We start from the raw sequence: 56,834 nt of genomic DNA, 5'->3' as shown, positions 1-56,834 counted from the left end.
CTGGGAGTTCCCCACGGTCTCCATGGGCCTGGGCGGGCTGAACGCGATCTACCAGGCGCGGTTCAACCGCTACCTGCACCACCGGGGCATCAAGGACACCTCGGACCAGCACGTCTGGGCGTACCTGGGCGACGGCGAGATGGACGAGCCGGAGACGCTCGGCGCGATCGGCGTGGCCGCCCGCGAGGAGCTGGACAACCTCACCTTCGTGATCAACTGCAACCTCCAGCGGCTCGACGGGCCGGTGCGGGGCAACGGCAAGGTCATGCAGGAGCTGGAGGCGTTCTTCCGGGGCGCCGGCTGGAACGTCATCAAGGTGGTCTGGGGCCGGGAGTGGGACCCGCTGCTCGCCGCGGACACCGACGGCGCGCTGGTCAACCTGATGAACACCACGCCCGACGGTGACTACCAGACCTACAAGGCGGAGTCCGGGGCGTACGTCCGGGAGCACTTCTTCGGCCGCGACCAGCGGACCCGCAAGATGGTCGAGGACTTCAGCGACGACGAGATCTGGAACCTCAAGCGGGGCGGACACGACTACCGCAAGCTCTACGCGGCCTACAAGGCGGCGATGGAGCACACCGGCCAGCCGACCGTGATCCTGGCCAAGACGATCAAGGGCTGGACGCTGGGCTCGCACTTCGAGGGCCGCAACGCCACGCACCAGATGAAGAAGCTGACGCTGGAGGACCTGAAGACCTTCCGCGACCGGCTCTACCTGGACATCCCGGACAAGGCGCTGGAGGACAACCCCTACCTGCCGCCGTACTACCACCCCGGCGAGAAGTCCGACGAGATCGCCTACCTCAAGGAGCGGCGCCAGCAGCTCGGCGGCTACCTGCCGTCGCGGCGGCAGGGGGAGAAGCGGCTGGCCATCCCCGGCCCGGAGCGCTTCGCCGACGTCAAGCGCGGCTCGGGCAAGCAGAAGGTGGCCACCACGATGGCCTTCGTACGTCTGCTCAAGGACGTGATGAAGGACAAGGAGTTCGGCAAGCGCTGGGTGCCGATCATCCCGGACGAGGCCCGCACCTTCGGCATGGACTCGCTCTTCCCGACGCAGAAGATCTACTCGCCGCACGGCCAGCGCTACACCTCGGTCGACCGGGAGCTGTTCCTGTCGTACAAGGAGTCCACCGGCGGGCAGATCCTGCACGAGGGGATCAACGAGGCCGGCTCGGTCGCCTCGTTCACCGCCGCCGGCTCGGCGTACGCCACGCACGACGAGCCGATGATCCCGATGTACATCTTCTACTCGATGTTCGGGTTCCAGCGCACCGCCGACGGGCTGTGGGCCGCCGCCGACCAGATGGCCCGGGGCTTCCTGCTCGGCGCCACCGCCGGCCGGACCACGCTCAACGGCGAGGGGCTCCAGCACGAGGACGGCCACTCGCTGCTGATCGCCGCCACCAACCCGGCGGTGGTCGCGTACGACCCGGCGTTCGGTTTCGAGATCGCGCACATCGTCGAAAACGGCCTGCACCGGATGTACGGCGAGGCGCAGGAGAACGTCTTCTACTACCTGACGATCTACAACGAGCCGATCCTCCAGCCGGCGGAGCCCTCGGACGTGGACGTCGAGGGGCTGCTCAAGGGCATCTACCGCTACTCCCCCGCCCCGCAGGTGGACGGCCCGAAGGCGAACGTCCTGGCCTCCGGCACCGGCATGCAGTGGGCGCTCAAGGCCCAGCAGTTGCTGGCCCAGGACTGGGGCGTGGCCGCCGACGTCTGGTCGGTGACCTCCTGGACGGAACTGCGCCGCGACGCGGTGGAGTGCGAGGAGCACAACCTGCTCAACCCGGGCGCGGAGCAGCGGGTGCCGTACATCCAGCAGAAGCTGGCCGACGCCGACGGGCCGAAGGTCGCGGTCAGCGACTGGATGCGCGCGGTGCCGGACCTGGTCGCCCGCTGGGTGCCCGGGGACTACACCTCCCTCGGCACGGACGGGTTCGGCATGTCCGACACCCGGCACGCCCTGCGCCGGCACTTCCACGTCGACGCCGAGTCGGTGGTGGTCGCGACGCTGCGGCAGCTCGCCCTGCGCGGCACGGTGCCGGCGAGCGTGCCGGCCGAGGCGGCCAAGAAGTACGCCATCGAGGACGTGAACGCGGCCCCGGTCGGTGAGACCGGCGGCGACAGCTAGGCACGTACGCGACGAAGGGCCCGGCGCACCTCGCGCCGGGCCCTTCGTCGTTTCCCTCGACGGACGAACCGGCGGTGGTCCGGAGTCCCTGGCGGGGAAACCGGGCCACCGCCGTCGCGGGCGACGCCAGGACGTGCCCGGCTCAGCCGACGGCGGCCAGGTCGGTCAGCCGGGCGAGCGACTCCTCCAGGTCGGCGCCGACCCTGCGCAGGCCGAGGCGGAGCAGGGCGGCCTTGACCGGGCCGGCCGGCCAGCGCACGACGATGAGCCGCACGATCGTCCCGCTCTCCTCCTCGTCCACGGTGAGCTGGACGTAGATCTCGGTGCGCGCCTCCGCCCGGGCACCGGCGCCCCTGGCGCGTTCGCGCCAGCCGATCAGGGTCGGCTCCTGATAGGCGATCACCTCGGCCTCATGCGCCGCGCCACGCCCGGCCTGGACGAGTTGTCGACGCCCGAAGCCCTCTCCCGAGAGCACCTCGGCCGCACGGACCCCCGCCAGCCAGGCCGGCAACTGCTCGGCCCGCTGCACGACGTCCCAGACCGCTTCCACCGGCGCCATCACGTGCGCACTGCGTTCCACGAGGATCATTTCCGTCTTTCCTCCAGTGAGGACATCCCACGATATCGGCACTCTATGCGCAAATTCGGACGTACCTGGACGGGTTCGGAAAAGACACGCCGAAATGCATTGCGCTACGGCGACGTACGGCCTATGGCGCATCGACGGGTCTCGCCCTAGAGTCGCGAACACGATTCACGTACGACGGGAGAGCACATGTCGACCGCAGCGATGCCCGAGTTCCCCGCCGGATTCCGCTGGGGAGTGTCCACCTCCGCCTACCAGATCGAGGGTGGCGCCGACTCCGACGGGCGCGGAGCCTCCATCTGGGACACCTTCGCCCACACCCCCGGCCGGATCCTCGACGGCAGCACCGGCGACGTGGCCTGCGACCACTACCACCGGCACGCCGAGGACGTCGCACTGCTCGCCGGGCTGGGCGTCTCGGCATACCGCTTCTCGATCGCCTGGCCCCGGGTGCGGCCCACCGGCGACGGCCCACTCGACCCGCGCGGGCTCGACTTCTACGACCGCCTCGTCGACGACCTGCTCGCCCACGACATCGACCCCGTCGCCACCCTCTACCACTGGGACCTGCCCCAGCCCCTCGAGGACGCCGGCGGCTGGCTCGCCCGCGACACCGCACACCGCTTCGCCGAGTACGCCGACGCCACCGCCGCCCGGCTCGGCGACCGGGTGAAGCTCTGGATCACCCTCAACGAGCCGTTCATCCACATGAGCCTCGGGCACGCCACAGGCGAGCACGCCCCCGGCCGGACGCTGCTCTTCGACGCCTTCCCGGTCGCCCACCACCAGCTCCTCGGCCACGGTCTCGCCGTCGCCGCACTGCGGGCACGCACCAGCAGCCCGATCGCCATCGCGAACAACTACTCGCCCGTCCGGCCGGCCGGGGACAGCGACGCCGACCGCGCAGCCGTCGCGGCGTACGAGGCCCTGCACAACCGGCTCTTCACCGACCCGCTGTTCGGCCGGGGCTACCCCGACGAGCTGGGCTTCGACACGAGCGCGGTGCGCGCCGGCGACCTCGACGTGATCGCCGCGCCGATCGACGTGCTTGGGGTCAACTACTACAACCCCACCGGCGTACGCGCCCCGCAGGAGGGCTCGCCGCTGCCGTTCGAGATGGTGCCGCTGGAGGGCTACCCGCGCACCGCCTTCGACTGGCCGGTCGCCCCCGACGGGCTGCACGAACTGCTCGGCTGGCTGCACCGCACGTACGCCGACGACCTGCCACCGATCCAGATCACCGAGAGCGGCTGCGCGTACGACGACGTGCCCGACGCCGACGGTCGCGTACCCGACCCGGAGCGGATCGCCTACCTCGACGGGCACCTGCGCGCCGTACGCGCCGCGATGGCCGAGGGCGTCGACGTGACCGGCTACTTCGTCTGGTCGCTGCTGGACAACTGGGAGTGGGCGGACGGCTTCACCAAACGCTTCGGCCTGGTGCACGTCGACTTCGACACCCAGCTCCGTACGCCCAAGTCCTCGTACGCCTGGCTCCGTGACCTGATCGCCCGGCCGTGACCACCGTCGATCCGACGCCCGCCTCGCTGCCGGCGGCGCTCGCCGAGCCGACCGTGCCGGTACGGCGGGGCTGGATCGCGCTGGCCTTCGCCGCGAACCTCGGGGTCTGGATGGCGTTCTTCACGCCGATCCAGGTGCTGCTGCCGCAGCAGTTGGAGCGGATCGCGCCGGCCGACAAGGAGGCCGCGCTCGCCGTGGTGACCGGCATCGGCGCGCTCGCGGCGGTGCTCGCCAACCCCCTCGCCGGGGCGCTGTCGGACCGCACCTGCCTGCGGCTGGCCGGGCGCGAGTTCGGCCGCCGGCACGTCTGGACCGCCGGCGGCGCGCTGCTCGGCGCCGCCGCCCTGGTGCTGCTGGCGCAGCAGCGCACCGTCGCCGGGGTCGCGCTCGGCTGGGTCGCCGCGCAGGTCTGCTTCAACGCGATGCTGGCCAGCCTGACCGCCGCCGTGCCGGACCGGGTGCCGGTCACCCAGCGGGGCGGCGTCTCCGGCTGGGTCGGCATCCCCCAGGCGCTCGGGCTGGTGCTGGGGGTGGTGCTGGTCACCGCCGTGGTCAGCGGCACCGGCGCCGGCTACCTGGCGGTGGCGGCGGCGATGCTGCTGCTGGCCCTGCCGTTCGCGCTGCTCACCACCGACGACCCGCTGCCCCGCGCGCACCGCCCGGCGCTGCGGTGGCGCGCCCTGTTCGCGTCGATGTGGGTCTCGCCGCGCCGGCACCCCGACTTCGGCTGGGCCTGGATCACGCGGTTCCTGGTGCAGCTCGGCAACGCGCTCGGCACGCTCTACCTGCTCTACTTCCTCACCGACGAGGTGCGCCACCCCGACCCCGAGGGCGGCCTGCTGGTGCTGATCCTGCTCTACACGGCCGGCCTGGCGGCCACCGCCGTGGTGGCCGGGCGGCTGTCGGACCGGTCCGGCCGGCGCAAGGTCTTCGTCATCACCGCCGGCGGGATCATGGCGGTCGCCGCGCTGCTGCTGGCCGTCGCGCCGGTCTGGCCGGTGGCCGTGGCCGCCGCGCTGCTGCTCGGCGCCGGCTACGGCGTCTACCTGTCGGTGGACGCCGCGCTGATCACCCAGGTGCTGCCGGCCGCCGCCGACCGGGCCAAGGACCTGGGCGTGATCAACATCGCCAACTCCGCCCCGCAGGTGCTCGGGCCGGCGATCTCCGCCCCGCTCGTGGTGCACCTCGGCGGCTATCCGTCGCTCTACGCGGTCACCGCGGCGGTCACCGTGCTCGGCAGCGTGCTGGTGCTGAAGATCCGCTCGGTGCCCTGAGGTGTACCCCTGGCCGAATCCGGTCGCGCACCGCCGTAGGCTGGGGGACGTGACGGTACGTGTGCGCTTCGCCCCCTCCCCGACCGGTATGTTCCACGTCGGCGGCGCCCGCTCGGCGCTGCAGAACTGGATCTACGCCAAGCAGCAGGGCGGGGTGTTCGTGCTCCGCATCGAGGACACCGACGCGGCCCGCAACAAGCCGGAGTGGACCGAGGGCATCCTCTCCGCGCTGGACTGGATCGGCATCGCGCGCGACAGCTACGAGGGCCCGCACTTCCAGTCCCAGTACGCCGGCGAGCACCGCGCCGCCGCCGCACGGCTGCACGAGTCCGGCCGCGCGTACTACTGCGGCTGCACCCGCGACGCCGTGCAGGCCCGCACCGGCTCGCAGTACCAGGGCTACGACGGGTTCTGCCGGGACCGGGGCCTGCCGGCCGGCGAGGGGCGCGCCCTGCGCTTCCGTACGCCGGACGAGGGCGCGACCGTGGTGGTCGACCTGATCCGCGGCGAGCCCACCTTCGAGAACAAGCTGATCGAGGATTTCGTCATCGCCCGGGGCGACGGCTCGCCGGTCTTCCTGCTGGCCAACGTGGTCGACGACATGGCCATGGGGATCACCCACGTGATCCGGGCCGAGGAGCACCTGCCCAACACCCCGAAGCAGCAGCTGCTCTGGGAGGCCCTCGGGGTCAAGCCCCCGATCTGGGCACACGTGCCGGTGGTCGTCAACGAGAAGCGGCAGAAGCTCTCCAAGCGCCGGGACAAGGTGGCCCTGGAGGCGTACCGGGACGAGGGCTACCTCGCCGCGGCGATGCGCAACTACCTTGTGCTGCTCGGCTGGGCGCCGTCGGGCGACCGGGAGATCGTCCCGTGGTCGGTGATCGAGGAGGAGTTCCGGCTGGAGGAGGTCAACCCCTCGTCGGCGTTCTTCGACGAGAAGAAGCTCCGCGCGTTCAACGGCGAGTACATCCGGGCGCTCCCGGTCGAGGAGTTCGTCGACGCCTGCCAGCCGTGGCTGACCGGCACCGGCACCATCGCCCCGCCGCCGTGGCTGCCGGAGGAGTTCGACGCGGACGCCTTCGCGGCCGTGGCCCCGCTCGCGCAGACCCGGATCGCCGTGCTCAGCGAGATCGTGCCGAACGTCGACTTCCTCTTCCTCGCCTCCCCGCTGATCGACGAGGCCGCCTGGGCCAAGGCGATGAAGGAGGGCTCGGCGGAGCTGCTGGACGCCGCCACGACGGCGTTCGAGGCCCTGGAGTCGTGGGACGCGGAGACCCTGAAGTCGACACTGGAGGCCGTCGGCGCCGAGCGCGGGCTCAAGCTCGGCAAGGCCCAGGCCCCGGTGCGCGTCGCGGTCACCGGCCGCACCGTCGGGCTGCCGCTGTTCGAGTCGCTGGAGGTGCTGGGCCGCGAGCGCACCCTGAGCCGGCTGCGCGCCGCCCGGGTCCGCCTGTTCTGACCGTAGGCGTAGGGGCCAGCGCCCGGACCGGTCGGTCCGGGCGCTGGCCCGTCGGTTGCCCGGGTGCCGCTCAGCGGCGGGCGGTGCGGCGGCGGAGCAGCAGGCCCGCGGCGAGAGCGGCGACGAGAAGCACGCCGCCGAGCGCCCACAGCCAGCCGCGCCCGGCCGACCCGTCGCTCTCCTTCGCCGCCGGCACCGCGGCTCCGGGCGTGCCGGTGCCCGCCGACCCGGGCGCGGCCGAGGTCGGCCCGGTGCCGGTCGACGACGGTACGGCCGACGCCGGGGCGCTCGGCCCGGCGGTGCCCGCGCCGGTCGGCGGCTCGGCGGTGGTGCCGGTGGTCAGGGTGAACCGCACCTCGCCGGAGACGGGGTGCCCGTCGTTGGACGCCAGCTGGTAGCCGACGACGTAGAGCCCCGCCCGGCCCGGCTTGAACGGGACGCTCACCCGGGAGCCGGAGAAGGTCGGCGCGCCGCCGAGCGCGGCCACGTCGTCCGGTCCGGTGACTGTGATCTTCGTCGTATTCGGGTCTGCTCTGGCGAGGAACCGCAGCTCGATCTGGGCCGGCGCCTCGGCAACCCGGGCGCCGTTGCGTGGATCGCTGCCGGTCAACGAGTTGTGGGCCGCCGCCGGTGCGGCCGGCAACAACAACGACACACCGAGCGCCACGCCGAGCACCACTGGCCAGGTGCGTGCAACACGTGGGAACCTGCCCCCCATGAACCCCTCCGTAAAGGTACGATCCGCCCGCTGATCAACGGCCACCGTTCATTGGTCGGGCCGGGATCACAGATAGTTCCAATTACTGTTCCACGAGCTGCAACCGATCGACGTTCTGCGGAGTCTTGAGGGTGGCACCCTGTGCGGGTTCGGTCACCTCGTCGGCCAATCAACGTGTGACCTGCAGCAGGCCATCCATCGAACGGGGCGAGGAGGCGGCGATGGTCCGAACGATGCGGCGACTGGTCGCGGTGTTGACGGGCGGGCTCGCGACGGCGGTCCTGTCGCTCGGTCTGGCCGGCACGGCGAAGGCGGCACCGAAGCCCGCACCCGCCGGCGTGGAGATCACCGGGGAGGGGCTGGCGGATCCGCTGCGGCTGCACGCCGAGGCCCACCCGGCACACGTCGTGGCGGTCATCGACCAGGTCAACTTCCTGGGGCGCACGGGCCAGGCCAAGGGCCCGAAGGAGGCCGACCTCGGTCCGAAGTACACGGTCGTGGTGTTCGCCGGTGACGTCGCGAAGCAGACGTACGACCTCTACCCGAAGGCGCTCGGCGGGCCGCGTGTCTACCGCCCGGCCAAGCAGCCGGACTCCCGCAAGATCGCCGCGGGCTGGTTCCTCGGCCGGCTCAACATGTCGGAGACCCTCCGCACGGCCGGGGTGCCGCTGGAGCGGCAGTTCGACACCGTCAGTGGCGGCGTCGGCGGCGGCGAACGGGTCATCCCCGAGGACGCCCTCAACCCGGCGAAGGACCTCGACGAGGCGTTCGGCGAGTTGCAGCGGCTGATGCTGCTCAACGTCGCGGTGGTGCTGGTCATCACGTCGGGCCTCGCCGGGATCGCGCTGCTGGTGCGCCGCCGCACCCGCTGACCCCCGCCACCCGTCCATCCTCCGGGAACTCCGTTCCGATCTTCGGGATGGCCGGAGATCTTGGTGGGAGATGGCCCCTCTAGGGGCCATCTCCCACCAAGATCTCCTGTGTGGTCAGTCGGTCCGGCCCACGCTGCTCTCACCGGCCAAGAGCGCGTCACCACCAACCAGCCCAAGCCGGAGACCCCCACGACCTTGCCGGGACCCTGCCACCACGGGGGTCACGTGGTCAGCACCAGCGGCGTGGCGGCCGTTCACGGCGGGTGGCGCGCTGCCGGGGCCGGACCGGGCCGTGCTGGTGCGCGCCGGCCCACCCGGGCAGGTCGCTGCGACAGCCCTGCGCCGAGACCGGCTCGGCCTCGCCGGCCGGAAGGGGCTCGGCAAGGCGCTGCCGGGGCACCGTGACGTCGTCGTCGGGGCGCTCGGGCGCGCGGGCCGGGTGCTCCGGCGAGTGGGCCGGGAACCCGCCGGGCAGCCGGCGGTGCTTGGCTGCCGCCTGCGGCTCCTGGTGGCCCGGCCGGCAGGGCTCGCCCTGGGCGCAGCCGTGCTCGGCCTCCCCGTGCGCCATCCCGGTCTCCTCACGCTCGCCCCGCCCGCCGGGGTCGCTCCGACGGGCCCTGTCACCGTACTGGCCGGGACCGACGGCCCGTGCAGCCGGACCCGGTCGGCGCTGCACCCCGCGCGACCGGCAGTCGGGTGTAGGTCTTTCGGGGGATGCGGAGGCGGGTCGGGTCGTCCAGCGGTCTGAGTCCGGCCTGCTGTGAATGTGGTGGGATCGGGCCATGCGACCGCCGACCTGGCTCGGGGCCGGTACGGCCGGCCGGGACCTCACGCTCGCCGGCGCGGCCCTGGCCGGCGGCCTGATCATGTACGGCCTGAACACCCAACCGCAGTTCTCCTGGCAGCCGGGCCTGCCGGAGCCGCTGTTCCTGCTGCCGCTGGCGGTGGTCTGCGCGGCGGTGGGCCTACGCCGGGTCGCCTCCCGGAGCAGCCTGGCGCTCGGCACGGCGGCGGTGCTGGTCGACGTGGCGATGGGCGGCTCGCTGGCCACCGTCCTCGTCTACACCCAGGTGCTCTACGACGCGTGCGTGTTCGGCTCGGCCCGGACCTGGCGGCGGCTGCTCCGGGTCACGGTCGGGTTGAGCGTGCTCAGCACGGCGGCGGGGATGCTGCTGACGGGCGACTGGCGGGGCGTCGGCTTCGGGATGCCGGCGGTGCTGGCCGGGGTGCTGCCGGTGCTCACCGGGATCAGCGTGCGGCAGTACCGGGACCAGGCCGCCGCCGAGCGGGCCCGGGCCGAGCAGACGGCCCGGCTGGTGGAGTTGGACCGCCGGCAGGCGGTCAGCGCGGAACGGGCCCGGATGGCCCGGGAACTGCACGACGTGATCGCCAACCACCTGAGCGCGGTGGCCATCCACGCCACAGCCGCGCTCTCCGTGCCCGGGCTCGACCGGTCGCAGGTCGAGTCGGCGCTGCGGGTGATCCGGGAGAGCAGCGTGCAGGGGCTGGGCGAGATGCGGCAGATGATCGGCCTGCTGCGGGAACCGGCGGAGGGCGGATCGGCCGTCGACGCGACGGAGGAGACGACCCGGGCGCGGCTCAGCGAGGTGGACACGCTGGTCGACCGGGTCCGTGCCGCCGGGCTGGCCGTCCGGATGACCCGGCGCGGCGAGTCCCGCGCGCTGCCGGTCGGGGTGGACCTGGCCGCGTACCGGATCGTGCAGGAGTCGTTGACCAACGCGCTCAAGCACGGCGCCGGCGAGGCCGACCTGCTGGTCGCGTACGAGCCGGTGGGGGTGGTGGTGGGCGTGGACAACCCGGTCGGCGCCGGCCGTGGCACGCTGACCGGCGCGGGCGCCGGCCTGATCGGGATGCGGGAGCGGGCGGCGCTGCTGAACGGCCGGTTCTCCGCCGGCCCGGCGGGGGGCCGATGGCGGGTACGGGTGGAGTTGCCGACGGAGGCAGCGCCGTGAGGGGACGGGACGGGACATGGCCGAGGTGATCCGGGTGCTGCTCGCCGACGACCAGCCGGCGGTGCGGGCCGGGCTGGCGCTGATCCTGGCCGGTGCGGCCGGCGTCGACGTCGTGGCCGAGGCCGAGGACGGTGCCGAGGCGGTCCGGCTGTGCCGGGAGCTGCGCCCGGACGTCGCGGTGCTGGACGTGCGGATGCCCCGGCTGGACGGCATCTCGGCCACCCGGGAGATCGTCGCCGACCGGCTCGCCGACGTGCTCGTGCTCACCACATTCGACCTCGACGAGTACGTCTTCGGGGCGCTGCGGGCCGGCGCGGCGGGCTTCGTCCTCAAGGACACCGACGCCGACGGGCTGGTGGCGGCGGTGCGGACGGTCGCCCGGGGCGAGGGGTTCATCGCCTCGGCGGTAACCCGCCGCCTGATCACCGCATTCGCGGCGACCGCGTCGACCACTCCCGCCGCGACCCGGGGCGCGGTCGACGCGCTGACGCCCCGGGAGCGCGACGTGCTGGCCTGCCTCGGGCTGGGGCTGTCCAACCAGCAGATCGCCGACCGGTTGGCGATGGCCGAGAGCACCACGAAGACCCACGTCAGCCGGATCCTCGCCAAGCTGGACCTGCGCAGCCGGGTGCAGGCCGCCATCCTGGCCCAGGAGCTGGGGCTGCCCGCCCCGCCACCGGCCTGACCCACCATCCACCGCCCGGCCCGTCACCGGCCTGACCCACCGTCCACCGCCCGGCCCGCCGTCGGCCCGAGCCCGGCCGGCGGCGGACAGGTTGCCCGGCGTGGAGGCGCAGGTCGGGGCGTGTCAGGCTGGGGCGGTGAGCGAGCCGGGCGGGACGGAACTGTCGGCCACGCTGCGCCGGATCGAGCGGGCGGCGGGGGCACTGGCCAGCGCCAGCGTGGCCCGGATGGACGAGTCGCTGCCCTGGTTCCGCGACCTGCCGCCCGACCACCGTTCCTGGGTGATGCTGGTGGCCCAGGCCGGCGCCCGCTCGCTGGTGCAGTGGCTGCGCGACGGCGGCGGCACGGCGGACAGCACCCAGGAGGTCTCGGACGAGGTCTTCGCCACGGCGCCGCAGGCGCTCGCCCGCTCGATCAGCCTCCAGCAGACCGTCGCGCTGGTGAAGGTGATGATCGACGTGGTCGAGGAGCAGGTCTCGCACCTGGCGGCGGAGGGCGAGGAGCAGCAGTTGCGCGAGGCCGTGCTGCGGTTCTCCCGGGAGATCGCCTTCGCCGCAGCCCGCGTGTACGCCCGGGCCGCCGAGTCGCGCGGCTCGTGGGACGCCCGGTTGCAGGCGCTGCTGGTGGACGCGTTGCTGCGCGGTGACACGCCGGACGTGCTGGCGAGCCGGGCGGCGGCGCTCGGCTGGGCGGACGCCCCGCCGGTGGCGGTGGCGGTCGGCCGCTCCCCCGGCGGGGAGGTGTCCGCCGTGCTGCACACCGTCCACCGGCAGGCCCGGCGCATCGGCACGGAGGTGCTCGGCGGGGTGCACGGCGACCGCCTGGTCATCGTGCTCGGCGGCGCCCCCGACCCCGTGGCGGCCACCGGCAAGCTGCTGGGTGCGTTCGGGGACGGACCGGTGGTGGTCGGTCCGGCCGTGCCGAGCCTGGACGAGGCGACCGAGTCGGCGCGCGCCGCGCTGGCCGGGTTCCGGGCCGCCCCGGCGTGGCCGACCGCGCCCCGGCCGGTGCCGGCGGACGACCTGCTGCCGGAGCGGGCGCTGGCCGGGGACGCGGAGGCACGTCGCCGGCTGCGGCACGACGTCTACGCCGCCCTGGTGCGCGCCGGCGGGGAACTGTTGCAGACCCTCGACGCCTTCTTCACGGCGGGCGGCACGCTGGAGAGCGCCGCGCGGGCTCTCTTCGTGCATCCGAACACGGTGCGCTACCGGCTACGGCGGATCTCCGACGTCACCGGCTTCTCGCCGCTCGCGGCGCGGGACGCGTTCGCGCTCCAGGTGGCCCTCACCGTCGGGCGGCTCGACCCGGTGGTCCCGGTGGCACCAACCCCGACAATCACCCCCAGGATCGGGTAGAACACCACACACAGGTGATGATCGTCGCCGATTTTTGTAGGATTCCTCCAAAGGTTCTAGTGTGGTTTGGTCGTAGGCCGCACAGCACTACCCGCGCGTATCCGGGAGAGTCATAGACGTGCTCGCCGTACTCTCGCCCGGCCAGGGTTCCCAGAAACCCGGCTTCCTGACTCCCTGGCTCGACCTCACCGGGGCCGAGTCACGTCTGCGTTGGTGGTCGGCGCTGGCCGGAGTCGACCTGGTGCACCTCGGCACCGCGGCCGACGCGGACGAGATCAGGGACACCGCCCGGACCCAGCCGCTGCTGGTCGCCGCCGCCCTGCTCGCCGCCGAGCACCTGCCGATGCACGACGTCGCGCTCACCGTCGGCCACAGCGTGGGCGAGCTGGGTGCGGCGGCGCTGGCCGGGGTGCTCCCGGCGGAGGCGGCGATCACCCTGGCGGGCGTACGCGGCCGGGAGATGGCCGCGGCCTGCGCGCTGGAGCCGACCGGGATGGCCGCCGTGCTGGGCGGGGACCCGGACGAGGTGCTCGCCTCGATCGCCGCGCACGGGCTGCACCCGGCCAACCGCAACGGCGCCGGCCAGTTCGTCGCCGCCGGCTCGGTCGAGGGGCTGGAGAAGCTCGCCGCCGAGCCGCCGACGAAGGCCCGGGTGATCCGCCTGAAGGTGGCCGGCGCCTTCCACACGCCGTACATGGCCCCCGCCGAGGCCGCGCTGGCCGCCGTGGCCGCCGGGATCACCCCGAGCGACCCGACCCGCATCCTGCTCTCCAACCTCGACGGCGCCGCGGTCAACCACGGGCGCGACATGGTGCAGCGCCTGGTCCGCCAGGTCACCGCGCCGGTGCGCTGGGACCTCTGCATGCGTACCCTGGCCGACCTCGGGGTGACCGGCGTGATCGAGCTGCCCCCGGCCGGCACCCTCGCGGGCCTGGTGAAGCGGGAGCTCAAGGGGGCCGGAGCCCCCGAGGTCGTCACCCTCAACACCCCGGACGACCTGCCCGCCGCCAGGGATCTGATCGCCCGGCACGGGATGGCGCCGAGTCACGAGCCGACCATGCACTTCCGCGTGGTGGTGGCCCCGTCGGCCGGCACCTTCGCCCCGGCGGAGGGCCTCGCCGAGGGCGACACGCTCCGCGCCGGCCAGGTCGTCGGCCACGTCGCCACCCGGCAGGGCCCGGTCGAGGTGACCGCGCACGGCAGCGGCGTACTCACCGAGTGGCTCGCCCACCACGACGACCCGGTCGCGCCGGGCCAACCGCTCGCCCGCATCGGAGGACACGCATGAGCGGCAGTCGGATCGTCGCGCTGGGGCACTACCAGCCGTCGCGGGTGGTCACCAACGACGACATCGCCCAGTTGGTCGAGACCAACGACGAGTGGATCCGGGACCGGGTCGGCATCGTCACCCGGCGGATCGCCGACGGAGAGACGGTCGCCGACATGGCCGCCGCCGCCGCCGGCAAGGCGCTGGCCAACTCGGGGCTCACCGCCGCCGACATCGACCTGGTCGTGGTGGCGACGTGCAGCTCCGCCGACCGCAGCCCGAACGTGGCCTGCCGGGTCGCCGCCAAGCTCGGCATCACCGCGCCCGGGGCGTTCGACCTGAACACGGCGTGCTCCGGCTTCGCGTACGCGCTGGGCACCGTGGACCACGCCATCCGGGCCGGCGCCTCGCGCAACGCCCTGGTCATCGGCGCGGAGAAGCTCTCCGACATCGTCGACTGGACGGACCGTTCCACCTGCATCATCTTCGCCGACGGCGCCGGCGCCGCCGTGGTGTCGGCCGTCGCCGAGGGTGAGCCCGCCGGCGTCGGCCCGGTGGTCTGGGGCTCGGTGCCGGAGCGGGGCGACGCGGTACGCATCGAGGGCTGGCGCCCGTACATCCAGCAGGAGGGCCAGTCGGTCTTCCGCTGGGCCACCACGGAGCTGGCGCCGCTGGCCCGGCAGGCGTGCGAGCGCGCCGGTGTGGACCCGTCGGAGCTGGCCGCCTTCGTGCCGCACCAGGCCAACGCCCGGATCATCGACGGCATCGCCAAGCGGCTCGGCATCCCGAACGCGATCATCGCCAAGGACATCGTCGAGTCCGGCAACACCTCGGCGGCGAGCGTGCCGCTGGCCCTGTCCAAGCTGGTCGAGCGGCGGGAGGTGCCGTCCGGCGCCCCGGTGCTGCTCTTCGGCTTCGGCGGCGGCCTGACCTACGCCGGTCAGGTCGTCCGCTGCCCCTGAAAGCCCCTCCGGCCGCCGCGCCGGGGAGTGACGGCCGGCGTCGTCGGCCGTCGAATGATCCACCGATGAAAGGAACCAACCGCAATGACCCGTGACGAGATCACCACCGGCCTCGCCGAGATCCTCGAAGAGGTTGCCGGGGTGAGCCCGGACGACGTGGCCGAGGGGAAGTCCTTCACCGACGACCTGGACGTCGACTCGCTCTCCATGGTGGAGGTCGTGGTGGCGGCTGAGGAGAAGTTCGGCGTCAAGATCCCGGACAACGAGGTGCAGAACCTGAAGACCGTCGGGGACGCCGTCAGCTACATCGAGGCGCAGTCCTGATCATGGCTCACACCGACGTCGTCGTCACCGGGCTCGGCGCGACCACCCCGCTGGGCGGGGACGTCGCGTCGACCTGGGACGCCATGCTCGCCGGCCGCTCGGGGGTGAGTGCGCTCACCCCCGAGTGGGCCGAGCAACTGCCGGTCCGGATCGCCGCCAAGCTCGCGGTCGAGCCGACCGGCCTGATCGACCGGGTCAAGCTGCGCCGGCTGGACCGTTCCGAGGCGATCGCGATCATCGCGGCGCAGCAGGCCTGGGCCGATGCCGGCCTGGCCGACTCCGGGCTGGACCCGGAGCGGCTGGGCGTCAGCGTCGGCTCCGGCATCGGCGGCGCGCTGACCCTGCTCGCCCAGGACGACATCCTGGAGGCGTCCGGCCCGCGGCGGGTCTCCCCGCACACCATCCCGATGCTGATGCCCAACGGCCCCGCCGCCTGGGTGGGGCTGGAGTTGGGCGCGAAGGCGGGGGTGCACTCGGTGGCCAGCGCGTGCGCGACCGGCGCGGAGGCCATCGCGCTCGGCATGGACATGATCCGCGCCGGCCGGGCCGACGTGGTGGTGGCCGGCGGCACCGAGGCGGTCATCCACCAGCTCCCGATCGCCGGGTTCAGCTCGATGCGGGCGATGTCGACCCGCAACGACGAGCCGGAGCGGGCCTCCCGCCCGTGGGACAAGGGCCGCGACGGCTTCGTGCTCGGCGAGGGCGCGGGCATCGTGGTGCTGGAACGGGCGGAGCACGCCGCCGCCCGGGGTGCCCGGGTCTACGCCCGGCTGGCCGGCGCCGGCCTCACCTCCGACGGCTACGACATCGTCCAGCCGCACCCGGAGGGCGAGGGCGCGATCCGGGCGATCGCGAAGGCGATCGCGGACGCGGGCGTGGCCAAGCAGGACATCGTGCACGTCAACGCGCACGCCACCTCGACCCCCGTCGGCGACATCGCGGAGATCACCGCGCTGCGGGCGGCGCTGGGCGACCACCCGGTGCTGACCTCGACCAAGTCGATGTCCGGTCACCTGCTGGGCGCGGCGGGCGCGCTGGAGTCCATCCTCACGATCCTGGCGATCCGCGACGGCGTCGTGCCTCCGACGATCAACCTGGACGACCCGGACGACGGGCTCACCCTGGACGTGGCCGCCAACGAGGCACGCCACATGGACATTCCCGCCGCGCTGAACAACTCGTTCGGCTTCGGCGGGCACAACGTGGCTCTCGTCTTCACGCGGGCCTGAGACCACAGCCTTGGAGGCTCACGTGACCACCACCGTTGGCGTGGACGCATCTTCCGCCGTGGACCATCGGGATCCGGAGGTGCGCCTGCGGGCGTTGTTCGACGCGGGTTCGTTGCGGCTGTCGGTGCCGCGGGACACCTCGGGCGTGTTGTGGGCACGGGGCGAGATCGAGGGCTCGCCGGTGATCGCGTACGCCACGGACGCGACGCGGATGGGCGGGGCGATGGGCACCGAGGGGTGCCGGCACGTCGTGGACGCGATCGACACCGCCGTACGGGAGCGGGTGCCGGTGGTGGGGTTGTGGCACTCGGGCGGGGCCCGGCTGGCCGAGGGTGTCGTCGCCCTGGACGCGGTGGGCCAGGTGTTCGCGGCGATGGTGCGCGCGTCGGGGCGGGTGCCGCAGATCTCCACGGTGCTGGGTCCCGCGGCCGGTGGCGCGGCGTACGGGCCGGCGTTGACCGACATCGTGGTGATGAGTGGCGCGGGCCGGATCTTCGTCACCGGTCCGGAGGTGGTGCGTAGCGTCACCGGCGAGCAGGTCGACATGGCGCGCCTGGGCGGGCCGGAGCCGCACGGCCGCCGCTCCGGCGTGGTCCACGTGACCTGTCCCGACGACGGGACGGCGCTGGTCGAGACGCGCAAACTCGCCGCGCTGCTGGGTCGGCAGGGGCGCCTGTCGCCCGACGACGTGTCCGTCCAGGACGAGGGTGGGCACGACCTGACGGCGAAGATGCCGGCCGAGCCGAACCGGGCCTACGACGTCAAGCCGGTGGTCAAGGCGCTGCTGGACGCCCCCGGGGTGGAGTTGCACGCCAAGTGGGCGCCGAACGTCGTGACCACCCTGGGCCGTTTCGCCGGGCGCACCGTCGGTGTCGTCGCGAACAACCCGCTGCGTCTGGGTGGCTGCCTGGACGCCTCCAGCGCCGAGAAGGCCGCCCGGTTCGTGCGCATGTGCGACTCCCTCGGCGTGCCGTTGATCGTCCTGGTCGACGTGCCCGGCTACCTGCCCGGCCTCGGCCAGGAATGGGACGGCGTCGTACGCCGCGGCGCGAAACTCCTGCACGCCTTCGCCGAGGCTGTCGTGCCCCGCGTCACCCTCGTCACCCGCAAGGCCTACGGCGGGGCGTACATCGCGATGAACTCCCGTTCGCTGGGCGCCACCGCCGTGTTCGCCTGGCCCGACGCCGAGGTCGCCGTGATGGGCGCCGGCGCCGCGGTCAACATCCTGCACCGCAAGAAACTCGCCGCCGTACCCGCCGAAGAGCGTGAGGCCCTGCGCGCACAGCTCATCGAGGAACAGACCCGCATCGCCGGGGGCGTCAACCGCGCCCTCGAGATCGGCGTCGTCGACGACGTCATCACCCCCACCGAGACCCGCCGCCGCATCGCCGAGGCCCTCGCCGCCGCCCCCGCCGCCCGGGGCGCCCACGGCAACATCCCCCTCTAGGACAACCGCCGGAAGGGCCCGCGCCCACGCCGGGCGCGGGCCCTTCCGCGCCGCTCAGCCCCGGTTGCGGGGGTGCTGGCGGGCGGTCCGCTCGTTGCCCCGGCGGTAGTTGCCGGTCCACCGGGCCATCACGAGCTGCGGGTCGTCGTCGACCTCGGCGAGGAACTCCGCCGCCCGACCACCTCGCAGGGTGCCCGCCGCCCGGCCGTGGTGGGTGATCACCACCGTGCCGTCCGACCGCTCGACGTACGCGAAACCCTCTGCCGTCCCCATGTGCGCCGAGGGTGCCAGGCGGGGCGGCGGAACGCGACCCGGTTTTCCCGCCTGACGACGTGGCCCGCCTTCCCGCGCGGGGCGGCGACCCGCCCCGCGTGCGACCGGTGGCTCAACCGGGTTGACGGTGCCCGCCCGTGTCGCTTAGATGAGCCGGCTCGCATCGTCAACGGGGAATGGACACCATGCATCGTCGTACCCGCGCCGCCGTGCTCGCGGCGCTGACCATCGCACTGACCGGCGGCTGCGCCGACGGGAAGGAGTCGCCGTCGGCCGGCGGCTCCCCGTCCGCCTCGCCGAGCGCCACCGCCTCGCCGGTGACCCCCGGCCCGCCCTGGCACGACGAGGTGGTGGCCGCGTCGGCGGGCACCACCGTGGGCGGGAAGGGTACGCCGTGCGAGTTGCCGGTCACCTTCTCGGTGCCGGCGCAGTGGAAGGTGAAGGCGGTCAAGGGCTCGGCGAAGTTCGGCGAGCCCCGCCTCGGCGACGCCCTCATGCTGTGCGAGATCGACGCCCGGCCGACCGGCGCTGTCGGGTTCCTCCGGGTGTGGCGGGTCGACGGGGTCGCCGGCGGCGCCGAGGCGCACCTGAAGAACTTCATCGGTGCCTACTCACCCAAGGGGGCGGACGCGGAGTACCGGCGCGTGAAGGCCGGCACCCTGGACGCCGTCGAGGTGAGCTACCTGAAGCAGAGCGGCGGTGCGGTCCGCGACCGGGCCATCGCGCTCTCCTCCCTCTACGGGCCGATCCTGCTGAGCCTGGACACCCCGGACACCGTCGAGCTGCTGCCGGCGTACCAGTTGGTGAAGCAGTCGGCCCGGATCAACCGCGACTGACGGGGCTCAGTCGCCGCAGGTCGTGGCGGGCAGGCCGGTCACCGGCACCGGGGACCGGCCGCCCGGGCGTGCCTTGCCGGCCAGCACCCCGGCGAGGGCGGTCATCGACGCCCGGCTGGAGGAGTAGGTCGCCAGCAGGGTGGGCGACTTGGCCTTCGCCAGCACGTACGGGGTGTCCATGGCGACCGTGACGGCGGCGTCGGCACGCAGGTCGCCGTCACCGTCGCCGTATCCGACGAGGTGCACCACCGTGCCGCCGTCGGCGACCACCTTCACCCCGGCCGCCTTGAGCGCCTCGGTCAGCGCGGCCCGGGTGTGGTCCCGCCCACCGGAGGAGGTCACCGTCACGGGGCCCCGCACGCCGCCGCCGCAGGCGCCACGCAGCGCCGTCACCGCCGCCGCGGCCAGGTCCTCCGCCGCCTTGCGGTGAGCCGGGCCGCCCAGCGTGGACAGCTCGGGCGTGGGCCGGTCGGCGAGCTTGAACTTCAGCGTCAGCACCCGGGTCGCGGCGTCGACGAGGCGGGCCCGGGGCAGCGAGCCGTCGCGCAGCGCGGCGAGCAAACCGTCGTACGCCTGGCCGACGTTCGGCGGCATCAGGATCAGGTCGTTGCCCGCCTTCAGCGCGCGTACCGCGGCCTCGCCCGGCGACCAGCGCTTCGCCGGCGGCATGTTCATCCCGTCGGTGATCACCACGCCCTGGAACCCGAGTTGGCCCCGGAGCACGTCGGTGAGCAGCTTGTGCGAGAAGGTCGCCGCGGTGCCCGGGTCCACCGACCGCGCGTCGAGGTGGGCGGACATGACGGCCATCGCGCCCGCGTCGATGCCGGCGGAGAAGGGCGGCCACGCGCCCGTCTCCAGCGTCCGGCGGGTCTGGTCGAGCACCGGCAGGCCCTCGTGGGAGTCGGCGGCGCTGTGCCCGTGCCCCGGGAAGTGCTTGACGGTGGCCGCGACGCCCGCCGCCTGCAACCCGCGGACCGCGCCCGCGACCTGCCCCGCCGTCGCCTTCGGGTCCGCCCCGTAGGACCGGGAGCCGATCACGGTGCTGCGGGTGGCGAGCACGTCGGCGACGGGGGCGAAGTCGAGGTTGATGCCCATCGCGGCGAGTTCCGTGCCGGCCGCCCGCCAGGCGGCCTCGGTCAGTTCGGGTTTTCCGGCGGCACCGGCGGCGAGGGCGCTGGGCAGCAGGGTCACCCCGTCGGTGATCCGGGTGACCACGCCGTACTCCTGGTCGGTGCCGATCAGGAAGGGCGCCGACCCGGCGGACAGCCGGCCGGCGGCCTCGCGCAGGCCGTCGGTCAGCGCGCGGACCTGCCTGGGGTTGTCGACGTTGGTCGTCTCCTGGTTGCCCTTGGTGGGGTCGTCGGCGCTGAAGCCGACCAGGATCAGCCCGCCGAGCCGGTACTTCTCGACCATCTGGGCGGGCGTGTCCACCCCGCCCAGCGCCTGGTTGCCGGCCGCCGAGCCGGGCGAGACCCTGGTGGCGGCGTCGCCGTAGGCGTAGGGCATCAGCACCTGGCCGACGAGGTCCTCGTCGCCGAGCGAGCCGACGAGGGCGGCGGCGCGGGCGGCCGGGTCGGCGCCGGGGACACTCGCGGCGGGTGTCGGGGTCGCCGTCGGGGCGGCGCCTGTCGGGGCCGGGTCGGGGCGGCGGTCCGCCGGCCCGGAGCACCCGGAGACGAGCAGCGCGGTCAGGGCGGCGAGCGCGACGCCGGCACGTCGCGGGGTAGTCGACACGCGGCCCATCCCACCAGTTCGCTTCTTATCGGGGCAACTTGACCTTCACCCCGCAGGAAGAGTCGGTCCCGGTCCGGGCCTGGCGTCAGCCGACGCGGGTGAGCAGGGTCACCGGAGCGCCGTCGCCCGCGTACCGGTAGGGCTCCAGCTCGGCGTCCCACGCGGTGCCGAGCGCCTTGTCGAGGGCGTGCGCGAGGGCCTCCGGCGCCCGCGCGCCCGCCATGATGCTGCGCAGCCGGTCCTCGCCGAGTTGGATGTCGCCGGCGGCCCCGACGGTCGCCCGGAACAGGCCCCGCCCGGGCACGTACATGAAACGCTCGCCGTCGGCGCCGGGGCTCGGCTCCTCGGTGACCTCGAAACGGATCATGGGCCACTGCCGTAGGGCAGCAGCCAGCTCGGCGCCCGTCCCCGGACGACCGGTCCACCCGCACTCGGCCCGGCGGACGCCGGGATCGACGGGCTGAGCCGTCCACTGCAGGTTGACCGGCGCGGCAAGGACGCGCGCGATCGCCCACTCGACGTGTGAGCACACGGCGAGCGGGGTCGAATGGACGTATACGACGCCACGCGTTGGCACGGTGACCTCCCGGAGAGCGAGGTGCGTCTTCCCCTACGACCTCGACCACCCGAGTGGTTGCTGGAACACATGATGACCCGTGTGACGGATGGTTCGCCAGGGAATCGGAAAAATCGCGGGTCGGAATAGCCGGAAGGGTGACCCGGGTTGTGCCCTGACGACGCGATGACCAGCCAGGGACCGTGCTCGTGTACAGTTCCATCGGCGGCCTGTGCCGCGCACAACTTCCGCGGGCCCACCCACCTGGGTGTCGCCCGCACAGCCCCCGGACTTTCCGTCCTCCCGTACGTCTTGCAAGGAGTACCTCCGTGGCGAGCAACACCTCTAAGACCGCGCGCGCGTCAGTCCGGGCCGGCCAGGCTGGCCAGGGTGGCGCCCTCAGCGTGCTGGGCGAGTTCAAGTACGTCATCCCGCTCAACAGCGGCAAGCACGCCTACGTGCGTAACCTGACCAACGGCAAGACCGTGCACCTGCGTACCGACTCCGAGGCCTTCGTCGAGGAGATCCGCGTGCTGGCCGCCGCCGGTCACGCCGCGAAGATCCGGGTCGAGCTCGGCAACCTCAACGCCGCCCACCCGGGTGACGGCTGGGACGCCACCGAGAAGCGCCTCGTCGAGGCTGGCGTCTTCGAGGGCTGAGCCCTCCCCGCGCGACACCGGAACCGCCCGTCGGGGGATACCTCCCGGCGGGCGGTTCCGCGTCTGGGCCCTTCCTTACATCTACAGCAGGGCGACCTCGCCGGTTGCCAGGTCGTAGAGTGCGCCGACCACGGCCAGCCGGCCGGCGTCGACCGGGCCGGCGAGCAGGGCGTCGGTACGCAGGGCGGCCACCGTACGGAACACGTGCCGCCGGATCGCCATCGGCTGCACGCGGGGGTCGTCGACGCCCACCTCGGTCACCGCCGGGGCGATCTGCTCGACCAGATGGCCCAGCGGACCATCCGTCGACCGCGCACCGCGCAGCGCGTCCACCGCGGAGGCGACCGCGCCACACCGCTCGTGCCCGAGCACCATCACCAGCGGCACGCCCAGTTCACCGACCACGTACTCGATGGAGCCGAGCACCGCCCGGTCGAGCACGTGCCCGCCGGTGCGGATCACACAGATCGAGCCGAACGTCTGGTCGAAGATCGCCTCGAGCGGCACCCGCGAGTCGATGCAGCCGAGGAGCACCGCGTACGGCTGCTGGTCGCCGGAGGCCGCCGCGGCGGCGGTGACGTCGTGGCCGTGGATCGGCTGGCCGCTGACGAAACGCCGGTTTCCGGCGAGCAGTTCCGCCAGGGCGGCCCGGGGCGTGCCGCCGGCCGCCCGCCCGGTCGGTACGGGCCCGGGTGGTGTTGCCTTCGGCGACCCCATGCCTTCCAGCTTGGCGGGCCTCCGGGCGCCTGTCGGCGGGTTACGAATCTTCTCACCGACACGGTTGCCGTGGTCTCATGACGGGTAGCCGGTGTTACCGCCGGGTGTCCCCGGTGTTGCGGTTCTGGGCGGCCTGGGGAGGTGGCGATGCCGGAGCACGTCGAGGTTCGTCTTCCTGACGACGTACGCCTGCACGTCGAGGCGACCGGCCCCGCCGACGCCGAGGTCACGGTGGTGCTGCTGCACGGCTGGACGCTGGACGGGCGGGCCTGGCACCGACAGCTCGCCGACCTGCGGGAACGGTTCGGCGACGCGGTGCGGGTGGTGACCTACGACGCCCGGGGGCACGGCCGGTCGAGCTGCATGGCGCTGCCCACCGCCACCGTGGCCCAACTCGGCGACGACCTCGCCGCGGTGCTGGACGAGGTGGTCCCGACCGGCCGGGTGGTGCTGGTCGGCCACTCGATGGGCGGAATGACGATCATGGAGTACGCGCACCGGCATCCCGGGCAGTTCGCCGCCCGGACGGCCGGCCTGGTCTTCGTCTCCACGACGGCCGAGGGCCACACGCACACCGTCTACGGCCTCTCGCCCCGTATCGCCCGGTTGATCCGGCTCGCCGAGACCACCGGGGCCGGCGTGCTGGCCCGGTGTGGGTCCTGGCGTCCGCCCCGGGCGCTGCTGCGCGCGCTGCGTCCCAGCATCCGCTGGATGCTCTTCGGTGACCGTTGCGACCCGCACGACATCCGGCTGGTCACCTCGGCGGTGGCCCGCGCCTCCCTCCGCTCGATCGGCGGGTTCCGCGCCTCCATCGGGGCGCAGCACCGGCTGGACACCCTCGCCGAGCTCGCCCACCTGCCGGCGGCAGCCCTGGTCGGCGACCGGGACCGGCTCACCCCGCCGCCCTGCGCCGAGTCGATCGCCGCCGCGCTGCCGGCGACCGAGCTGACCGTCTGTCCCGGTGGCGGGCACATGTTGATGATGGAACGCCCCGACGAGGTCAACGCGGCGCTGGGCGGTGTGCTGCGTCGGGTGCTCGCCGCTCCCACGGCCGACGCCACCGCCGCTGGAGCGGACAATTCGGACGCCGCCACCGTCCGGGCCGACTGATCCGCACCCGCGGGAGCGTGGCGCAGCGCCGTGCGGGGGTGACGCGGGTTCCTTTCCCGCACCGGTTACGCCGCTGGTTGCGCGCGGGTCGTACCCTCTTGCGGTTGGCCTGGCGCGGTTGGCGCGGTCCGCGCCGCCCGCCGCCGACGTCAGGAGGAGCGAGCGGTGACCGACCAGACCACCCTGGAACAGGAGATCGCCGTCGAGCAGCGGCATCTCGACCGGGTGTACGCCCGACTGGCCGAGCTGCGCCGGTCGGCGGTCAGCGCCGAGAAGGAGGGCTACCGGCTCGCCCGGGTGGGCAACTTCGGGGCGCTGGTCGAACGGGACGCGATGGTGTTCCACGCCGCGCGGCGGCGGCACATGCTGGACGCCGAGCACGAGGGGCTGGTCTTCGGCCGGCTGGACCTGCTCGACCGGCAGGTGCTGCACGTCGGGCGGCTCGGCATCCGGGACGACGACGCGTCCACCCTGGTGGTCGACTGGCGGGCCCCGGCCGCCGCCGCCTTCTACCAGGCCACCCCGGCGCAGCCGCTGGGCGTGGTGCGGCGACGCACGATCCAGTCCTCCGCCGAACGGGTCACCCGGATCGAGGACGACCTGCTCGACCCGGTCGCCGCCCCCGCCGAGATGGCGGTGGTGGGTGACGGCGCGCTGCTGGCCACCCTGTCGAAGGCCACCGGCCGGGGCATGCGGGACATCGTCGCCACCATCCAGCGGGAGCAGGACGAGGCGATCCGCTCCCCCGGCTCGGGCGTGACGATCGTGTCCGGCGGTCCGGGCACCGGCAAGACGGCCGTCGCCCTGCACCGGGCCGCGTACCTGCTCTATTCCGACCGCAGCCGGTTCGCCGGCGGCGGCATCCTGGTGGTCGGCCCGTCATCGGTCTTCGTCGAGTACATCGCCTCGGTGCTGCCCTCGCTCGGCGAGGACACCGCCACCCTGCACTCGCTGGGCACGCTCTTCCCGGGCATGGCCGCCACCCGCACCGATCCGCCGGCCGTGGCGGCGGTCAAGGGCTCGCTGCGGATGCGGCGGGTGCTGGAGCGGGCGGCCCGGGACGCGGTGCCGGGTGGCCCGACCGAGTTGCGCCTGCTCTACCGGGGCGAGCTGCTCCGGCTGGAGCGCCGGGAGCTGGACGGCATCCGGGAGCGGGCGACGTCCCGGGGCGCCCGGCGCAACGAGGTGCGCCGGGCCGGTTTCGACGGAATCTTCGGGGCGCTCTGGGCGCAGGCCCGCCGGCTGGGTGTCGGCCGGCTGCCGGAGCAGCGCGCGTTCGAGGACGAGATCGCCGAGCGGCCGGAGTTCCGGGAGTTCCTCAAGGCGTGGTGGCCCCGGCTGCACCCCCGGCACGTGCTGGGCTGGCTGGCCCGCCCGGACCGGCTGCACCGGTACGCCGGCGGGATCCTCTCCCGCGCCGAGATCCGGCTGCTGGCCGACGCGTACCGGAGCCTGGACGGTGCCGGGCTGACGATCGCCGACATCGCGCTGCTGGACGAGTTGGACGCGCTGCTCGGCAAGCCGATGAAGCCGGCCCGGGCGAAGCGGGACCCGTTCCAGCTGGCCGGCGGGGTACGCGAGCTGAGCACCTTCGCCGACCGGCAGCGCGCCGCCCGCGAGGCGGCCCGGGAGCGCCCGGACGACTACCGGGAGTACGCGCACGTGGTGGTCGACGAGTCGCAGGACGTGTCGCCGATGCAGTGGCGCATGATCGGCCGGCGCGGGCGGCTGGCCTCGTGGACGGTGGTGGGTGATCCGGCCCAGACCGCGTGGACGGGGGACCCGGAGGAGTTGGCCCGGGCCCGGGACCAGGCGTTGGGCCGGCGCAAGCGGCACCACTTCACCCTCACCACGAACTACCGCAACTCGGCGGAGATCTTCGCGGTGGCGGCGGCCGAGATCCGCCGGCTGCACCCGGATCTCCCGTTGCCCAGGGCGGTGCGTTCCACCGGCGTCGACCCGATCGAGCTGGCGGTGTCGCCGGCGGAGCTGGAGACCGCCGTCGTGGCGGCGGCCACCACGCTGCTCGCCGAGGTCGAGGGCACGGTCGGCGTGATCACGCCGGTGCCCCGCCGCACCGAGACGGCCGGCTGGCTGGCGGGGCTGGGCGCGCCGCGCCTGCAGGTGGTGACGAGCCTGGAGGCCAAGGGCATGGAGTACGACGGGGTGGTCCTCGTCGCCCCGAGCGAGATCCGGGCCGATCCGGGGTCCGGGGTGCGGACGCTCTACGTCGCGCTGTCCCGGGCCACCCAGCGGCTGACCACGGTCGACCCGACCGGCTGAGACCCGCAGTCACTTGCACACATTGCGATGTGAACATATATTGGTCGCGAATCTGGACGCCTGACGGAGGGTGGGCGCGTGGGCGCAGGTCATGACCACAGTCACGGGTCGGTGGCGAATGCCGCACACCGCCACCGGGGTCGGCTCTGGGCGGCGTTCGGGCTGCTCGCCGGCCTGATGGTGGTGGAGGCGGTGGCCGCCTTCCGCACGGGCTCACTGGCCCTGCTCAGCGACGCCGGGCACATGTTCACCGACGTGCTCGGCATCGGCATGGCGCTCGCGGCGATCGCCGCCACCCGGCGGGCGGATGCCGACCCGCAGCGCACCTTCGGCCTCTACCGGCTGGAGGTGCTGGCCGCGCTGGCCAACGCCGTGCTGCTCTCCGGCGTCGCGATCTACGTCATGATCGAGGCGGTGCGCCGCTTCGGCGACCCGCCGGAGGTGCTGGCCGGCCCGATGCTGGTGGTCGCCGTGCTCGGCCTGCTCGCCAACATCGGCGCCTTCGCGCTGCTGCGCTCCGGGGCGAAGGAGAGCATCAACGTCCACGGCGCGTACCTGGAGGTGCTCGGCGACCTGCTGGGGTCACTCGGCGTGATCGGGGCGGCCCTGCTGATCATCACCACCGGCTGGTGGTGGGCGGACCCGCTGGTGGCGGTAGCGGTCGGGCTGTTCATCCTGCCGCGCACCTGGCGGCTCGGGCGGGCCGCGCTGCGCATCCTGGTGCAGGCCGCGCCGGAGCACCTCCAGGTCACCGCGGTGCGCGACCGGCTGGCCGCCGTGCCCGGCGTCGCCGAGGTCCACGACCTGCACGTCTGGACGCTGACCTCCGGGATGGAGGTGGCCTCGGCACACCTGACCATGGCGCCCGGCGCGGAGGTCGGCGCGGTGCTGGTCGCCGCCCGGACCGCGCTGCACGACGACTTCCACATCGAGCACGCCACGTTGCAGATCGAGCCCGGAGCGTCGCCCGGTGCCTGTGGGGCGGTGGAGTGGTAATGAGGACAACCTTAAATCTGGGAGAGTATTGTGGCCTTATGCCGGATTTGACTGTTAGTGGACACACACCCTCCGTCACCTGCGCTGCACCAGTCACACCGGCACCGGTAGGCTCGGCTTCGGCCTCCGCCAGGCGGCACCCACCGGTGCCGGCGGTGGCCGCCGCCTAATCGCCCGGCAGGGCGAACCGGGGAACCATGTTCGTGGGGTGCATCCGCGTCAGCGGTAGGGATCTTCCGTCCCGAACCCGTCAGCTAACCCGGTCGGCGGCTGACGGAAGGACGCGTGTATGCCAGTGATGGCACCTGTACGACGACGTGCCGCCCGAACGGCGGCCCTGATCGCCACGATGCTCGCCCTCGGCGCCGCGGTGACCCCGGTCACCGCCGCCCCGGCGGCGGCAACCGCCCGCGCCGGCCTGCTCGCCGCGGCTCCCGGCCAGGACGAGGAGGGCGGCACCCCCGCACTGCGGGCCCAGTTGGAGGCCGCCAGCAAGGGCTACATCGACGCCAAGCGCGCCCTGGACACGTCGGCCAAGCGGCAACAGCAGCTCGCCGCGCAGCTCAAGACCACCGAGGTCGAGCTGACCGCCCGCACCGCCACGGTCGGGGAGATCGCCGGGGCCGCCTACCGCACGGGCCGGCTCAGCGTCGCGTCCGCCCTGCTCGCCAGCACTTCGCCGGACGGCTTCATGGACCGCGCCGCCGCCCTCGACGCGGTGGCCGCCAAGGAGGACCGGGCCCTGCGCGAGCTCCAGCAGACCCGCGACGAGGCCACCCGCACCAAGCTCGCCCTGGACGGCGAGATGCGCGAGCAGCGCAAGCAGGTCACGGTGATGGCCAACCGCAAGGAACAGGCCGAACGGGCGCTGACGGTCGCCAACCGGAAGCAGTCCGCCGGCGGGGGCACCTCGCCCGGCGGCACCTCCAACAAGACGGCGAAGGCCGCGCCGCGCAACTCCGACGGCTCCTGGCCGTCCGAGTCGTGCAGCGTCAACGACCCGACCCCCGCCAACGGCTGCATCACGCCGCGCACGCTGCACGCGCTCAACCAGGCCAAGGCGGCGGGCTTCACCCGCTACGTCTCCTGCTACCGCTCCGGCGGCTCGGGCGAGCACCCGAAGGGCCGGGCCTGCGACTTCGCGGCCCAGAAGAGCGGCTTCGGCGGCGACGCCACCGGCGGCGACCGGACGTACGGCAACGACCTGGCGGCGTTCTACGTGCGCAACGCCGACCGGCTCGCCGTGCTCTACGTGATCTGGTACAGGCAGATCTGGCTGCCGAGCAGCGGGTGGAAGTCGTACAGCGGAGCCAACGGCGACCCGTCCAGCGACCACACCAACCACGTACACCTGTCGGTCTACTGACGCCCGTGCCCCCGGTGCCCCGCCCGGCGCGGGTCACCGGGGCGGGCGCCCGGCCGCCCGCCCGGCGGACGCCGCGCCGATCGCACCCGCGCCCGAACACCACCCCGGCTACGGTCGGCAGGTGAGCGGTCACGCCGGGTGGCCGACGGTCGAGGGTGGGGCGCATGAACGGGTACGACGGATGAGCGGGCACGTGATGGTCTTCGCACCCACGCCCCGGCTGACGGTGACCGTCGACCAGCCCAGCGAGGCGCCGGAGCTGCACCTGCACCCCGGCGGGCAGGGCGTCTGGCAGGCCCGGATGGTCATGTCGCTCGGGGTCGACGTGGTGCTCTGCACCGCCCTCGGCGGCGAGATCGGCCAGGTGCTGGAGCCGCTGCTGGTCAGCGAGGGAGTCGACCTGAAGGTGGTGGTCCGCGAGTCCGGCAGCGGCGGGTACGTGCACGACCGCCGCGAGGGCTCCCGGCGGGAGATCGTGGACGTGGCCGGCCAGCCGCTCAGCCGGCACGAGCTGGACGAGCTCTACAACCTGGCGCTCGGCGAGGGGTTGCGCGCCACGGTCAGCGTGCTGAGCGGGCCGAACGAACCGTCGCTGGTGCCGGCCGACCTCTACCGGCGGTTCGCCGCCGACCTCGGGGCCAACGGCAGCCGGGTGGTGGTCGACCTCTCCGGCGAGCACCTCGACGCCGTACTGGCCAGCGGCGTCTTCTTCCTCAAGGTGAGCCACGAGGAGCTGATCGCCGACGGCCGCGCCGACGGCGAGGACGAGGAGCGGCTCACCCGGGCCCTGTACGACCTGCACGCCGGCGGCGCCGAGAACGTGGTGGTGAGCCGCGCCGACAAGCCGGCCCTCGCCCTGGTCGACGGCGAGGTCTTCGAGGTGGAGATGCCCCGCCTGGAGGCCGCCGACCCGCGCGGGGCTGGCGATTCGATGACCGCAGGGGTGGCGGCCGTGGTGGCGCGCGGCGGTGACGTGCGCACCGCGATCCGTACGGGCGCGGCGGCCGGAGCGCTTAACGTGACCCGGCACGGCCTGGGCACCGGCCGGCTCGACTCGATCACCGGCCTGGTCGACCGGGTGCGACTCGTACCGGCCGGCAGCCGGCCGCAGGAGCGGACCACCCCCGACGAACTGGCCGACCGGGCGGCCGAGCGATGACGCTGCGGGTACTGATCACCAACGACGACGGGATCGCCGCCCCGGGCATCCTGGCGCTGGCGCGGGCGGCGGCGGAGCGGGGCCTGGACGTGGTCGTCGCAGCCCCGCTGGAGGAGGCGAGCGGCACCAGCGCCGCGATGACCGCCGTGGAACGCGACGGACACGTGGTGGTCCACGAGCACCCGCTGCCGGAACTGCCGGAGGTACCGGCTTTCGGGGTCGGCGGCTCCCCCGGCTTCATCACGCTGATCGCGCTGCACGGCGCGTTCGGGCCCCCGCCGGCGGTGGTGCTGTCCGGCATCAACCGGGGCGCGAACGCCGGGCGCGCGGTGCTGCACTCGGGCACGGTGGGTGCCGCCTTCACCGCCGCCGCGAACGGTTGCCGGGCGATGGCCGTCTCGCTCGACGTGCTCTCGGCCGGGGAGGCCACGGCCGCCAGCGGGGGCGCCGCGGTGGCCGCCGCCGCCCGGGTACGCGACGCCGAGCGGCACTGGCCGACGGCCGCCCGGGTCGCCCTGGACCTGCTGCCCAGGCTCACCGCCGGTCCGGTGGAGAGCGTGCTCAACGTGAACGCGCCGGACCTGGCGCCCGGCCAACTGCGCGGGGTGCGCCGGGGCACGCTGGCCAGCTTCGGCCAGGTGCAGATGACGGTGGCGGAGGCCGGGCACGGCTTCGTCCGCACGTCGCTGGAGGAGCCGGGGCAGGCCGTGCAGCCCGGCACCGACCTGGCGCTGCTGGCCGAGGGGTACGCCTCGGTGACGGCGATCCGCGCGGTCACCGAGGTGACGGACGTCGACCTGTCGGGCCTCGGCGACGCCTGAGAGAACCGGTCGGGCCTCGGCGACGCCTCAGCGACCCGCCGAAGGGTCAGGCGCCGGGAAGGACCTCCGGGGTGGGGGCGCCGGCGTAGTAGGGCTCCGGTGCGCCGAAGAGACCGAGCAGGCCGGTCACCCAGAGCTGCCGGTGCACGAACCGGCTCGGCTCGGTGACGACGAGCTTGACGCCGCTCACCTCGGCGGTCTGGAAGCCGGCGACCATCGCGCTGATGCCGACCGAGTCGATGAAGGTGACGAGCCTCATGTTCAGCTCGATCCGGCCGGGACGCCCCTTGGTCAGGACCTCGGCGATCGCCTCGCGTACCTCGTACGCGGTGTCGACGTCGATCTCACCCCGCGGGGCGATCTCGATGACACCACCGGGCAGGACCGACTTCACGATCGACAGGCTCACGCGAGCACCTCCACTCGCCCGTCCGACGGGCGCCTCATCAGTACGCGGGCCGCGACCGAGAGTATTCCTCCGATGGCCTCGGTCGCCACCCCTCGGGATGAGCAATTCGCGGATGAGGGCACAGCAAGTCGCCCTTATCCGGACTATTAACGTTTTGTCCACCCGACGTTCAGCTGTCGCTGACGCGTCGCGCCCCAGGGTAGCCGGCCAACTCCGGCGCCGCCCAGCAGCCGACCCCCGGGCGTGGCCTCTTCCGCTTCGGCCCCAGGGCTTGCCCGTTCTGCCTAGCATCTCCCTCGGAGACACGACTGCGACCGGGAGGACGATCGATGCTCAGGAGACTTGCCGCGCTGGCCGGTGTCGGTGCGCTGTTGGCCCTCGTGCTGGCCTGCGGGTTCGGCGGCGGCGGGGGCGATGACGACGACGATGACGACGACTTCGCCCGGGGCGTGACCACGTCGGTCGCCATCCGCTGACCCCGGGTCCCACGTACCCGCCACCGGTGCCACCCGGTTTCGCGGCACCCCGCCCACTGCCACCGGGTTTGCGGAGCCGCCCCGCGGGGCACAGGCGGTAACGAGCGAACCGTCACACGCTGGTGCGACGCCGAAGTCCGAAGTGGCCGCCGGCTTCGGCCCCCGAGGAGGTAACCACCATGTTCGGAAGCAACCTGCTGGACCGCCGCAGCAAGCCCGAGCGGATCACGGACCAGGCGTGGCAGCACCTGGTCTCGGCGGTCAGCTCCGCCGGCGACAGCGTCCGCGACACCGCCCGGTCGGCCCGCCGAGGTGGTTCCGGCCTCGCCGACGAGGCCGGCGACCTGGTGGGCTCCGCGGCGGACGAGGCCCGCCGCCGGGCCACCCTGGCCTTCGACTCGCTGGCCGGCCGCCGGCCCGCGCTGCCCTGGACGCTGCTGATCAGCGCCGCCCTGGTCGGTGCGGCGATCGGCTGGGCCGCCGGCACCGCCGCGCGGGCCGCGGGCAGCCGGGGCGACCGGGCGATGGACGACATCGAGTTCGTCGACGTCGACCGCCCCAACTCCCCCGCCGGCCTCGACGGCTGACCGGCCCGGCACACGCTCGCGACGTGGCCCCGGCCGACCCTCGTTTGGTCGGCCGGGGCCACGTCGTTCGTTTCGAGAGGAGCGGATGCCGCCGCCACGCCGACGGACGGTGGCCGGCCGCGCGGCGAAACTGGTCTCAGAGGGCGGCCACGCTCGCGGGCGCCCGCTCGGCCCGGCTCAGCGCGCGCAGCACCGCCGGCTGCCCGTGCCGGCGTACGGCGAGCCGGGCCAGCAGCGTCAGCACCGGATCGACCGCCTCGGGCGGCAGCTCCGGGGTGGGTACGCCGACGCTGACCGCGAGATCGTCGGCGTGCACGACGAGTTCCATCAGTCGGGTGGTCAGGTAGTCGTCCAGGGTGAGCGACCACGGGCCCCGGTTCAGGAAGACCACCCGTTCGGGCGGCTCCGCCGCCAGCGCCCCGGTCAGCTCGCGCAGTGTGGCGACGCACCGCTCGACCAGGGCGGCCGGACCCTCAGCAGCGAGGCCGTCACCGGCGCGGCGGATGGCGACGTTCACCGTGGCGCCGACCGGCGCGCCGAGCCAGGTGCCCTGCGCGTAGTGGTCGAGCAGGTCGACGGGATCGTTGGCGGGCAGGGGTGCGGCCAGCACGGCGGGGGCGCCGAGGACCTGGCTGGCGAGGTGACCGGCCAGGCCCGCGACGCCGAACGCGGGCAGTGCGCTCGGTTCGTCCCAGCGGGCCGCGACGGCGGGGTCGGCGAGCAGGTCCACGGCGGAGCGGGCGGCGGTGAGGTAGGCCGTCCTGATCGGACTCACGGGAGGGTCCCTCCTTCGAGACGGGCGTTCCCCCGAGGGTAGGGCCCGATCCACCGGGGCGCCGGACCCCTCAGGCGGCCCCGGCGGACCGGAGTGCGATGCCGACCAGCGATCCCACAAGGACCGCGCACGTCACGCCCCCGGGTATTAGGAAGGGCACCTTCCTATCGCAGAAGCGATAGGAAGGTGCCCTTCCTTAGATCAGTCAGCGGGTGGTGCAGGTGACGGTGGTCGGCGGGGTGTTCGCCCCCGTCGTGTTCGCCAGGAAGCCGGCGGTGGCGGTGGCGCCCGCGCCGAGGGCCCCGTTCCAGCCGGCGTCGCGGACGGAGACGGTCGCCCCGGTCTGGGTGTGGGTGCCACCCCAGAACTGGGTGATCCTCTGACCGTCGGGGAAGGTCCACGCCACCGTCCAGCCGGCGATGGCCGAGCTGCCGGCGTTGCGGACCACCAGTTCGCCCTGGAAGCCGCCCTGCCAGGAGCCGGTCACCCGGTAGTTCGCGGTGCAACCGCCGGTGGGTGGCGGAGTGGTCGGCGGCGGGCTCGTCGGCGGCGGGGTGGTGGGGGGCGGAGTGGTCGGCGGCGGGCTCGTCGGCGCTGGGGTGGAGCCGGTCGGTGTCGGGTCGGGCGTACCACCGACCCGGTCCGCCACCAGGATGCCCCGGCCGTTGGTGCCGAGGTAGACCCGGCCGTAGACCCGGGGGTCCCCGGTCAGTGCCTCCCCCGCGTTGCCGTACTGGTGCCGGTCGTCGTTGATCCGCACCCAGGTCGCGCCGGTGTCGTCCGAGCGGTGCACGCCGGGCTGGCCGTCGACGGTGCCGAACAGGTACAGCGCCGGGTACGTGCGGCCGGGCGCAGCCTTGCCGAAGCCGACGTTGCCGGCGGTGCTCACCCTGCCCAGCCTGGTGAACGTGGCCCCCGAGTCGGTGGAGCGCCACAGCCCGCCCTCGCCGGCCAGCCACAGCTCGCCCTCCCGGCCGGGCACCGCCTTGAACCTGACGTTGCCGGTGGTGGGCAGGCCGGCGGCGGCCGAGGCGGTGAAGCTCGCCCCGCCGTTGGTGCTGACGTAGAGCTTGCCGCCGCCGAAGCCGTAGAACTTGTTCGGGTCGACCCGGTCGGACTCGATCGTCGCGTTGGCCGGGATCCCCGTCGACGCGGTCCACGAGTTGCCGAACCCGACCGAGTGCACCACCTGCTGGCCGGCGTCGCCCGGCGCCCAGACGAACCGGCTGCCGTCGGCCGCCGCGGCGACCGTGCCGCCGCTGTTGATGCCGGACGGCTCGGTGCCCTGGAACCAGTTGGCTCCGCCGTCGGTGGAGAACGCGACGTGGCTGTCGTTCGGCCGGTCCGCGTCGGCGAAGTTTCCGGCCCGCACCATCACGGCCGGCTTCGTCTCGGCGTAGTCCAGGCTGGTGGTGCTGGTGAAGGTGGGCTGGGTGAACAGCATCGGGGGCACGGCGTCCAGGTCGGTGTGCCGGAAGCCGCCGATGTCGCCGAGCGCGCTGACGAGCGGCGCTCCGGACGGCGGGCTGACCAGGTCGAGCACGGCGGTCTCCTCCAGGCCCTTCACCATCGGCTTGATGGTGAACTGGCCGCCGGTGTCCCACCTGGTGAGGTCGGTGCTGCCGTAGATGGTCGCGCCGGTGCCATACATGAAGCGGTCGCTGTCGTGCGGGTCGATCTCGACCGACTCGTTCATCCAGCCGAGCTTCGGGGTCTCCTCCGGCGGGGCGGGGTTGCTGCCGAAGGTCAGCCACGGCACCGAACTGACGTCCATCGTGTAGCGCTTGGTCCTGTTCGGGTAGCTGTCGAACTCCCAGATCCGGGTCCAGGTGGCGCCCCCGTCGGTGCTACGCCAGAAGATCGCGTCCGGCCACCAGGAGATCTGCGTGGCGACCATGAGGGTGTTCGGCCGCTGCCGGTCGATGGTGAGGCCGCTGTAGCCGAAGTAGGCGTCGGCGCTGGTGGACGGAATCGGGCTGATCCGCGTCCACGCGCCGGTGGCCCGGTCGAACTTCCAGACGTCGCCCTTGCCGCCGTCGTACGGGCCGCCGGTGTCGCTGGTGGCGATGTAGAGGAAGCCGCCGACGGGGTCGACGACGCCCTTGTGCGCGAGGTAGCCGGTCGGCTGCCCGGCGATCCGCTCCCAGGTGGCGCCGCCGTTCGTGCTGCGGTAGACCGGGTTCTCCTTGTCGGCCACACCGACGTAGACGGTCTGCGTGGCGGTGCCGGCCGTACCCGTGCTCTTGTCGAAGCTGACCCAGGTCAGGCCCTGGTTCTGGCCGTTGTAGCCGTTCGGGTCGCCGGGGTCGGCCCGGTAGTTGCCGACGTTGGGGAAGTTGGCCACCCTGGCCCAGGTCGCCCCGAAGTCGGTGCTGCGCCACAGGCCGTTGCCGCCTTCGGCGCCGTAGTAGAGGATGCTGTTCCGGTTGGGGTCGACGGCCAGCCGCTCGCCCATGCCCCGGCCGGGCATGTTCCCGCCGTTCTTGAAGGGCAGCTCGGTGGCCTGCCAGGTGGCGCCCTTGTCGGCCGAGCGCAGGATGGCGCCGTTGTTCGGGTCCCAGTCGTTGGTGTACATGCCGACGGCCGCGTACACCCGGTTGGTCTGCACCGGGTCCGTCGCGACGCTGACCACGCCGTTCCAACCCCACTTGTCGGCGCCGACCCAGTCCAGCAGCGGCGTCCAGGACTGCCCGGCCTGCTCCCACCGGTACAGGCCACCGATGTCCGTGCGGGCGTAGATCAGGTTCTTCTCGGTGGGGTTGAAGACGATGCCGGGGACGAAGCCGCCGCCGTCGATCCGGACGTTCTTCCAGGTGTACGGCTCGGCTGCGGCGGCGGTGGGTGCGCCGGCGGCGGTGAACGGTGCCGCCACGAGGGTCGCGGCGACGACCAGCGCGGACACGACCGCGCCGACGTAACTTCTCCGCATCTGCGGTTCCTTCCGGGTGGGAACGCCGGGAGCGGACGTGGTGACGGCCACGCCCGGCAACGGGGACGTGCGGATTCGCGCCGGAGCTGCCCTGGCTCCGGGCATCGGCGCGACGGCTCCCGCACCCGAGGAACGGGCTCACCCTAACCGATCCACAGCCCTTCATGGAAGCGCTCCCAGTCGTCATTCGGAACGGGTGAGGGCCCCTCACCCCCACCCGCGCCAGGATCGGTCCCGGCGGATCCGTGCGCCCAGGACAGCTATCCCGTGAGGAGTGACAGATGGCCATCGCGACGATCAGCCGTACCGACCAGGACATCCAGTCGGCCGTCCTCGACGAGCTGACCTGGGAACCCCGGGTACGGCCCCACGAGATCGGCGTGACCGTCGCCGAGGGCGTGGTCACGCTGACCGGCCGGGTGGACAGCTACGCCAAGAAGTGGGCCGCCGAACGGGCGGCACACCGGGTGGCGCGCGTCCGGGCGGTCGCCAACGACCTGGCGGTACGGCTCGGCACCGGCGCCGAACGCGCCGACCCGGACATCGCCGCCGCAGCCGGCCACGCGCTGGAGTGGGACGCGTTCGTCCCGCTGGAGCAGCTCGACGTGACCGTCTCGAACGGCTGGGTCACCCTGCACGGCGAGGTCGACTGGGAGTACCAGCGCCGCGCCGCCGAACGCTCCGTGGGCCGGCTGACCGGCGTACGCGGGATCAGCAACGGCATCACCGTCCGCCCCGACGTCCGGCCGGACGGGCGCGCCCTGGCGGACCGGATCGTCGACGCGCTGGCCCGCAACCGGGCCACCGCGGCGGAGCGGATCATCGTCCGGGTGCACGGCGACACGGTGCTGCTCGGCGGGCTGGTCCACTCGATGCCGGAGCGGGCCGAGGTGGAACGGACCGTCTGGTGCGCGCCGGGCATCCGCGAGGTGCAGAACCACATCGCGGTCGCCCCGGTGCTGGGCTGAGCCGGGCACGGGACCACCCGGGCGGGGTGAGCCGCCCTCACCCCGCCGCGGGGAAGGCTGGGACGCATGACTGAGGTGAGCACCCGATGACCACCCCACTCCAGGTCACCGCCCGCCTGCGGACCCCGGTGACCGAGCACGACCACGTCCGCGGGCCGGTGGACGCGCCGGTGACGATCGTCGAGTACGCCGACTTCCAGTGCCGGTTCTGCGGGGCCACGTACGCGAACCTGCGGGAACTGCTGCGGCAGCGGGCCGACACGGTCCGGCTGGTGTACCGGCACTTCCCGATCACCAACATGCACCCGTACGCGGAGCACGCCGCCGAGGCGACCGAGGCGGCCGGCCGGCGCGGGGAGTTCTGGGCGATGCACGACTGGCTCTACGAGCACCAGGACCAGCTCGATCCCGTGCACCTCTCACTCGGCATCGAGCAGCTCGGCCTGCCCGCCGAGGAGGTCGCCGCCGAGGTGGCGCGGCAGGCGTACGGCGACCGGGTGCGGCGGGACTTCGTGGGCGGCATCCGCAGCGGCGTCGACGCCACCCCGACCCTGTTCGTCAACGGCGTCCGCCACGACGGGGACCACGACGTGGCGGACCTCCTGACGGCGGTAGACGCCGCCACCCCCTGACAGCTCAGATGAGATGCAGGTCGCGGGCTCGGCGGACGGCTTCGCGGCGGCGGGTGGCGGCGAGCTTGCGGTAGATGTTGCGCACGTGGGTCTTGACCGTGTTGACCGACAGGGACAGCTCGGCCGCGATCTCCACGTTGGACAGGATGCTCTGCAGGTAGCGCAGGATGGTCAGCTCCCGCTCGGTCAGCGGCTCGTCCAGCGCCGCCGCCCCCCGCTCCGCCGGTGGCCGCTCGGTCGGCGCGTCGGTTCCGCGTACCAGGTCGCTGACCGTCGGCCAGTGGGCGGTGCCCGCGTCCAGGTGGGCGGCGAGCAGGTCCCGGACCCCGGGCTCGGCGCGGGTGAAGGCCCGCCGGAAACCCTCCGGCCCGGCCAGGTCGAGGGCCCGTTCCAGGACCCGTCCGGCCCGCCGGTCGTCGCCCGCGTGCCGGGCCAGCACCGCGTCCAGCACCGCGGCCTCCAGCCGTACGGGCAGCGGCCACCCGGCCGCCTCCGGCGACTCCCAGTCCGGCAGCGCGTACCCGGCGGCGCGCGGGTCGCCGGCACGCAGCTCCACCCGGGCCAGCGCGACGGCCAGCGACGGGTCGGCGCCGTCACGTACCCGCTCGGCGAGCAGGTCCCTGGCGGTGCCCACGTCGCCCCGTGCCCCGCGCACGTCCGCCTCGACGGCCAGCAGCCAGTGCGCCAGCTCGCCGGCCCGGGGGCCCTCGGGCAGCCGCTCCCGCGCCTCGGCCAGCACCCGGTGCCCCTCCGGCAGGTCACCGGCGTCCCGCAGCAGGTACGCCCGGCACAGCGCCGCGACCGCCCCCACCACAGGCCCCCCGGTCGCCGGCGTGGCCAGTGCCAGGTTCGCCTCCGCCTCCTCGGGCTGGTCCCGATGCAGTGCGACCAGGGCCAACGCCAGGTACGCGTGGGCGCAGTCCTCCCGGCAGGACCAGCCCTGGCAGGACGGCATGGCGAGGGCGTCCCGGGCGAGGGTCTCGGCGGCCCGCAGCTCGCCCCGCACGGCGTGCAGCAGGGCCGCCCGGCTGGCACAGACCAGCTCCGTACGTGGCCGTCCGGCCTCCCGGGCCGCCGACAGCGACCGGGCGAAGGCGAGCCCGGCGGCGGGCAGGTCCCCGTCCGCCAGGTCGACCAGTCCCAGCGCGGTGCCGGCCACCGCCCGCACGTCGGCGTCCTCGGCGGCGACACCTCGCGGATCGCCCGACACGGGCCCGACGCCCGGGGGATCAGCCGGCATGGGCGGGACGCCCCGCCGATTCGCCGGCACGGCCATGGCATCCCGCGGTTCAGCCGGCACGGGCGAGGCGTCCTGCGGGTCGGCCGGCAGCGGCGGGTTGCCTCGCGTGGCGAGCAGCCGGGACGCGGCGGCGCGTACCGCCTCGGGGTCGCCGGCCAGCCGGGCCAGGGTGAGCTCCAGTGCGGTGGCCAGCCGCCGGAACCGGTCGCGGCGGGGCGCGGGCAGCGTCCGGCCGGCCTCGACGGCGGCGTGCAGGTGGCCGGCGGCGGCGGTGGCGTCGCCCGCCCGGGCCCGCTCGGCGGCGCAGGCCAACCCCAGCTCCGGGTCGCGCGCCACGGCCTCCGGCGGCGGAGGCGCGGGCGGGCGGACGGCGGGTGCCTCCCGGTCGTACGGCACCAGTTCCGGCCAGCGCGCCACGAAGATCGCCGTGGCGCCGTCGTGGTCGCCGCCGGCCAGCGCGTGCCGCAGCCCCTCGGCGGGCCGCCCGTTGTCGGCGTACCAGCCGGCCGCGCGCAGGTGCAGGTCGTCCAGCTCGGCGGCGGGCAGCCGGCCCAGCTCGGCGTGCAGCAGGTCGGCCAGCAGCGGGTGGCAGCGGTACCAGGGTGGGCGGCTGTCGTCGCGGCGCAGCAGCCCGCCGTCACCGGCCAGGCCGGCCAGCGCCTGCTCGGCATCGGCCCGGCCGGTCAGCGCGTCGACCAGGCCGGCGCAGACCGCGTCGGCGACGGCGGAGCGGCGCAGCACGTCCCGCGCGTCCGGGTCCAGCCCGGCGAGCACCTCCTCCCGCAGGTAGCCGGCCATGTCCTGCTGGTCGCCGCCGAACTGCTCGACCCAGCGGGCCGGGTCCGACTGCCCGCGCAGCGCCAGCGCGGCGAACCGGAGGGCCGCCGGCCAGCCGCCGGTACGTTCCCGCAGCCCGCGCACCCCGGCCGCCGGCAGCGCCACCCCGTGCGCGGCCAGCAGGTCGGCGACCTCGTCGCCGCTGAACGCCAACTCGTCGGGGCCGATCTCGGTCAGTTCCCCGGCCAGCCGCAGCCGGTGCACGGCCAGCGGCATCCCGGCACGGGCGCCGACCACCAGCCGCAGCCGCTGCTCGGCGTGGCGGAGCAGGAACTCCAGGCCGGTCAGCGCCGCCGGATCGGTGATCCGGTGCAGGTCGTCCACGACCAGCAGCACCGGCCGTTCCCGGGCGGCGAGGGCCGCGGCCAGCACCTCCAGCTGGTCGGGGCGGGGCGGCCGGTCGGGCACGGGCGGCCCCGGCACGCCCCCGGCGGGGTCCGCGACCGCGCGCAGCGCCGCCGCGAGGTAGGACCAGAGCCGGTCCCCGTCGTCGCCGGCCTCCACGGAGACCCAGGCCACCCGTGGCCCGTCCGGTTCCGCCGGTACGCCCGCCGCCGCGCCGAAGTCGCCCGGGGCGGCCCCGGCCGGCCCGTCGTCCCGGGGGCCCTCGGCAGCGGCGGTCACCGGCCCCTCCCCCACCCGGCCCCGGTGCACGCCGGCCTCACCGGCGGCCCGGAACCAGGAGGCGAGCAGCGTGGTCTTGCCCCACCCCGCCGGCGCACGGACCAGCGTGACCGGCCCGGCGGTCCCCTCGTCCAGCGCCCGCAGCAGCCGGGGCCGCAGGATCAGCGGCTCCGGCGGCGGCACCGGGCTCAGCCGGGACGCCAGCAGCGGCGCACCGGCCGGCCCACGCGCGACCGCGACGACTCCCGTGTCCCGTACGTCCTCCGGCATCCGGCCCCACCCCCACGGACGCGTCCACTCCCCCAGGCCCTGCGGGCGGCGGTTACCCGGACCCGGCCCGTTCACCCCTTCGGGGGGAGCCGGCTTCACCCCGCCCCGGGCGACCCTCGTCGTACGCGGGTGACCGGGCCGCGCACACCGGTGCGCGTACGGCGTCGGGCGGGACGGGAGGCGGGCCGAGGTGGACGGGCGGGGACGCCGGGGACGGATGGGACGCGTCGCGGGGACGGCCGGCGCGGTGCTCGCCCTCACGGCGGTGGGCCGGGCGCTGGCCGTACGACGGCGGAGGGCGCCCTGGCCCCGCGCGGCCGGCGCCGATCCACGGCCCGGACGCTGGCAGGTGGTGACCATCGACCGCGCGCCCGGCGAGGTGCTGCCCGGCGGGCGCTGGCCGGAGCCCCTGCGTCGGCTCGGCGGCGCGGTGCAGGTCGAGCTGCGGCCGGCCCCCGGCTGCCGGGGCACGGAGCTGGCCGCCCGGCTGCGGCCCGGCGCGGCGGCCCCCGCCGGGCTCGCCGCCCACCTGCTCGGCGACGAGCCCGGCCTGCTGGTCCGCCGGGCGCTGCGGGAGGTCAAGCAGCTCGCCGAGACCGGCGAGGTGCTCCGCGCGGACCGCTCGCCGGCCGACCGTCCGGCGGGACCGCCACGATGAGGGCGCTGTGCTGGGTGGGCGCCGGCGAGCTGGCGGTACGGCAGGTGCCCGACCCGGAGCTGCGCAACGGCCACGACGTCGTCGTCCGGGTCCGGCAGAGCGCCACCTGCGGTGGAGACCTGCCGCTGCTGGCCGGGCGGGTGCCCTTCCTCGCCGTCGGGGACGTGCTCGGGCACGAGTTCCTCGGGGAGGTGGTCGACGTCGGGCCGGAGGTGCGCCGGCACCGGGTCGGCGACCGGGTCGTGGTCTGCTCCTCGGTGGCCTGCGGCAACTGCTGGTACTGCCGGCGCGAGCTGTACTCCTGCTGCGACAACGGCAGCGCCGACCCGGCGGTCGCCGAGGCGGTCTGGGGCCACCCCACCGGGGGCGCGTTCGGGCAGCCCCGGGCGTTGGGGGGCTTCGCCGGCAGCCACGCGGAGTACGTCCGGGTGCCGTACGCGGACGTCGGCGCGTTCACCGTGCCGGAACCGGTCAGCGACGACCGGGCGCTGTTCGCCTCGGACGCCGCGCCGGCCGGCTGGATGGGCGCGGACCTCGGGCAGGTGCGTCCCGGCGACGTGGTGGCGGTCTGGGGTGCGGGCGCGGTCGGGCAGCTCACCGCGCGGGCCGCGCGGCTGCTCGGCGCGGAACGGGTGATCGTCATCGACGCCGAGGACGACCGGCTGCGGATGGCCGAACGGCACGCCGACGCGGAGACGATCGACCACCGGCTCGCCGACGTCCCCGCCGAGCTGCGCGAACGCACGGGCGGGCGGGGCCCGGACGTGTGCGTCGAGGCCGTCGGTGCGGCCTGGAACGGGCACGGCCCCCGGTCGCTGGCCGCCCGGTTCACCAACGCCGCCGAGCGACCGGCCGCCGTTCGCGAGGCGGTGCACGCCTGCCGCAAGGGCGGCTCGGTCTTCCTGCTCGGCGACTTCGACGGCTTCGTCGACACGTTCCCGCTCGGGGCGGTGTCCCACAAGGGGCTGACGGTGCGGGGCGCGCGGCAGCACGGGCAGCGCTACATCCCGATGCTGCTGGAGCGGATGGCCCGCGACGAGCTGCGTACCGAGCACCTGGCCACCCACCGGCTGCCGCTGGAGCGGGGCGCCGAGGGGTACGCGCTGTTCCGGAACCGGGCCGACGGCTGTGTCCGCGCCGTGCTCAGCCCCGACCTCCCGCCGGCCGGCGGCTGAGGCGGAACGCTGCGACCCACCGGGGCGGGTGGCAGACTCGGCGGATGCGTGAGCAGCGGGCGTACGACGTCGTCCTGTTCGGGGCCACCGGCTTCACCGGAGGGCTGACCGCCGAGTACCTGGCCCGCAACGCCCCGCCCGGGCTGCGCTGGGCGCTCGCCGGACGCAACCCCGGCAGGCTGGCCGCCGTACGGGACCGGCTGGCCGCGATCGACCCGACGCTGGCCGGGCTGCCCCTGCTCACCGCCGACGTCACGGATCCGGAGTCGCTGCGGGCGGTGGCCGGAAGCGCCCGGGTGGTGGCCACCACCGTCGGCCCGTACGTCCACCACGGTGAGCCGCTGGTCGCCGCCTGCGCCCGCGCCGGCACCGACTACCTGGACATCACCGGCGAACCCGAGTTCGTCGACCTGATGTACGTGCGACACCACGCCGAGGCGGAGCGCACCGGGGCGCGGCTGGTGCACGCCTGCGGGTTCGACTCGATCCCGCACGACCTGGGCGTCTGGTTCACGCTCAGGCACCTTCCCGACGACGCGCCGATCGCCGTCGACGGCTTCGTCCGGGCGGGCGGGCGGATCTCCGCCGGCACGTACCACTCGGCGCTGACCGCCTTCTCCCGCACGGCCCAGGCCTCCCGGGCGGCGCGCGAGCGACGGCAGGTCGAGCCGCGACCGACCGGGCGGCGGGTACGCGCGGTGCCCGGCCGGGTCGCCCGCTCGAAGGAGCTGGGCATGTGGATGGTGCCGCTGCCGACCATCGACCCGCAGGTGGTCCGCCGCTCGGCCGCCGCCCGCCCCGAGTACGGGCCGGACTTCCGCTACCGGCACTTCGCCGCCGTGCGGCGGCTGCCCACCGTGCTGGCGGGCGCGGTCGGGCTGGGCGGCCTGCTGGCCCTGGTGAAGCTGCCGCCGACCCGGCGCTGGCTGCTCGGCCGGCTCGCCTCCGGGCAGGGGCCGACGCCGCAGCAACGGGCGAAGTCCTGGTTCCGGGTCCGGTTCGTCGGCGCGGGCGGCGGCCGGCGGGTGCTGACCGAGGTGGCCGGCGGCGACCCCGGCTACGACGAGACGGCGAAGATGCTCGCCGAGTCCGCGCTCTGCCTGGCCACCGACGACCTGCCGGCCACCGCGGGCCAGGTCACCCCCGTGACGGCGATGGGCGACGCCCTGCTGGGGCGGCTGGAACGGGCCGGGATGACCTTCCGGGTGCTGGACACCCCGCACTGACCACCGGACCCGGCCGGTCCCGCGCCGACCACCGACCCAGCCGTCTGGCCAGTCCCGCGGCCGGCGGGGTTGACCCTCGACCAGGTTGAGACGACAGGATCACCGTCGTGGAGAGCGACCTGCGCAGCATCGGCGAGCTGGCCCGGGCCAGCGGGCTGACGGTGAGCGCCCTGCGGTTCTACGACTCGGCCGGGGTGCTGACGCCGGCCCTGGTCGATCCGGCGACCGGCTACCGCTGGTACACCGGCGACCAGGTGGCGCCCGCCCGGCTGGTGGCCGGGCTGCGCCGGGTCGGCATGCCGGTGGCCGAGATCGCCGCCGCGCTGCGCTGCGAGCCCGCGCAGGTGCACCGCCTGCTCGACGCGCACCTGCGCCGGCTGGAGGACGGCCTCGCCGATGCCCGCCGCGAGCTCTCCCGGATCCGTACGCTGATCGATCCCGAGGAGCACCCGATGACCACCCGCATCCACCTGTCCCACATCGACCTCGCCGCCGCCGTGGACGCGGTCCGCTTCGCGGTCGGCGCCGACCCCGACCTGCCGGTGCTGGCCGGCATGCTGTTCGAGTCCGACAACGACTGCGTACGGCTGGTGGCGACCGACCGGCACCGGCTGGCCGTCGCGCGGGCGGACGCCCGGGTCGACGGGCCGGCGGTGCGGGTGCTCGCCCCGGTCGCCTTCGTCGACGAGGTGCGGGCCCTGCTCGACACCGACACGGGGTCCGCCCCCGAGGCACGGCTGACGGTCTCCGCCGGCACGATCTCGGTCTCCGTCGCGGGCCGTACGGTCGACACCGCCGCCCTGCCGTACGACTTCCCGGACCACCGCCGCCTGCTCCGCCCGACGCCCGACGACGGGCCGGCGCACCGGCTGACGGTCGACGCCGACGCCCTGCGGGCAGCCCTGACCAGCGCCGACGCCCCCGTCGTCACCCGGCGGCACGACGGCGCCCCGCTCGCGGTGACGGTGCTCGGCCCGGACGGCCGGGGCGGGGTGCGGTTGCTCGGGGCGGACGAGCTGGCCGGGGACGAGGACACCTTCCGGGTCGGGGTCAACGGCGGCTACCTGCTCCAGGCCCTCGACGCGGCCGGCCGGGGCCAGCTGCTGCTGGAGCTGGACGGCCCGATCGCGCCCCTGGCGGTACGCCGGCCGGACGACGCCGACGCCTTCTCCATCCTGATGCCGATCCGCCTCTGAGCCTGCGACCTCCCCACGCCTACACCTTCCGGGCGGGGCGGCTCCCGGACCGGGCCGGGGCGTGTGTGGGCCGCGACGGTAGCATCGGTGGGTCCACCCGACGTCCGGACGGAGCGTACGGAGCAGCATGCTCGACATGGAGTTGATCCGGAAGGATCGCGAGGCGGTGGCGACCGCGCTGGCGAAGCGACTGGATCCCGCCGAGGTCACCCGGGCCCTGGACGAGATCCAGCGGCTCGACCAGGAACGCCGCGCCCTCATCAGTGCGATCGACGGCGAGCGGCAGCGCCGCAAGGCCGAGGCGCGCGCATACGCGGCGGCGAAGCGCGCCGGCAACGAGCCGGAGGTCTCCGCGCCGGAGTCGGGCCGTAAGCAGCTCGCCGAGCTGGAATCCGAGCTGGACGAGGTGCAGTCCCGGCTGCACGGCGCGATGAGCGAACTGCCCAACCTCCCCGCCGACGACGTCGTGCCGGGCGGCAAGGAGGCCAACCGGGTCGTCCGGACCTTCGGCGAGCCGCCCGCCCTCGAGAAGGTCCGCGACCACGTCGAGCTGAGCCGGATGCTGGGCCTGGTCGACCACGAGCGCGGCGTCAAGCTCGGCGGTTCCGGCTTCTGGATGTACACCGGCATGGGCGCGCGGCTGGAGTGGGCGCTGCTCAACTTCTTCGTCGACGAGCACATCAGGGCCGGATACGAGTTCCTGCTCCCGCCGCACCTGCTGCTGAACACCGCCGGGTTCGCCGCCGGGCAGTTCCCGAAGTTCTACGACGACGTCTACCACCTGGACCGGGAGTCCGCCCCGCGCGGCCAGTTCCTGCTGCCCACCTCGGAGACGGCGATCCTCGGGGCGTACCAGGACGAGATCCTGGAGACGGCGAAGCTGCCGCTGAAGGCCTTCGCGTACACCCCCTGCTACCGGCGGGAGGCGGCCGGGTCGCACTCCGACGAGCGGGGCACCGTCCGGGGTCACCAGTTCAACAAGGTGGAGATCTTCCAGTTCTGCCTGCCGGAACAGGCCGACGCCGCGCTGGAGGAGATGCTCCTGCACGCGGAGAGCCTGGTCGAGAAGCTGGGCCTGCACTACCAGCGCACCCTGCTCTCGGCCGGCGACGCCAGCGCGTCGATGAAGAAGACCCTCGACATCGAGGTGTGGATGCCGAGCACCGGCAAGTACAAGGAGGTGTCGTCGGTCTCCTGGGCCGGCGACTACCAGGCCCGCCGGGCGGCCATCCGCTACCGCGAGCCGGGCGGCAAGCAGACCCGCTTCGTGCACACCCTGAACGGGTCGGCACTGGCCACCAGCCGGCTCTTCCCCGCCATCCTGGAGCAGTTCCAGCAGCCCGACGGCTCAGTGCTGATCCCCGAGGTCCTCCAACCCCGCCTGGGCACCGACCACCTAACCCCCCACTAACCCCCCACTAACCCCACCCCCTCCCCGCCCCACCCCACCCCACCCCACCCCACCCCGGCGATCTTGCACTTTCGGCCCTCGAAATACGCGTAATGCCGCTTTTGTCGGGGCACAAAGTGCAAGATCACGGGGAAGGTCCAGGGGCGAGGGCGGGATGCAGGGCGCGGGGGTGGGGCTATTGCGGGGAGAGCCTTGTCGGCGGCGGCAGGACTACGGCTGGGCGTCGGACACCACCGGTCTGGCGCTGGTGTTCACCGGGTACGACCGCTTCGCCGCCTGCTGCCCCGTGCGGCTCAGATCGTGACCGACTGAGCGACTCCCGCAGCAAGGGGCCTCCCGGCCTTCAGCACGGTCACTTCTGAAACGCGGCCAGTTTCCGCGCGCCACCAGAGGCATCCACAGATGCCCACGCATTGACAGTCGTCGCAATGCGCTTGTAACCTTTCGAAAATTTTCACGCCAGACTGCAAGATCTCGGCATGTCGGACCCCGGCCTCCCACCGCGCTTCCCCACCCCCGTCAGGAGTCCTCCGATGCAGATACGTCGACGCCTGTCGGCGATCGTCGCCCTCGGCGTGATCGCGGGCCTGATCGTCCCCGCCGCCACGGCGGCGCCACCGGCGGCCGCGGCCCCGGCCGGCGGCAAGAAGGTCATCGCCAACCTCTTCGAGTGGAACTGGCCGTCGGTGGCCGCCGAGTGCCGGACCACCCTCGGCCCCAAGGGTTACGGCTGGGTGCAGGTCTCGCCGCCCCAGGAACACGTCCGCGGCTCGCAGTGGTGGCTGGCGTACCAGCCGGTCAGCTACCGGATCGAGTCCCGCAAGGGCACCCGCGCCCAGTTCAGGTCGATGGTGGACGCCTGTCACGCCGCCGGGGTGAAGGTGATCGTCGACGCGGTGGTCAACCACATGTCCGGGCAGGACAACGGTGGCACCGGGTGGGCCGGCTCGCCGTACGGGCACTACGACTACCCGGGGATCTACCAGACGCAGGACTTCCACCACTGCGGTCGCAACGGCGGCGACGACATCGTCAACTACAACGACCGGTGGGAGGTGCAGAACTGCGAGCTGGTCAACCTCTCCGACCTGAAGACCGAGTCGGAGTACGTCCGGACGAGGCTCGCCGGCTACCTCAACGACCTGCTCTCGCTGGGCGTCGACGGCTTCCGGATGGACGCCAGCAAGCACATGCCGGCCGCCGACATCGCCGCCATCAAGGCCAAGCTCTCCCGTTCGGCGTACATGGTGCAGGAGGTGATCCACGGTGCCGGCGAGCCGATCCAGCCGGGCGAGTACACCGGCAACGGCGACGTGCACGAGTTCCGCTACGGCAAGGACCTGGCCCGGGTCTTCCGCTCCGAGAAGCTCGCCTACCTGCGCAACTTCGGCGAGGGCTGGGGGCACCTGCCCAGCGCCTCCGCGGCCGTCTTCGTGGACAACCACGACACCCAGCGTGACGTCGGCGGGGTGCTGACCTACCGCGACCGGGGCATCTACGCGCTGGCCAACGCGTTCATGCTCGCCTGGCCGTACGGCTCCCCGACCGTCATGTCGAGCTACACGTTCAGCCAACGCGACCAGGGCCCGCCCTCGGACGGCTCCGGGAAGACCCTCGACGTCGCCTGCTACTCCGGCTGGGAGTGCGAGCACCGCTGGCCGGTGATCGCCAACATGGTCGGCTTCCGCAACGCCACCGAGGGCGCCGGCGTCGTCAACTGGTACGACAACGGCAACAACCACATCGCCTTCGGCCGGGCCGGCAAGGGCTACGTCACGATCAACGACGAGGACTCCGCGGTCACCGGCCGGTCGTACCAGACGGGTCTGCCGGCGGGCCGGTACTGCGACGTCATCCACGGCACCTTTGCCAACGGCACGTGCAGCGGGCCGGTGATCACCGTGGACGGCAACGGCTGGTTCGCCGCGAACGTGCCCGCCCACGACGCGATCGCCATCCACGTGGGCGCCCGGCTGGGCTGACGGCGACAGCACATCGGCCTCCAGGCCCGGCTGACTGTGGCCCTGCACGACGCCGGCCGGGACTCCCCACCGTCGCGGGGGCGCGTACCGACCGACATTCCAGCCGGTACGCGCCCCCGACACTCTTAACCCGTTACAGTCCTTTTGTGCGCTTTGACCGAATGAGCCGGCGGCGTGTCCGCATGCTGTCCGCCGCCGTCTGCGTACCCCTGCTCCTGCTGGCCGCCGGAGCCACGGGTTGGGCGCTGACCTCCGGGGCCGAGCCCACGGCGCCGCCCGTCGTCGGGCCGCCCGCGCCCACCCGCGCGGCCCCGACGCCGGAGCGGGTGCCCGTCGCCACGCCCGCGCCGGACGACCTGCCGGTGGTCGACTACGGCCCGGCACCCACCGGCTTCCCGGCGGACCCGGACACCCTGGACACCACGCCGCTGACCGAGGGTCTGCACCCGACCCGCCGGATCGCCGCATACACCGCCCCCGGCGGCCAGCCGCTGGCCTTCCTCGACCCCACCATCAGCGGCGTCGAGCTGACCATGCCGATCGCCCAGCGGCGGTCCGGCTGGACGGCGGTGCTGCTCCCGTCGGCCAACCGCACGCTCGCCTGGCTGCCGCCCGGCGGCCACACCACCGTGGCGCTGCCCGACCAGATCGTGGTGGAGCGCAAACCGCACCGGCTCACCTGGTACCGCGCCGGCCGGGCCGTCGACAGCTGGCAGATCAGCCTCGGCCAGCGCGGCCAGGAAACCCCGCTGGGCAGGACCTTCGTCCTCGGCCGCACCCTGCCGCCGCAGAGCGTGTACGGGGGCGTCGACATCTTCGCCCTCGGCTCGGTGCCCGACGACCCGGAGGCGGTGCCGGCGAGTCTGCGCGGCGCGCACATCGGCATACACAGCTGGTACCACGACGGCGAACTGGGTCAGAAGACCACCAACGGCTGCATCCGGCTCACGAAGAGCGGGCAGCGGAAGCTGCTGGCCGAGGTCCGCCCCGGCACCGAGGTGGTCGTGGTGGACGAACTGCCCGCCCCGGCCCCGACGGCCTGAACGCAGACCGGCGGGCCACCCGGGGAGGCCGGGTCGCCCGCCGAGGTGCCACCACAGCAGGTCAGAGCTGCTCGACCCAGTACCGGCTGACGTCCATCCAGCCGTTGGCACCCGCACCGTACTTGCGGCCACTGCTGGCGGTGCTCAGCGTGTACCAGGCGTCCACGAAGTCCGGGTCGTCGGTGTACCAGGAGGCGGGCAGGGCGTCCAGGATCGCGTTGACCAGCGGGGTGTACGCGCCACCGTCCACGATCACCAGCAGGGCGCCGGCGATCGCCTTGACCAGCGCCGAGTAGTTGGTGTCGCCGTCGTCCTCCATCATGACCACGTCGGCCAGGTTGTACTTGTACGACGAGAAGTGCACCAGAAGCTGGTTCGGGTAGTACGTGGTGCCGGCGTGGTCCAGGTACGGCATCTGCACCAGGTCGACCTTGACCTTGCCGTCCAGCCCGAACCCGGCCACGAGGTTGTAGATCTCGGCGGCACCCTTGATCCAGGGCTCCTTGTCGTCGTCGAGCCGGACGGCGTCGACCTTGGTGGCCCAGTAGCCGGCCGAGGCGGTCACCCCGGCGGCGGAGGCACGGGACGCGGGCCGCGCCGAAGCCGCCCGGTCGATGCCCCGCGCACCCAACTCCTCCCGCATCAGCGTCAGGCCCACGGAAAGCGCCCGCTCGGTGTCCACGTCCACCACCAGCACCGGCCGTTGCGGCACCCGGGCGGCGTCCAGCACCACCGTGCGGCCGAAGCGGTCGTACGCGTTCACGCTCGTGGCCGAGTCGTCGGTCGGTGCGGCGGCCACCAACGGCGACTCACCGCGAGCCAGTGCCGCCCGCATGTCCGGATGGGCCAGCCGCAGCCGCAACAGCGAGCCGGTGTGGCCCGGCAGGCCCTTGGCGATCAGCAGCCGCTGGTTGGCGGCGCGGAGGTCGCCGGCGAGCCGGCCGTCGACGCCGGCGGCGAGCAGGTCGACCGGGCCCTTGGCGGCGGAGACGCCCAGGCGGCCCAAAGCGGACCGGTCGGCGACCGCCACCTGGCGGGCCACGCCGTCGACGATGGCGAACACCGGGCTGGCGGCGACGGCCGCCGATGCGACGTGGTCGGGCCGGGCGTACGCCGGGGTGGCGACCGCCGCGGTCAGGGTGGCGACCGCGATGCCCAGCGACACGGCGGCGCGGCGGAACGGGCGTGGGTTCACGTGGACTCCTCTGCGTCCCCCGGCCACCGCTCGTGGCAGCAGCCAAGAGATTGACGACGATGAACACATGAATATATGTCCGTCAGCCGGTCGTCAATGCGGCCGCGAGGAATCCGGCGAGCGATCGGACCAGTTCGCCCCGGCCGTGGAGACCTGGCGCGGCAGGGCGTGAGCCTGCCCGGTCAGCTTCCGCCACAGGAACTCCAGCGCCAGCGCCCAGACGAAGGCACGCTGCTCGTTGTTCGCCGCCGCGCCGTGCCCGCCTTCGACGTTCTCGTAGTAGGACACCTCGTGGCCGTGCTCACGCAGCCGGGCCGCCATCTTGCGGGCGTGCCCGGGATGCACCCGGTCGTCGCGGGTCGAGGTGACGAGCAGGACCGGCGGGTACGCCTGGCCGGCACTGACGTTGTGGTACGGCGAGTAGCCGCGCAGGAAGGCCCAGTCGGCCGCCACGTCCGGGTCGCCGTACTCGGCCATCCACGAGGCGCCGGCCAGCAACCGGTGGTACCGCCGCATGTCCAGCACCGGCACGCGCGCGACGACCGCCCCGAAGAGCGTCGGGTAGCGGGTCAGCATCACGCCCATCAGCAGCCCACCGTTGCTGCCACCCTCGATGCCGAGCCGCTCCGGCGTGGTGATTCCGCGCGTCACCAGGTCGGCAGCCACCGCCGCGAAGTCCTCGTACGCCCGGGGTCGGTTCTCCCGCAGCGCGGCCCGGTGCCACGCGGGGCCGTACTCGCCGCCGCCCCGGATGTTCGCCACCACGTAGGTGCCGCCCCGGGCCAGCCATCCCTGGCCGATGACCCCGTTGTGCTGCGGGGTCAGGGAGATCTCGTACCCGCCGTACGCGGTGAGCAGCGTCGGCCCGCCGGGGGCGTGTGGGTCCCCCACCACGAAGTACGGCACCCGCGTGCCGTCGGCCGAGGTGGCGAAGAACTGGCGTACCGCAAGGCCGTCCACGTCGAAGGACGCCGGCGCCCGCTTGAGCGTCTCGACTGCGCCGCCGACCTGCCCGAGCCGCAGCGTCGCCGGCTGGAGGAACCCCTCCGACGCGAGCAGGTAGGCGTCGTCGTTGTCGGGGTCGGTGTCCACGACGTCGCTGTGGTCGAACTCCGGCACCCCGGGCAGCGGCTCCCGCCGCCAGCCCTCCCCGTCTGGCGTCAGCACCTCCAGCCGGCTTCTCACGTCGACGAGGGTGGCCAGGATCAGATGGTGGCGGGTCCAGAAGTGGCCGCTGAACGCCGTGCGGTCGTCGGGCCGGAAGAGCACCGTCATCTCCCGCTCGCCCGCGAGGAACGCGTCGAACCGGGCCGCCAGCAGTGCGCCCGCCGGATGAGTCACCCCGCCGACCGACCACGGCGAACGCAGCCGGACCAGCAGCCACTCCCGGTGTACGTCCCACACGGCGTCCTCCGGCACGGCGATCCGGATCCGTTCGCCCGCCCCGGTCAGCAGATGGCTCTCCCTGCGGAAGAAGTCCAGCCGCCGGCCCACGAAGTCGCGCTCGAACCCGGGCGTCGGGTCGTGCGACGCCCACACAGCGACATCGTCGACGTGCCCCTCGTGGACGACGTCGGCCCCGGCCAGCGGCGTGCCCCGCCGCCACCGCCTGACCGTCCGTGGATAGCCGGAGGAGGTCAGCGAGCCGGGCCCGAAGTCGGTGGCGACGTAGATGTGGTCGGCGTCGATCCAGCCGACGTCACTCTTCGCCTCGGCGAGGGTGAACCCGTCCTCGACGAAGACGCGGCGACCCAGGTCGAACTCCCGCACCACGACCGCGTCGCCACCGCCCCGCGACAGGCTGACCAGGCCGCGCCCGTGACCGGGCCGCAGCACCGTCACCCCGCTCCAGACCCAGTTCTCGCCCTCCTCGGCGGCCAGCGCGTCCAGGTCGAGCAGCACGTCCCACTCCGGCTCGGGCCGGCGATACTGGTCGAGGGTCGTCCGCCGCCAGACCCCACGCGGGTGCGCCGCGTCGGTCCAGAAGTTGTAGTAGAGGTGGTCCCCACGCCAACCGGGGTAGGGAATGCGGTCCTCCGCGTCGAGCACCCGCCGGATGTCGGCCCGCAGGGCGGCGAACGCGTCGCCTCCGGTCAGGGCGGCCACGGTCTCCGCGTTGCGGTCCCGCACCCACCGGGCGGCGTCCGCACTATCAAGATCTTCCAGCCAGAGGTACGGGTCGTCGCTCTCCACGGTCAACCTCGCCACCCCGCCACTATCCCCGACGCGAGACCCACTCACTGTCCCGTCAACTGTCGGCATGGCGACGACTTCACGTTTCACCGCCACCTCGGTCGCCGTGAGCACTCGCCGTCGTGGTCCGGCCAGAGCAGGCACCGCAGGCCGCTGGACATGCGTCGGTCGCAGAAGACCCAGTGGCGTACGTTCTGGTCGTCCTCGGCCGACACGGTGGTGCCCGCCGGGTCGGTCTGCGGCAGGACGTGCGTCCAGTGCGCCACCACCCGGGCGAGCCGCTGCGCGGCGAGCAGGTCGCCGGCCACCACCGGCAGGTGGACGACCCAACGCTCGCTCACCGGTCACGCTGCCGCTCGTTGCGGGCGCGGGCCTGCTCCGACTGCCAACGACGCAGCGCATCCTTGATCCGGTCGGTCTCCCGCCGGCTCTGCGCCAGCGCGTCGTAGACGGTGGCCAGGTCACCGGCGACCTGGTCGAGAAACTCCCGCACCTCCCGCGGGTCGAGCCCGCGCCGGCCGAGCGGCGTCGGCCGGAACCGCCGCTCCCGCACCTGCCACGGCCGCAGCGGATGGTAGGCCGCCGAGCGGTAACAGGTCGGCCCACTGGCCGACCGCTGGCGACGCCGGACACGCCGCAGGAAGACGCGCATGACAGAACCTGCCTCTCACCGTCGAGATCGACCTGTGGAAGGGGCAGGCCCACCGGCCCACCCCGCACCGGCGGACCCACCCCGGCACCCACCACCGCAGCCCTCATCGGCAGTACGACAGCGAGGCCCGACATAGCCCCTGAGCAGTACGAACTCCACAGTGGCCGCAGACGCAGTCAAGCACCGCCCCACATCAAATGCAACGTCTAACAATCGGCGCTCCAGAAGGCCATAGGCTGGCAGATCGAACACTGCGTGACGTGTCTATTGTTTCTGATACATCGCTGGCGTTTAATTGGGCGGATGCACGTCGACCGCTACCTGACCACGGAGGCGCGGAGTGTCACAGGCCGTAACGGGATCGACCATGCTTCGGCGTCAGCTCGGCCGGAAGCTCGAAGCGCTCCGCAAGGCCAGCGGCCTCACGATGGAGCAGGCAGCGGAACAGCTCGACCGAGCACGGGCGACCCTGTACCGGATCGAGAATGGCGCTGAGAACGTCCGCTTCCGCGCGGCAGACGTCCGGGAGATGCTGAGCCTCTACGGTGCCTCGGACGAGGACTCCGAACTGGTCCTCGCGATGGCCGCCGCGACTCGCGAGAACAAGAACTGGTGGCACGACTACGTCGGCTCGGGCCTGCCACGCTGGTTCCAGCTCTACATTGGACTTGAGGCAGCGGCATCAAGCATCCGCCAATATCAGGCTGAGCTGGTCCCCGGTTTGCTTCAGACTCGCGCCTACACCGAGCGGCTCTTCGAGATGCCCAGCGGCGCGATCGACGCGGCAGACACAGAGGAGCGCCAACGCGCCATCCAGCTTCGGGTGGAACGACAGGCGTTGCTAACCCGTTTCGCCGCTCCACAACTCAGCGTAATAATCAATGAGGCCGTGTTGCGCCGCCCAGTCGGTACCGCCAAGATCATGGCGGAGCAACTCCATCAGATCCTGAAGGCCGCAGAGCTACCGAACGTAACCGTCCAGGTGCTGACTTTTTCTGCCGGACTGCACGCTGGAGCGATGGCCGGAGCCTTCTCGATCCTTGAGTTCCCGCGAGACAGCAATGGCAAGGAGGTGGAGCCGCCGGTGACATACCTGGAAGCGGCGACTGGCGCGATCTATCTCGACAAGCCACACGAGACAGCCACCTACAACGCCATCTGGGCTGACATGACAAGCCGCGCTCTCAACGAGTCCCGCTCGAAGAGCTTCATCCAGCAAGTCGCAGAGGAGTACTCCCGTGCCTGACCTGACCGGTGCGATCTGGCGCAAATCGACCCGCAGCAACAACGGCGGCGAGTGCGTCGAGGTCGCTGACAACCTCCCCGGCGTCGTCGGGCTGCGCGACAGCAAGGACCCGACCGGCCCGATGTTGACCTTCACCCCGGCGGCCTGGGTCACCTTTGTCCAAGGCGTCAGGGGCGCGACGCTCAGCCGCTGATCGTCATCACGCCGCCTCCGTCCACGGAGGCGGCGCTTGCCGACGTCCAGCCAAGGGTCGACGCCGCCTCCATCGGTCGCAAGAATCGACCCATGGGTCTTTGCACGATCGACGCAACGGCATGAGCAGGAAACACAAGGGCAAGAAGGATGCCCAAGCCGTGCCGGTACAACTTGAGAATCGGTGGCCGTCGGGTGGGACGGTCGGCGTAGTCACCACCGGAGGGCGGACCTTCCATCGGGATACCGACTGTCCCGGCTACCGCCAGGGCGTGCGACAGGCGGAGAAGAACGGTCGCGCCGTCAACGAGGTCGAGACCGTCAGCGCCGCCGCCGCACAAGACCGCGGCAAGGCGGCCTGCCGCATCTGCTGGCGACGCGCCTGACTCACGTTAGGCACCAACTGAACCTTTCCAACGTGGCCAGGGCCGTACGGACCGGCGCCGGTCAACGGCGCTGGAGCCTCCGGCCACTCGCCAGGTTGAGAAAGGTTCATGATGGGCAGGGGCGGTCGCTGCCGCAGCTTACTAGAGGCCGAGGTGGATCGGCTGGGTTGGCGTGTCTGTGGTGAGAAGCGCCGTCAACGGTGTGGCGAGGTCGCGGGGCGAAAACAGCTCAGGGCCGGCATAGCTGACGATCTCCGCGAGATGCCACCAGCGGAACTCGGACAGGTTCTCGGCGGCGAGTTGGTCGTCGGTCAGCTCGCCGCGGGGCTGGAAGTGGCTCGTGCGGATGAGGAAGTAGTCATTGGTGATACCGTCGAATCCCGGCGCGTGGTCGGTGGCGAGAACCTTCTGATGCCAGACGTGCGGTGGGTCGATGGTGATCGTCAGACCTGTTTCCTCGCGAAGTTCGCGGCGCAAGGCCGTCAACGGGTCCTCGCCGGGCTCGATGCCGCCGCCTGGTGCCGCCCATACGCCCTTCGCCTCACCAGGCACCACCGGGTGCGGGAAGACGAATCGGCACAGCAGGATGCGGTCGTCTTCGTCGAGCACGATCGCACGGACGGAGCGACGCAGGTTCGGCGTCATGGCAAGTCAGACGTGGCGGCGAGAACGACGATCGACACGTCTGGAGACTAACAACCTCCGCTCGGCATCTGTGGCTTGTCCTTGGCGCGGTGCTCGCCGACCTCATTTCCCTGTCACGACTGTGGTTTGGCGATGCTGGCTTCTAGGCCGACGATGCGGCGGTCGGCGAAGCGGTTGCTCTCGCAGGGCCCCGGCAAAGTCGCGGAGTGTTCGGTACCGCGTACATCGATAACGCGTACGCGCCGACAGCGGCGGTCACCGCGTAACCAGCCAGCCAACCGCTCCCGCCCACGGAAGCCCCTCCCCACCCCGCCGCGCTGGTCGTCCCTGAACCTTCACCCCGCCTGACGTTCGCCCATCTTCCGGGAACTCTGTTCCGCCCCTTAGGATAGTGGAAGATCTTGGTACGAATCGGCCCCTGGAGGGGCATTTCCGTACCAAGATCTTCCGTGCGGCCAGTCGTGGCGTCGGAGATGGCGCTTCTGGTCGTGGCCGTCCCACACGCTGGGTGGTCCGGGCATCTCTCCACCAACCACCCCGAGCCGGAGACCCCACGACTTTGCCGGGGCCCTGGTTGCTCTCGCGGGCTGCGGCCAGTTTGAGCGCTTGAGGTTGCGCATGACCGCTATGGAAGCAGCTCACTAGACCGGGACGAAGGTGGCGGCCAACACCCGCCAGTTGCCGTCCTCACGCACCCAAAGTCGGGTGTAGCGCAACCGCGCGGACATAGCGGCACCGCCCTGAACGGCATCCACCGCAGCGACCATGCGAGTTACGCCAGTCTGACCGTCTTCCTGGACGTCGAGCGACTCCTCCACCAGGCCGGTGATTCGCAGTGCACCGGAGCGGTAGCTCTCCAAGTCGTCTTCCTTCGTAAAGACCGTGCCGTCCGGTCCGGCACCCACGACCTGTGGGTGCAGTAGCGCGTCGAGGGACTCGACGTCGGCGGCGCGCTGGGCGGCTTGGAGTTGCCGTTCCGCGGTGAGGAGATCCATCCACCGATCCTCCGCAGCGCGCCGCAACAAGACAAGCGGGTTTGCTCCCGGCAGAACGGCGACGTCAGCCCGGCACGGCGTTCACGGCACAACCAACCCTCGGCACGACCCTGGTCGGCCCAGGTCGTCAGAGTCGGCACGAAGCAGGAGCGCCAGATCAAGTTGCCCGCGCCGTCGACCTGGGCACCTGGGCGTCTAGCAGCGGAAATGCCTCTCGACATCTCACACCACTCCCCCGCTGTCCGCCGACCTCTTGCGGACTCGATGCGGACCGCCGACCACCAGGCGACGGCCTTGGGATTAGAAGAGGATCGTGGATGGCTAGTCCGGTGCCTGTGCCCCTGGTCATCCCGTCCGTAGTTGTCGGCCGACGTCGGCGTCAGTGGTTCGCCTTGGCTGTACAGGTGGCTGTACGACCGGCGAAGCGCGGCCAGGGAGCGCCCTAAGGCGTGTTTCGTAAGTCGGGCTGTGTCCGTGAAGTTGCGGCGTGGCGGTGATCGATAACTGAAGAGGTCTCCGGTATCTGGTTCTGCGACCAAGCAAGAACTTCATACCGGAGACCTCGTGCCCA

The 56,834-nt window shown here is 73.2% G+C and carries 52 protein-coding genes and 1 riboswitch (1 of these 53 running past the window's edge); of the genes, 35 read left to right on the top strand and 17 right to left on the bottom strand.

The genetic code is table 11. The features are described from left to right. Positions 1-2,140, top strand: the 3' portion of a protein-coding gene (aceE, locus tag AB0D32_RS19765) for a pyruvate dehydrogenase (acetyl-transferring), homodimeric type (protein ID WP_357091811.1). The gene continues 599 nt to the left of window position 1, outside the view; 2,140 of the gene's 2,739 nt are visible here — the last part of the coding sequence; its start codon lies off the left edge, out of view; the stop codon is at positions 2,138-2,140. A 142-nt stretch (positions 2,141-2,282) separates the two neighbouring features. Here aceE and AB0D32_RS19760 read toward each other — a convergent pair whose 3' ends face one another. Further along, on the bottom strand, positions 2,283-2,729 hold the full coding sequence (locus tag AB0D32_RS19760; RefSeq protein ID WP_357091808.1) for an SRPBCC family protein: 447 nt from the start codon (positions 2,727-2,729) through the stop codon (positions 2,283-2,285). Between the two features lie 186 nt (positions 2,730-2,915). On the opposite strand from AB0D32_RS19760, the gene AB0D32_RS19755 reads away from it, so the two are divergent. From AB0D32_RS19755 to gltX, 3 genes are read left to right on the top strand one after another with little or no spacing between them, the layout of a single operon-like run. Next, complete coding sequence (locus tag AB0D32_RS19755; RefSeq protein ID WP_357091805.1) at positions 2,916-4,247, top strand: GH1 family beta-glucosidase; 1,332 nt, start codon at positions 2,916-2,918, stop codon at positions 4,245-4,247. Continuing rightward, positions 4,244-5,521 (top strand): MFS transporter, encoded by a 1,278-nt coding sequence (locus tag AB0D32_RS19750; protein ID WP_357091801.1) that lies wholly within the window; start codon positions 4,244-4,246, stop codon positions 5,519-5,521. The genes AB0D32_RS19755 and AB0D32_RS19750 overlap by 4 nt, the downstream gene beginning before the upstream one ends. Before the next feature lie 49 nt (positions 5,522-5,570). After that, positions 5,571-6,980: a glutamate--tRNA ligase gene (gltX, locus tag AB0D32_RS19745; protein WP_357091798.1), complete on the top strand. Its 1,410-nt coding sequence runs from the start codon at positions 5,571-5,573 to the stop codon at positions 6,978-6,980. Positions 6,981-7,050: 70 nt separating this feature from the next. Here the strand turns inward: gltX and AB0D32_RS19740 are convergent, their stop codons facing one another. After that, the gene (locus tag AB0D32_RS19740) at positions 7,051-7,647 is read right to left on the bottom strand and encodes a copper resistance protein CopC (protein WP_357091795.1); all 597 of its coding nucleotides are present in this window, start codon (positions 7,645-7,647) and stop codon (positions 7,051-7,053) included. A 272-nt stretch (positions 7,648-7,919) separates the two neighbouring features. On the opposite strand from AB0D32_RS19740, the gene AB0D32_RS19735 reads away from it, so the two are divergent. Next, positions 7,920-8,570 carry a hypothetical protein gene (locus AB0D32_RS19735; protein ID WP_357091793.1) on the top strand — a complete coding sequence of 217 codons (651 nt, stop codon included), beginning with the start codon at positions 7,920-7,922 and terminating at the stop codon, positions 8,568-8,570. Between the two features lie 229 nt (positions 8,571-8,799). On the opposite strand, the gene AB0D32_RS19730 is transcribed toward AB0D32_RS19735, so the two are convergent. Continuing rightward, entirely contained in the window at positions 8,800-9,138 is a 339-nt protein-coding gene (locus AB0D32_RS19730) for a hypothetical protein (protein ID WP_357091791.1), read from the bottom strand. 214 nt (positions 9,139-9,352) lie between these two features. Here AB0D32_RS19730 and AB0D32_RS19725 point away from each other — a divergent pair, with 214 nt between their 5' ends. The 8 genes from AB0D32_RS19725 to AB0D32_RS19690 all read left to right on the top strand — a co-directional run bounded on the left by AB0D32_RS19725 (position 9,353) and on the right by AB0D32_RS19690 (position 17,811). Beyond that, positions 9,353-10,543, top strand: a complete 1,191-nt coding sequence (locus tag AB0D32_RS19725; protein ID WP_357091789.1) for a histidine kinase — start codon at positions 9,353-9,355, stop codon at positions 10,541-10,543. Between the two features lie 16 nt (positions 10,544-10,559). After that, positions 10,560-11,228, top strand: a complete 669-nt coding sequence (locus AB0D32_RS19720) for a response regulator transcription factor (protein ID WP_357091787.1) — start codon at positions 10,560-10,562, stop codon at positions 11,226-11,228. Positions 11,229-11,319: 91 nt separating this feature from the next. Beyond that, positions 11,320-12,582: a helix-turn-helix domain-containing protein gene (locus AB0D32_RS19715; protein WP_357091785.1), complete on the top strand. Its 1,263-nt coding sequence runs from the start codon at positions 11,320-11,322 to the stop codon at positions 12,580-12,582. A gap of 118 nt (positions 12,583-12,700) precedes the next feature. Continuing rightward, on the top strand, positions 12,701-13,870 hold the full coding sequence (locus AB0D32_RS19710) for an acyltransferase domain-containing protein (RefSeq protein WP_357091783.1): 1,170 nt from the start codon (positions 12,701-12,703) through the stop codon (positions 13,868-13,870). After that, positions 13,867-14,811 (top strand): beta-ketoacyl-ACP synthase III, encoded by a 945-nt coding sequence (locus AB0D32_RS19705; protein ID WP_357091781.1) that lies wholly within the window; start codon positions 13,867-13,869, stop codon positions 14,809-14,811. Before AB0D32_RS19710 ends, AB0D32_RS19705 begins: the two co-directional genes overlap by 4 nt. 84 nt (positions 14,812-14,895) lie before the next feature. Continuing rightward, entirely contained in the window at positions 14,896-15,135 is a 240-nt protein-coding gene (locus AB0D32_RS19700; RefSeq protein WP_111245448.1) for an acyl carrier protein, read from the top strand. 2 nt (positions 15,136-15,137) lie between these two features. Beyond that, a complete protein-coding gene (gene fabF / locus AB0D32_RS19695; RefSeq protein WP_357091776.1) occupies positions 15,138-16,364 on the top strand; it encodes a beta-ketoacyl-ACP synthase II in 1,227 nt (408 codons plus the stop codon). Positions 16,365-16,386: 22 nt separating this feature from the next. Next, positions 16,387-17,811 (top strand): carboxyl transferase domain-containing protein, encoded by a 1,425-nt coding sequence (locus AB0D32_RS19690; protein ID WP_357091773.1) that lies wholly within the window; start codon positions 16,387-16,389, stop codon positions 17,809-17,811. Between the two features lie 54 nt (positions 17,812-17,865). Here AB0D32_RS19690 and AB0D32_RS19685 read toward each other — a convergent pair whose 3' ends face one another. Beyond that, on the bottom strand, positions 17,866-18,084 hold the full coding sequence (locus AB0D32_RS19685) for a hypothetical protein (RefSeq protein WP_357091770.1): 219 nt from the start codon (positions 18,082-18,084) through the stop codon (positions 17,866-17,868). Between the two features lie 176 nt (positions 18,085-18,260). Here AB0D32_RS19685 and AB0D32_RS19680 point away from each other — a divergent pair, with 176 nt between their 5' ends. Next, positions 18,261-18,920 (top strand): lipoprotein, encoded by a 660-nt coding sequence (locus AB0D32_RS19680; RefSeq protein WP_357091766.1) that lies wholly within the window; start codon positions 18,261-18,263, stop codon positions 18,918-18,920. 6 nt (positions 18,921-18,926) lie between these two features. Here the strand turns inward: AB0D32_RS19680 and AB0D32_RS19675 are convergent, their stop codons facing one another. Further along, positions 18,927-20,663, bottom strand: coding sequence for a glycoside hydrolase family 3 N-terminal domain-containing protein (locus AB0D32_RS19675; protein ID WP_357091763.1), 1,737 nt, complete (start codon positions 20,661-20,663; stop codon positions 18,927-18,929). Positions 20,664-20,739: 76 nt separating this feature from the next. Further along, the gene (locus AB0D32_RS19670) at positions 20,740-21,231 is read right to left on the bottom strand and encodes a DUF3145 domain-containing protein (RefSeq protein WP_357091760.1); all 492 of its coding nucleotides are present in this window, start codon (positions 21,229-21,231) and stop codon (positions 20,740-20,742) included. A 308-nt stretch (positions 21,232-21,539) separates the two neighbouring features. Here AB0D32_RS19670 and AB0D32_RS19665 point away from each other — a divergent pair, with 308 nt between their 5' ends. Continuing rightward, positions 21,540-21,869 (top strand): hypothetical protein, encoded by a 330-nt coding sequence (locus AB0D32_RS19665; RefSeq protein WP_357091757.1) that lies wholly within the window; start codon positions 21,540-21,542, stop codon positions 21,867-21,869. An 81-nt stretch (positions 21,870-21,950) separates the two neighbouring features. Here the strand turns inward: AB0D32_RS19665 and AB0D32_RS19660 are convergent, their stop codons facing one another. Beyond that, on the bottom strand, positions 21,951-22,586 hold the full coding sequence (locus AB0D32_RS19660) for a carbonic anhydrase (RefSeq protein ID WP_357091754.1): 636 nt from the start codon (positions 22,584-22,586) through the stop codon (positions 21,951-21,953). 147 nt (positions 22,587-22,733) lie between these two features. Here AB0D32_RS19660 and AB0D32_RS19655 point away from each other — a divergent pair, with 147 nt between their 5' ends. From AB0D32_RS19655 to AB0D32_RS19630, 6 genes are all read left to right on the top strand, one after another. Beyond that, positions 22,734-23,696, top strand: coding sequence for an alpha/beta hydrolase (locus tag AB0D32_RS19655; RefSeq protein WP_357091752.1), 963 nt, complete (start codon positions 22,734-22,736; stop codon positions 23,694-23,696). 165 nt (positions 23,697-23,861) lie between these two features. After that, the gene (locus AB0D32_RS19650) at positions 23,862-25,979 is read left to right on the top strand and encodes an AAA family ATPase (RefSeq protein WP_357091749.1); all 2,118 of its coding nucleotides are present in this window, start codon (positions 23,862-23,864) and stop codon (positions 25,977-25,979) included. A 78-nt stretch (positions 25,980-26,057) separates the two neighbouring features. After that, on the top strand, positions 26,058-26,975 hold the full coding sequence (locus AB0D32_RS19645) for a cation diffusion facilitator family transporter (protein WP_357091746.1): 918 nt from the start codon (positions 26,058-26,060) through the stop codon (positions 26,973-26,975). A 153-nt stretch (positions 26,976-27,128) separates the two neighbouring features. Beyond that, positions 27,129-27,260: riboswitch (cyclic di-AMP (ydaO/yuaA leader) on the top strand. A gap of 13 nt (positions 27,261-27,273) precedes the next feature. Further along, positions 27,274-28,341: a hypothetical protein gene (locus AB0D32_RS19640; RefSeq protein ID WP_357091743.1), complete on the top strand. Its 1,068-nt coding sequence runs from the start codon at positions 27,274-27,276 to the stop codon at positions 28,339-28,341. Between the two features lie 181 nt (positions 28,342-28,522). Beyond that, the gene (locus AB0D32_RS19635; RefSeq protein ID WP_357092051.1) at positions 28,523-29,500 is read left to right on the top strand and encodes a PfkB family carbohydrate kinase; all 978 of its coding nucleotides are present in this window, start codon (positions 28,523-28,525) and stop codon (positions 29,498-29,500) included. Then, positions 29,497-30,321, top strand: coding sequence for a 5'/3'-nucleotidase SurE (locus AB0D32_RS19630; protein WP_357091740.1), 825 nt, complete (start codon positions 29,497-29,499; stop codon positions 30,319-30,321). Before AB0D32_RS19635 ends, AB0D32_RS19630 begins: the two co-directional genes overlap by 4 nt. A gap of 46 nt (positions 30,322-30,367) precedes the next feature. On the opposite strand, the gene AB0D32_RS19625 is transcribed toward AB0D32_RS19630, so the two are convergent. Beyond that, the gene (locus tag AB0D32_RS19625) at positions 30,368-30,730 is read right to left on the bottom strand and encodes an STAS domain-containing protein (protein WP_088998998.1); all 363 of its coding nucleotides are present in this window, start codon (positions 30,728-30,730) and stop codon (positions 30,368-30,370) included. Between the two features lie 329 nt (positions 30,731-31,059). Between AB0D32_RS19625 and AB0D32_RS19620 the strand changes: the two genes are divergently transcribed. Both AB0D32_RS19620 and AB0D32_RS19615 read left to right on the top strand, forming a co-directional pair. Further along, positions 31,060-31,206, top strand: coding sequence for a hypothetical protein (locus AB0D32_RS19620; RefSeq protein ID WP_357091737.1), 147 nt, complete (start codon positions 31,060-31,062; stop codon positions 31,204-31,206). Positions 31,207-31,385: 179 nt separating this feature from the next. Then, positions 31,386-31,793, top strand: coding sequence for a hypothetical protein (locus tag AB0D32_RS19615; RefSeq protein WP_357091734.1), 408 nt, complete (start codon positions 31,386-31,388; stop codon positions 31,791-31,793). A gap of 136 nt (positions 31,794-31,929) precedes the next feature. Here AB0D32_RS19615 and AB0D32_RS19610 read toward each other — a convergent pair whose 3' ends face one another. Beyond that, positions 31,930-32,568 carry a maleylpyruvate isomerase N-terminal domain-containing protein gene (locus AB0D32_RS19610; RefSeq protein ID WP_357091732.1) on the bottom strand — a complete coding sequence of 213 codons (639 nt, stop codon included), beginning with the start codon at positions 32,566-32,568 and terminating at the stop codon, positions 31,930-31,932. A 205-nt stretch (positions 32,569-32,773) separates the two neighbouring features. Continuing rightward, entirely contained in the window at positions 32,774-35,497 is a 2,724-nt protein-coding gene (locus AB0D32_RS19605) for a cellulose binding domain-containing protein (protein ID WP_357091729.1), read from the bottom strand. Between the two features lie 281 nt (positions 35,498-35,778). Here AB0D32_RS19605 and AB0D32_RS19600 point away from each other — a divergent pair, with 281 nt between their 5' ends. Both AB0D32_RS19600 and AB0D32_RS19595 read left to right on the top strand, forming a co-directional pair. Further along, complete coding sequence (locus tag AB0D32_RS19600; protein WP_357091726.1) at positions 35,779-36,465, top strand: BON domain-containing protein; 687 nt, start codon at positions 35,779-35,781, stop codon at positions 36,463-36,465. Between the two features lie 86 nt (positions 36,466-36,551). Then, positions 36,552-37,097, top strand: a complete 546-nt coding sequence (locus tag AB0D32_RS19595) for a DsbA family protein (protein ID WP_357091723.1) — start codon at positions 36,552-36,554, stop codon at positions 37,095-37,097. Positions 37,098-37,101: 4 nt separating this feature from the next. Here the strand turns inward: AB0D32_RS19595 and AB0D32_RS19590 are convergent, their stop codons facing one another. Further along, positions 37,102-40,068: a LuxR C-terminal-related transcriptional regulator gene (locus AB0D32_RS19590; RefSeq protein WP_357091720.1), complete on the bottom strand. Its 2,967-nt coding sequence runs from the start codon at positions 40,066-40,068 to the stop codon at positions 37,102-37,104. Positions 40,069-40,285: 217 nt separating this feature from the next. Here AB0D32_RS19590 and AB0D32_RS19585 point away from each other — a divergent pair, with 217 nt between their 5' ends. From AB0D32_RS19585 to AB0D32_RS19555, 7 genes are all read left to right on the top strand, one after another. Beyond that, positions 40,286-40,726, top strand: coding sequence for a hypothetical protein (locus tag AB0D32_RS19585; RefSeq protein WP_357091717.1), 441 nt, complete (start codon positions 40,286-40,288; stop codon positions 40,724-40,726). Beyond that, positions 40,723-41,901: a zinc-dependent alcohol dehydrogenase gene (locus AB0D32_RS19580; protein WP_357091714.1), complete on the top strand. Its 1,179-nt coding sequence runs from the start codon at positions 40,723-40,725 to the stop codon at positions 41,899-41,901. Before AB0D32_RS19585 ends, AB0D32_RS19580 begins: the two co-directional genes overlap by 4 nt. A gap of 44 nt (positions 41,902-41,945) precedes the next feature. After that, the gene (locus tag AB0D32_RS19575) at positions 41,946-43,127 is read left to right on the top strand and encodes a saccharopine dehydrogenase NADP-binding domain-containing protein (protein ID WP_357091710.1); all 1,182 of its coding nucleotides are present in this window, start codon (positions 41,946-41,948) and stop codon (positions 43,125-43,127) included. A 119-nt stretch (positions 43,128-43,246) separates the two neighbouring features. Beyond that, positions 43,247-44,323, top strand: a complete 1,077-nt coding sequence (locus tag AB0D32_RS19570; RefSeq protein WP_357092048.1) for a MerR family transcriptional regulator — start codon at positions 43,247-43,249, stop codon at positions 44,321-44,323. Between the two features lie 127 nt (positions 44,324-44,450). Next, a complete protein-coding gene (serS, locus tag AB0D32_RS19565) occupies positions 44,451-45,734 on the top strand; it encodes a serine--tRNA ligase (protein WP_357091707.1) in 1,284 nt (427 codons plus the stop codon). Positions 45,735-46,267: 533 nt separating this feature from the next. After that, positions 46,268-47,716: an alpha-amylase family protein gene (locus AB0D32_RS19560; protein ID WP_357091704.1), complete on the top strand. Its 1,449-nt coding sequence runs from the start codon at positions 46,268-46,270 to the stop codon at positions 47,714-47,716. Positions 47,717-47,862: 146 nt separating this feature from the next. Then, on the top strand, positions 47,863-48,759 hold the full coding sequence (locus tag AB0D32_RS19555; protein WP_357091701.1) for a L,D-transpeptidase: 897 nt from the start codon (positions 47,863-47,865) through the stop codon (positions 48,757-48,759). A 61-nt stretch (positions 48,760-48,820) separates the two neighbouring features. On the opposite strand, the gene AB0D32_RS19550 is transcribed toward AB0D32_RS19555, so the two are convergent. The 4 genes from AB0D32_RS19550 to AB0D32_RS19535 form a co-directional block, all read right to left on the bottom strand. Further along, positions 48,821-49,954 carry a DUF3103 family protein gene (locus AB0D32_RS19550; protein WP_357091698.1) on the bottom strand — a complete coding sequence of 378 codons (1,134 nt, stop codon included), beginning with the start codon at positions 49,952-49,954 and terminating at the stop codon, positions 48,821-48,823. Positions 49,955-50,047: 93 nt separating this feature from the next. Further along, positions 50,048-52,162, bottom strand: coding sequence for a prolyl oligopeptidase family serine peptidase (locus tag AB0D32_RS19545; protein ID WP_357091695.1), 2,115 nt, complete (start codon positions 52,160-52,162; stop codon positions 50,048-50,050). A gap of 71 nt (positions 52,163-52,233) precedes the next feature. After that, positions 52,234-52,488, bottom strand: a complete 255-nt coding sequence (locus AB0D32_RS19540) for a hypothetical protein (RefSeq protein ID WP_357091692.1) — start codon at positions 52,486-52,488, stop codon at positions 52,234-52,236. Further along, on the bottom strand, positions 52,485-52,799 hold the full coding sequence (locus AB0D32_RS19535; protein ID WP_357091689.1) for a DivIVA domain-containing protein: 315 nt from the start codon (positions 52,797-52,799) through the stop codon (positions 52,485-52,487). The genes AB0D32_RS19540 and AB0D32_RS19535 overlap by 4 nt, the downstream gene beginning before the upstream one ends. Before the next feature lie 367 nt (positions 52,800-53,166). Here AB0D32_RS19535 and AB0D32_RS19530 point away from each other — a divergent pair, with 367 nt between their 5' ends. From AB0D32_RS19530 to AB0D32_RS19520, 3 genes are all read left to right on the top strand, one after another. Beyond that, a complete protein-coding gene (locus AB0D32_RS19530; protein ID WP_357091686.1) occupies positions 53,167-54,045 on the top strand; it encodes a helix-turn-helix transcriptional regulator in 879 nt (292 codons plus the stop codon). After that, complete coding sequence (locus tag AB0D32_RS19525) at positions 54,038-54,238, top strand: DUF397 domain-containing protein (protein WP_357091683.1); 201 nt, start codon at positions 54,038-54,040, stop codon at positions 54,236-54,238. The genes AB0D32_RS19530 and AB0D32_RS19525 overlap by 8 nt, the downstream gene beginning before the upstream one ends. A 121-nt stretch (positions 54,239-54,359) precedes the next feature. Continuing rightward, positions 54,360-54,623 (top strand): hypothetical protein, encoded by a 264-nt coding sequence (locus AB0D32_RS19520; RefSeq protein WP_357091680.1) that lies wholly within the window; start codon positions 54,360-54,362, stop codon positions 54,621-54,623. A gap of 141 nt (positions 54,624-54,764) precedes the next feature. Here AB0D32_RS19520 and AB0D32_RS19515 read toward each other — a convergent pair whose 3' ends face one another. After that, a complete protein-coding gene (locus AB0D32_RS19515) occupies positions 54,765-55,268 on the bottom strand; it encodes an NUDIX domain-containing protein (protein WP_357091677.1) in 504 nt (167 codons plus the stop codon). Between the two features lie 641 nt (positions 55,269-55,909). Then, entirely contained in the window at positions 55,910-56,263 is a 354-nt protein-coding gene (locus AB0D32_RS19510; RefSeq protein WP_357091674.1) for a nuclear transport factor 2 family protein, read from the bottom strand. Between the last annotated feature and the right edge of the window lie 571 nt (positions 56,264-56,834).

Source organism: Micromonospora sp. NPDC048170, from assembly GCF_040652795.1.
Taxonomy (GTDB): Bacteria; Actinomycetota; Actinomycetes; order Mycobacteriales; family Micromonosporaceae; genus Micromonospora.
The sequence above is the reverse complement of the archived record's forward strand: the minus strand, read 5'-3'. Positions and strand labels throughout refer to the sequence as shown.

Excerpts from the sequence above, each read along its gene's own strand:
- AB0D32_RS19635 (WP_357092051.1), top strand. The coding sequence starts at position 28,523 with ATGAGCGGGCACGTGATGGTCTTCGCACCCACGCCCCGGCTGACGGTG.
- AB0D32_RS19600 (WP_357091726.1), top strand. The coding sequence starts at position 35,779 with ATGGCCATCGCGACGATCAGCCGTACCGACCAGGACATCCAGTCGGCC.
- AB0D32_RS19640 (WP_357091743.1), top strand. The coding sequence starts at position 27,274 with ATGGCACCTGTACGACGACGTGCCGCCCGAACGGCGGCCCTGATCGCC.
- AB0D32_RS19655 (WP_357091752.1), top strand. The coding sequence starts at position 22,734 with ATGCCGGAGCACGTCGAGGTTCGTCTTCCTGACGACGTACGCCTGCAC.
- AB0D32_RS19615 (WP_357091734.1), top strand. The coding sequence starts at position 31,386 with ATGTTCGGAAGCAACCTGCTGGACCGCCGCAGCAAGCCCGAGCGGATC.
- AB0D32_RS19735 (WP_357091793.1), top strand. The coding sequence starts at position 7,920 with ATGGTCCGAACGATGCGGCGACTGGTCGCGGTGTTGACGGGCGGGCTC.
- AB0D32_RS19675 (WP_357091763.1), bottom strand. The coding sequence starts at position 20,663 with ATGGGCCGCGTGTCGACTACCCCGCGACGTGCCGGCGTCGCGCTCGCC.
- AB0D32_RS19725 (WP_357091789.1), top strand. The coding sequence starts at position 9,353 with ATGCGACCGCCGACCTGGCTCGGGGCCGGTACGGCCGGCCGGGACCTC.
- AB0D32_RS19590 (WP_357091720.1), bottom strand. The coding sequence starts at position 40,068 with ATGCCGGAGGACGTACGGGACACGGGAGTCGTCGCGGTCGCGCGTGGG.
- AB0D32_RS19575 (WP_357091710.1), top strand. The coding sequence starts at position 41,946 with ATGCGTGAGCAGCGGGCGTACGACGTCGTCCTGTTCGGGGCCACCGGC.
- AB0D32_RS19720 (WP_357091787.1), top strand. The coding sequence starts at position 10,560 with ATGGCCGAGGTGATCCGGGTGCTGCTCGCCGACGACCAGCCGGCGGTG.
- AB0D32_RS19680 (WP_357091766.1), top strand. The coding sequence starts at position 18,261 with ATGGACACCATGCATCGTCGTACCCGCGCCGCCGTGCTCGCGGCGCTG.
- AB0D32_RS19535 (WP_357091689.1), bottom strand. The coding sequence starts at position 52,799 with ATGCGCGTCTTCCTGCGGCGTGTCCGGCGTCGCCAGCGGTCGGCCAGT.
- AB0D32_RS19620 (WP_357091737.1), top strand. The coding sequence starts at position 31,060 with ATGCTCAGGAGACTTGCCGCGCTGGCCGGTGTCGGTGCGCTGTTGGCC.
- AB0D32_RS19595 (WP_357091723.1), top strand. The coding sequence starts at position 36,552 with ATGACCACCCCACTCCAGGTCACCGCCCGCCTGCGGACCCCGGTGACC.
- AB0D32_RS19520 (WP_357091680.1), top strand. The coding sequence starts at position 54,360 with ATGAGCAGGAAACACAAGGGCAAGAAGGATGCCCAAGCCGTGCCGGTA.
- fabF (WP_357091776.1), top strand. The coding sequence starts at position 15,138 with ATGGCTCACACCGACGTCGTCGTCACCGGGCTCGGCGCGACCACCCCG.
- AB0D32_RS19685 (WP_357091770.1), bottom strand. The coding sequence starts at position 18,084 with ATGGGGACGGCAGAGGGTTTCGCGTACGTCGAGCGGTCGGACGGCACG.
- AB0D32_RS19560 (WP_357091704.1), top strand. The coding sequence starts at position 46,268 with ATGCAGATACGTCGACGCCTGTCGGCGATCGTCGCCCTCGGCGTGATC.
- AB0D32_RS19605 (WP_357091729.1), bottom strand. The coding sequence starts at position 35,497 with ATGCGGAGAAGTTACGTCGGCGCGGTCGTGTCCGCGCTGGTCGTCGCC.
- AB0D32_RS19730 (WP_357091791.1), bottom strand. The coding sequence starts at position 9,138 with ATGGCGCACGGGGAGGCCGAGCACGGCTGCGCCCAGGGCGAGCCCTGC.
- AB0D32_RS19630 (WP_357091740.1), top strand. The coding sequence starts at position 29,497 with ATGACGCTGCGGGTACTGATCACCAACGACGACGGGATCGCCGCCCCG.
- AB0D32_RS19580 (WP_357091714.1), top strand. The coding sequence starts at position 40,723 with ATGAGGGCGCTGTGCTGGGTGGGCGCCGGCGAGCTGGCGGTACGGCAG.
- AB0D32_RS19510 (WP_357091674.1), bottom strand. The coding sequence starts at position 56,263 with ATGGATCTCCTCACCGCGGAACGGCAACTCCAAGCCGCCCAGCGCGCC.
- AB0D32_RS19760 (WP_357091808.1), bottom strand. The coding sequence starts at position 2,729 with ATGATCCTCGTGGAACGCAGTGCGCACGTGATGGCGCCGGTGGAAGCG.
- AB0D32_RS19530 (WP_357091686.1), top strand. The coding sequence starts at position 53,167 with ATGCTTCGGCGTCAGCTCGGCCGGAAGCTCGAAGCGCTCCGCAAGGCC.
- AB0D32_RS19705 (WP_357091781.1), top strand. The coding sequence starts at position 13,867 with ATGAGCGGCAGTCGGATCGTCGCGCTGGGGCACTACCAGCCGTCGCGG.
- AB0D32_RS19585 (WP_357091717.1), top strand. The coding sequence starts at position 40,286 with ATGGGACGCGTCGCGGGGACGGCCGGCGCGGTGCTCGCCCTCACGGCG.
- serS (WP_357091707.1), top strand. The coding sequence starts at position 44,451 with ATGCTCGACATGGAGTTGATCCGGAAGGATCGCGAGGCGGTGGCGACC.
- AB0D32_RS19515 (WP_357091677.1), bottom strand. The coding sequence starts at position 55,268 with ATGACGCCGAACCTGCGTCGCTCCGTCCGTGCGATCGTGCTCGACGAA.
- AB0D32_RS19755 (WP_357091805.1), top strand. The coding sequence starts at position 2,916 with ATGTCGACCGCAGCGATGCCCGAGTTCCCCGCCGGATTCCGCTGGGGA.
- AB0D32_RS19660 (WP_357091754.1), bottom strand. The coding sequence starts at position 22,586 with ATGGGGTCGCCGAAGGCAACACCACCCGGGCCCGTACCGACCGGGCGG.
- AB0D32_RS19700 (WP_111245448.1), top strand. The coding sequence starts at position 14,896 with ATGACCCGTGACGAGATCACCACCGGCCTCGCCGAGATCCTCGAAGAG.